Annotated in this window: 55 protein-coding genes and 1 pseudogene (1 of these 56 running past the window's edge); 26 read left to right on the top strand and 30 right to left on the bottom strand. The window is 61.1% G+C overall.

Annotation, left to right across the window (positions count from 1 at the left end; genetic code table 11):
* Positions 1-22 precede the first annotated feature (22 nt).
* The 8 genes and pseudogenes from UP09_RS14440 to UP09_RS14410 all read left to right on the top strand — a co-directional run bounded on the left by UP09_RS14440 (position 23) and on the right by UP09_RS14410 (position 9,205).
* Complete coding sequence (locus UP09_RS14440) at positions 23-949, top strand: DUF6492 family protein (protein ID WP_044538859.1); 927 nt, start codon at positions 23-25, stop codon at positions 947-949.
* Positions 943-2,385: a lipopolysaccharide biosynthesis protein gene (locus UP09_RS14435; protein WP_052833094.1), complete on the top strand. Its 1,443-nt coding sequence runs from the start codon at positions 943-945 to the stop codon at positions 2,383-2,385. The genes UP09_RS14440 and UP09_RS14435 overlap by 7 nt, the downstream gene beginning before the upstream one ends.
* Before the next feature lie 4 nt (positions 2,386-2,389).
* Positions 2,390-3,202, top strand: a complete 813-nt coding sequence (locus tag UP09_RS14430; RefSeq protein WP_082070131.1) for a class I SAM-dependent methyltransferase — start codon at positions 2,390-2,392, stop codon at positions 3,200-3,202.
* A gap of 2 nt (positions 3,203-3,204) precedes the next feature.
* The gene (locus tag UP09_RS14425) at positions 3,205-3,957 is read left to right on the top strand and encodes a polysaccharide deacetylase family protein (RefSeq protein WP_044538858.1); all 753 of its coding nucleotides are present in this window, start codon (positions 3,205-3,207) and stop codon (positions 3,955-3,957) included.
* Positions 3,958-4,114: 157 nt separating this feature from the next.
* Positions 4,115-5,597, top strand: a pseudogene (locus UP09_RS38515) (GumC family protein); the annotation flags it as partial.
* Between the two features lies 1 nt (position 5,598).
* On the top strand, positions 5,599-6,423 hold an 825-nt coding region (locus tag UP09_RS38510), incomplete at its 5' end, for a nucleotide-binding protein (protein WP_502689052.1).
* 65 nt (positions 6,424-6,488) lie between these two features.
* Positions 6,489-7,595: a glycoside hydrolase family 5 protein gene (locus UP09_RS14415; RefSeq protein ID WP_044538857.1), complete on the top strand. Its 1,107-nt coding sequence runs from the start codon at positions 6,489-6,491 to the stop codon at positions 7,593-7,595.
* A gap of 89 nt (positions 7,596-7,684) precedes the next feature.
* Positions 7,685-9,205, top strand: a complete 1,521-nt coding sequence (locus tag UP09_RS14410) for a hypothetical protein (RefSeq protein ID WP_044538856.1) — start codon at positions 7,685-7,687, stop codon at positions 9,203-9,205.
* Here the strand turns inward: UP09_RS14410 and UP09_RS14405 are convergent.
* A complete protein-coding gene (locus tag UP09_RS14405; protein ID WP_044538855.1) occupies positions 9,192-9,788 on the bottom strand; it encodes a 3-keto-disaccharide hydrolase in 597 nt (198 codons plus the stop codon). The genes UP09_RS14410 and UP09_RS14405 overlap by 14 nt on opposite strands.
* Positions 9,789-10,003: 215 nt before the next feature.
* On the opposite strand from UP09_RS14405, the gene UP09_RS14400 reads away from it, so the two are divergent.
* Together UP09_RS14400 and UP09_RS14395 are read left to right on the top strand one after the other, a co-directional pair.
* Positions 10,004-10,486 (top strand): cupin domain-containing protein, encoded by a 483-nt coding sequence (locus tag UP09_RS14400; protein WP_245301950.1) that lies wholly within the window; start codon positions 10,004-10,006, stop codon positions 10,484-10,486.
* Positions 10,487-10,568: 82 nt separating this feature from the next.
* On the top strand, positions 10,569-10,910 hold the full coding sequence (locus UP09_RS14395; RefSeq protein WP_044538853.1) for a hypothetical protein: 342 nt from the start codon (positions 10,569-10,571) through the stop codon (positions 10,908-10,910).
* Here UP09_RS14395 and UP09_RS14390 read toward each other — a convergent pair.
* The gene (locus UP09_RS14390) at positions 10,884-14,999 is read right to left on the bottom strand and encodes a bifunctional diguanylate cyclase/phosphodiesterase (protein ID WP_044538852.1); all 4,116 of its coding nucleotides are present in this window, start codon (positions 14,997-14,999) and stop codon (positions 10,884-10,886) included. The genes UP09_RS14395 and UP09_RS14390 overlap by 27 nt on opposite strands.
* Positions 15,000-15,400: 401 nt before the next feature.
* Between UP09_RS14390 and UP09_RS14380 the strand changes: the two genes are divergently transcribed.
* The 4 genes from UP09_RS14380 (at position 15,401) to UP09_RS14365 (ending at position 20,624) form a co-directional block, all read left to right on the top strand.
* A complete protein-coding gene (locus UP09_RS14380) occupies positions 15,401-16,447 on the top strand; it encodes an Ldh family oxidoreductase (RefSeq protein WP_044538850.1) in 1,047 nt (348 codons plus the stop codon).
* A gap of 26 nt (positions 16,448-16,473) precedes the next feature.
* Positions 16,474-17,838, top strand: coding sequence for an LLM class flavin-dependent oxidoreductase (locus UP09_RS14375; protein WP_044538849.1), 1,365 nt, complete (start codon positions 16,474-16,476; stop codon positions 17,836-17,838).
* Between the two features lie 12 nt (positions 17,839-17,850).
* On the top strand, positions 17,851-18,636 hold the full coding sequence (locus tag UP09_RS14370) for a fumarylacetoacetate hydrolase family protein (protein WP_044538848.1): 786 nt from the start codon (positions 17,851-17,853) through the stop codon (positions 18,634-18,636).
* Positions 18,637-19,343: 707 nt separating this feature from the next.
* The gene (locus tag UP09_RS14365; RefSeq protein ID WP_156164602.1) at positions 19,344-20,624 is read left to right on the top strand and encodes a serine hydrolase domain-containing protein; all 1,281 of its coding nucleotides are present in this window, start codon (positions 19,344-19,346) and stop codon (positions 20,622-20,624) included.
* A gap of 132 nt (positions 20,625-20,756) precedes the next feature.
* On the opposite strand, the gene UP09_RS14360 is transcribed toward UP09_RS14365, so the two are convergent.
* The gene (locus UP09_RS14360; protein WP_044539168.1) at positions 20,757-21,212 is read right to left on the bottom strand and encodes an Lrp/AsnC family transcriptional regulator; all 456 of its coding nucleotides are present in this window, start codon (positions 21,210-21,212) and stop codon (positions 20,757-20,759) included.
* A gap of 155 nt (positions 21,213-21,367) precedes the next feature.
* Here UP09_RS14360 and UP09_RS14355 point away from each other — a divergent pair, with 155 nt between their 5' ends.
* A complete protein-coding gene (locus tag UP09_RS14355; RefSeq protein ID WP_044538846.1) occupies positions 21,368-24,850 on the top strand; it encodes an indolepyruvate ferredoxin oxidoreductase family protein in 3,483 nt (1,160 codons plus the stop codon).
* Here UP09_RS14355 and mctP read toward each other — a convergent pair.
* From mctP to UP09_RS14340, 3 genes are all read right to left on the bottom strand, one after another.
* Positions 24,815-26,311 carry a monocarboxylate uptake permease MctP gene (gene mctP, locus UP09_RS14350; protein ID WP_044538845.1) on the bottom strand — a complete coding sequence of 499 codons (1,497 nt, stop codon included), beginning with the start codon at positions 26,309-26,311 and terminating at the stop codon, positions 24,815-24,817. The two genes, UP09_RS14355 and mctP, sit on opposite strands and share 36 nt — an antisense overlap.
* Before the next feature lie 10 nt (positions 26,312-26,321).
* Positions 26,322-26,501 (bottom strand): DUF3311 domain-containing protein, encoded by a 180-nt coding sequence (locus tag UP09_RS14345; RefSeq protein ID WP_044538843.1) that lies wholly within the window; start codon positions 26,499-26,501, stop codon positions 26,322-26,324.
* A gap of 143 nt (positions 26,502-26,644) precedes the next feature.
* The gene (locus tag UP09_RS14340; protein ID WP_044539167.1) at positions 26,645-27,073 is read right to left on the bottom strand and encodes a Bug family tripartite tricarboxylate transporter substrate binding protein; all 429 of its coding nucleotides are present in this window, start codon (positions 27,071-27,073) and stop codon (positions 26,645-26,647) included.
* 157 nt (positions 27,074-27,230) lie between these two features.
* On the opposite strand from UP09_RS14340, the gene UP09_RS14335 reads away from it, so the two are divergent.
* The gene (locus tag UP09_RS14335; protein WP_052833092.1) at positions 27,231-28,463 is read left to right on the top strand and encodes a site-specific integrase; all 1,233 of its coding nucleotides are present in this window, start codon (positions 27,231-27,233) and stop codon (positions 28,461-28,463) included.
* Positions 28,464-28,989: 526 nt separating this feature from the next.
* Here the strand turns inward: UP09_RS14335 and UP09_RS14325 are convergent.
* The 8 genes from UP09_RS14325 to UP09_RS14295 form a co-directional block, all read right to left on the bottom strand.
* A complete protein-coding gene (locus UP09_RS14325) occupies positions 28,990-29,496 on the bottom strand; it encodes a hypothetical protein (protein WP_156164601.1) in 507 nt (168 codons plus the stop codon).
* A gap of 214 nt (positions 29,497-29,710) precedes the next feature.
* Positions 29,711-30,352 carry an HK97 family phage prohead protease gene (locus UP09_RS14320; RefSeq protein WP_044538841.1) on the bottom strand — a complete coding sequence of 214 codons (642 nt, stop codon included), beginning with the start codon at positions 30,350-30,352 and terminating at the stop codon, positions 29,711-29,713.
* Positions 30,353-30,357: 5 nt separating this feature from the next.
* Positions 30,358-31,269, bottom strand: a complete 912-nt coding sequence (locus UP09_RS14315; protein WP_044538840.1) for a hypothetical protein — start codon at positions 31,267-31,269, stop codon at positions 30,358-30,360.
* Positions 31,270-31,326: 57 nt separating this feature from the next.
* Entirely contained in the window at positions 31,327-31,641 is a 315-nt protein-coding gene (locus UP09_RS14310) for a hypothetical protein (RefSeq protein WP_044538839.1), read from the bottom strand.
* A complete protein-coding gene (locus UP09_RS14305; protein WP_044538838.1) occupies positions 31,638-32,156 on the bottom strand; it encodes a hypothetical protein in 519 nt (172 codons plus the stop codon). The genes UP09_RS14310 and UP09_RS14305 overlap by 4 nt, the downstream gene beginning before the upstream one ends.
* A gap of 701 nt (positions 32,157-32,857) precedes the next feature.
* Entirely contained in the window at positions 32,858-34,948 is a 2,091-nt protein-coding gene (locus UP09_RS36325; RefSeq protein WP_082070130.1) for a bifunctional DNA primase/polymerase, read from the bottom strand.
* Positions 34,945-35,085: a hypothetical protein gene (locus UP09_RS37610; protein WP_156164600.1), complete on the bottom strand. Its 141-nt coding sequence runs from the start codon at positions 35,083-35,085 to the stop codon at positions 34,945-34,947. The genes UP09_RS36325 and UP09_RS37610 overlap by 4 nt, the downstream gene beginning before the upstream one ends.
* A gap of 272 nt (positions 35,086-35,357) precedes the next feature.
* Complete coding sequence (locus UP09_RS14295) at positions 35,358-35,723, bottom strand: hypothetical protein (RefSeq protein WP_044538837.1); 366 nt, start codon at positions 35,721-35,723, stop codon at positions 35,358-35,360.
* A gap of 438 nt (positions 35,724-36,161) precedes the next feature.
* On the opposite strand from UP09_RS14295, the gene UP09_RS37605 reads away from it, so the two are divergent.
* Positions 36,162-36,599, top strand: a complete 438-nt coding sequence (locus tag UP09_RS37605; RefSeq protein WP_052833090.1) for a hypothetical protein — start codon at positions 36,162-36,164, stop codon at positions 36,597-36,599.
* A gap of 83 nt (positions 36,600-36,682) precedes the next feature.
* Positions 36,683-37,228 (top strand): hypothetical protein, encoded by a 546-nt coding sequence (locus UP09_RS14285; protein ID WP_156164598.1) that lies wholly within the window; start codon positions 36,683-36,685, stop codon positions 37,226-37,228.
* 665 nt (positions 37,229-37,893) lie between these two features.
* Here the strand turns inward: UP09_RS14285 and UP09_RS14280 are convergent.
* From UP09_RS14280 to UP09_RS14240, 8 genes are all read right to left on the bottom strand, one after another.
* Positions 37,894-38,586, bottom strand: a complete 693-nt coding sequence (locus UP09_RS14280; protein ID WP_044538835.1) for a hypothetical protein — start codon at positions 38,584-38,586, stop codon at positions 37,894-37,896.
* 531 nt (positions 38,587-39,117) lie between these two features.
* Positions 39,118-39,336 carry a hypothetical protein gene (locus tag UP09_RS14270; protein ID WP_044538833.1) on the bottom strand — a complete coding sequence of 73 codons (219 nt, stop codon included), beginning with the start codon at positions 39,334-39,336 and terminating at the stop codon, positions 39,118-39,120.
* Between the two features lie 9 nt (positions 39,337-39,345).
* Entirely contained in the window at positions 39,346-39,999 is a 654-nt protein-coding gene (locus UP09_RS14265) for a hypothetical protein (protein ID WP_044538832.1), read from the bottom strand.
* 401 nt (positions 40,000-40,400) lie between these two features.
* Entirely contained in the window at positions 40,401-40,868 is a 468-nt protein-coding gene (locus tag UP09_RS14260) for a DUF4231 domain-containing protein (protein WP_044538831.1), read from the bottom strand.
* On the bottom strand, positions 40,865-41,260 hold the full coding sequence (locus UP09_RS14255) for a TIR domain-containing protein (protein WP_052833089.1): 396 nt from the start codon (positions 41,258-41,260) through the stop codon (positions 40,865-40,867). The genes UP09_RS14260 and UP09_RS14255 overlap by 4 nt, the downstream gene beginning before the upstream one ends.
* 84 nt (positions 41,261-41,344) lie before the next feature.
* Entirely contained in the window at positions 41,345-42,010 is a 666-nt protein-coding gene (locus tag UP09_RS14250) for an SOS response-associated peptidase (protein WP_044538830.1), read from the bottom strand.
* Between the two features lie 16 nt (positions 42,011-42,026).
* A complete protein-coding gene (locus tag UP09_RS14245) occupies positions 42,027-42,953 on the bottom strand; it encodes a hypothetical protein (RefSeq protein WP_044538829.1) in 927 nt (308 codons plus the stop codon).
* Between the two features lie 6 nt (positions 42,954-42,959).
* On the bottom strand, positions 42,960-43,373 hold the full coding sequence (locus UP09_RS14240; RefSeq protein WP_044538828.1) for a hypothetical protein: 414 nt from the start codon (positions 43,371-43,373) through the stop codon (positions 42,960-42,962).
* Between the two features lie 77 nt (positions 43,374-43,450).
* On the opposite strand from UP09_RS14240, the gene UP09_RS14235 reads away from it, so the two are divergent.
* The 3 genes from UP09_RS14235 to UP09_RS14220 all read left to right on the top strand — a co-directional run bounded on the left by UP09_RS14235 (position 43,451) and on the right by UP09_RS14220 (position 45,045).
* A complete protein-coding gene (locus UP09_RS14235; RefSeq protein WP_044538827.1) occupies positions 43,451-43,663 on the top strand; it encodes a hypothetical protein in 213 nt (70 codons plus the stop codon).
* A gap of 199 nt (positions 43,664-43,862) precedes the next feature.
* Complete coding sequence (locus UP09_RS14225) at positions 43,863-44,111, top strand: hypothetical protein (RefSeq protein ID WP_044538825.1); 249 nt, start codon at positions 43,863-43,865, stop codon at positions 44,109-44,111.
* Between the two features lie 82 nt (positions 44,112-44,193).
* On the top strand, positions 44,194-45,045 hold the full coding sequence (locus tag UP09_RS14220) for a hypothetical protein (protein ID WP_156164597.1): 852 nt from the start codon (positions 44,194-44,196) through the stop codon (positions 45,043-45,045).
* Between the two features lie 22 nt (positions 45,046-45,067).
* On the opposite strand, the gene UP09_RS14215 is transcribed toward UP09_RS14220, so the two are convergent.
* Positions 45,068-45,328 (bottom strand): hypothetical protein, encoded by a 261-nt coding sequence (locus UP09_RS14215; protein WP_044538823.1) that lies wholly within the window; start codon positions 45,326-45,328, stop codon positions 45,068-45,070.
* 112 nt (positions 45,329-45,440) lie between these two features.
* Between UP09_RS14215 and UP09_RS14210 the strand changes: the two genes are divergently transcribed.
* Complete coding sequence (locus UP09_RS14210) at positions 45,441-45,881, top strand: hypothetical protein (protein WP_156164596.1); 441 nt, start codon at positions 45,441-45,443, stop codon at positions 45,879-45,881.
* Positions 45,882-46,350: 469 nt separating this feature from the next.
* Here UP09_RS14210 and UP09_RS14200 read toward each other — a convergent pair whose 3' ends face one another.
* Together UP09_RS14200 and UP09_RS14195 are read right to left on the bottom strand one after the other, a co-directional pair.
* The gene (locus UP09_RS14200) at positions 46,351-46,845 is read right to left on the bottom strand and encodes a hypothetical protein (protein WP_044538820.1); all 495 of its coding nucleotides are present in this window, start codon (positions 46,843-46,845) and stop codon (positions 46,351-46,353) included.
* A 486-nt stretch (positions 46,846-47,331) separates the two neighbouring features.
* Entirely contained in the window at positions 47,332-47,922 is a 591-nt protein-coding gene (locus tag UP09_RS14195) for a tripartite tricarboxylate transporter substrate-binding protein (protein WP_245301947.1), read from the bottom strand.
* A 154-nt stretch (positions 47,923-48,076) separates the two neighbouring features.
* Here UP09_RS14195 and UP09_RS14190 point away from each other — a divergent pair, with 154 nt between their 5' ends.
* On the top strand, positions 48,077-49,147 hold the full coding sequence (locus UP09_RS14190; protein WP_044538819.1) for a peptidyl-alpha-hydroxyglycine alpha-amidating lyase family protein: 1,071 nt from the start codon (positions 48,077-48,079) through the stop codon (positions 49,145-49,147).
* A gap of 128 nt (positions 49,148-49,275) precedes the next feature.
* Here UP09_RS14190 and UP09_RS14185 read toward each other — a convergent pair whose 3' ends face one another.
* Positions 49,276-50,187 carry a LysR family transcriptional regulator gene (locus UP09_RS14185; RefSeq protein ID WP_044538817.1) on the bottom strand — a complete coding sequence of 304 codons (912 nt, stop codon included), beginning with the start codon at positions 50,185-50,187 and terminating at the stop codon, positions 49,276-49,278.
* Positions 50,188-50,327: 140 nt separating this feature from the next.
* Between UP09_RS14185 and UP09_RS14180 the strand changes: the two genes are divergently transcribed.
* The 3 genes from UP09_RS14180 to UP09_RS14170 all read left to right on the top strand — a co-directional run bounded on the left by UP09_RS14180 (position 50,328) and on the right by UP09_RS14170 (position 53,952).
* Entirely contained in the window at positions 50,328-51,485 is a 1,158-nt protein-coding gene (locus UP09_RS14180; protein WP_044538815.1) for an HlyD family secretion protein, read from the top strand.
* A gap of 350 nt (positions 51,486-51,835) precedes the next feature.
* Positions 51,836-53,461, top strand: coding sequence for an MDR family MFS transporter (locus UP09_RS14175; RefSeq protein WP_044538814.1), 1,626 nt, complete (start codon positions 51,836-51,838; stop codon positions 53,459-53,461).
* A 32-nt stretch (positions 53,462-53,493) separates the two neighbouring features.
* Positions 53,494-53,952: a carboxymuconolactone decarboxylase family protein gene (locus UP09_RS14170; protein ID WP_044538813.1), complete on the top strand. Its 459-nt coding sequence runs from the start codon at positions 53,494-53,496 to the stop codon at positions 53,950-53,952.
* Between the two features lie 156 nt (positions 53,953-54,108).
* Here UP09_RS14170 and UP09_RS14165 read toward each other — a convergent pair whose 3' ends face one another.
* The 4 genes from UP09_RS14165 to UP09_RS14150 form a co-directional block, all read right to left on the bottom strand.
* Entirely contained in the window at positions 54,109-54,969 is an 861-nt protein-coding gene (locus tag UP09_RS14165; RefSeq protein WP_044538812.1) for a D-amino-acid transaminase, read from the bottom strand.
* Between the two features lie 170 nt (positions 54,970-55,139).
* On the bottom strand, positions 55,140-55,871 hold the full coding sequence (locus tag UP09_RS14160) for an amino acid ABC transporter ATP-binding protein (RefSeq protein WP_044538811.1): 732 nt from the start codon (positions 55,869-55,871) through the stop codon (positions 55,140-55,142).
* 44 nt (positions 55,872-55,915) lie between these two features.
* Entirely contained in the window at positions 55,916-56,608 is a 693-nt protein-coding gene (locus UP09_RS14155) for an amino acid ABC transporter permease (protein ID WP_044538810.1), read from the bottom strand.
* A gap of 2 nt (positions 56,609-56,610) precedes the next feature.
* A protein-coding gene (locus tag UP09_RS14150) for an amino acid ABC transporter permease (protein ID WP_044538809.1) crosses the window boundary here: on the bottom strand, positions 56,611-56,824 show its 3' portion. It continues 518 nt past the right edge of the window; 214 of the gene's 732 nt are visible here — the last part of the coding sequence; its start codon lies off the right edge, out of view — the gene reads right to left on this strand; the stop codon is at positions 56,611-56,613.

The raw sequence follows: 56,824 nt of genomic DNA, 5'->3' as shown, positions 1-56,824 counted from the left end.
TCCTGCCGGAGAGACTGACGAGATGAACCCTGTCGCGTTGATGACCCCGACTTACGGGCGCGATCTCGAGATCTGCACGCTGCTCTGCGAGAGCGTGGATCGCCACGTCACGTCTTTCTCCAAACACTATCTGCTCGTCCCGGACTGCGACCTGTCACTGTTCGCGCCGCTGGCGAGCGAGCGCCGAATCATCATCCCGGCTTCCTCCTTTCTCCCCGACTGGCTGCGGCCGCTGCCGCGGATGATCCAGCGCAAGCGCCGCCAGTTCTGGTGGTCGCTGCGCGCCAAGCCGGTGAACGGCTGGCACGTCCAGCAGATCCTGAAGATCGCCGCCACCATGGCGCTGCCCTATGAGCGCGTCTGTATCCTGGATTCCGACATCGTATTCTTCCGCGACATCGATCTGGCGCAGTTCGAATACCCGAACACGATCCCGCTGTTGAAGATGAACGACGCGGTGACTGCCGACCAGCCGCGTCACTCGCGCTGGCTCGAGACCAGTCACCAGCTCCTCGGCCTGCCGACGCCGCCCTTCCCGGCGCCCGACTTCATCGGACACATCATATTCTGGGACAAGCAGACCACGCGGGCGCTCGCCGAACGCATCGAGGCCGTCACCGGCATCAGCTGGATCGAGGCGCTGTGCAAGACCCGGGAGTTCTCCGAATATCTGCTGTACGGCTTCTTCGTAGAGAACGACGCGGCCTCCGCGCTACGTCACACTGTCGTGCCCAAGACACAGTGCATCAGCTATTGGGACGACCCGACCCTGAGCAAGGATGAACTGAATCGGCTGCTGCTGCGCGCCGACAGGGATGACGTCGCGTTCTCGATCGCGTCGTTCTCCGGCACGCCGGTCGAGACGATCCGCGAGGTCGTCGCGGAGAGCGATGCCATTCTCGCCCCTCACCTGGCCATCGAACCCGCGGGGGTTGCCGCCCTATGCTGATCGGACAGGCCAGCATCAATCTGACCGCCAACATCCTCTCCGCTGTGCTGGGGCTGCTGAGCGTATTCATCTTCACGCGGCTGTTCGCGCCGCATGATTATGGTGTTTACCTGCTCGGCGTCGGCTTCGCGTCCGTCATCTCCGTGTTCCTGGTCGGCTGGTTCCGCAACCTGATCCTGAGTGGGCACGCCCGCAACGACGGCACCGATGTCCGCGGCCTCGTCTTGTCAGGCTATCTGGTCTGCTGCCTCACCGCGCCGATCGCCTATGCGCTGGCACGCCTCGTCGGGCTCGATGGAACAGCCGCAATGGCCGCCGTTGCGCTCGCGGTCACGATCGGGCTGTTCGAGCTGACGCAGGACCTGCTGCGGGCGCGCCTTAAGGCGCTCTCGGTCATGAGGGCGACGCTGGTCCGCGCCGGCGCACTGCTTGGCTTCGGCGTCATCGTCGCACTGGTCAGCCCGACCGGCTTCCTGCTGTTATCGGCGGCGGCCGCGGCCTACCTCGTCGCAGTTCTTGTGCAGTCGCGCAGCGCGTGGCGGGGCACGACTATCCGCTTAGACCGCGCCGATCTTTCCACACTCGCCCGGACCGGCCTGCCGTTGACAGTATCGCTGACACTGCTTGCGATCTCGAGCGTCACCGACCGCTTCGTGATCGCCAATCTGATCGGCGCCGCGGATGCCGGCAAATATGTCGCGGCGCTCGACCTCGTGCGTCAGACCCTGATGATGCCGGCGATGAGCATCGCCGCCGCCTTCTTCCCGATGGCCGTGCAGATCCACGCCAAGCAGGGCGACGCCGCGGTCAAGACCCATCTTGCGGAATGCCTCGAACTGCTCGCCGGCATCACGCTGCCGGCCTGTCTCGGCTTTGCGACGATCTCTCCGCATATCGCCAACATCATCCTCGGCGCCGATTTCCGCGAGGTCGCGGCGCAGATCATGCCTGTCATCGCGGTCGCCGTGATCTTCCAGGTGCTGACCCAGCAATATCTGCATGCCGGCTTCCTGCTTTCGGGGCGCAATTCCTTCTATCTGATCAACACCGCCTCGATCATCGCCGCCAATGTGATCCTGTCCTACGTCCTGGTCAGCCATTACGGCACGATCGGTGCGGCATGGGCACGGCTCGGCGCCGATATCACAGGCTTTGCCAGCGCCTTGGTGCTCAGCCGCTTCGCCTTCGCGGTCCCGGTCCCGCTCGGCCGGCTGGCGCTGATCGTCATCGCATCGCTCGCCATGGTCCTCGCCGTCGGCGCGCTGGACCGCAGCCTGCATATCGCGGACCTCCCCGTCAGCATCGTACTGACCGGTGCGGGGCTCGCGGTCTATGCCGCGCTGTGCTGGCTGTTCGACATCGCGCACGTCCGCGGACGGCTGAGACAGGGCCTGATCGCGGCCCGCACAAAGTTTGCCAACAGCAATATTGGATGAGCCAATGACAAAGACCTTTGCGCTCGACACGCTTGATGCTCCGCCGGTCCACGTGACAGCATTGGCCCCGGTCGCACCAATCCACCCTGAATCGCTGCTCGCTTTGCCGCCCGGCGAGGCCAAGCAGAGCCTGTTGACGGTTCACAGCATCCTCGAAGCCAGGCTACCGCCGGGACCACTGTCGATCTACGAGGCCGGCGGCGGCTCGACCAGCTATCTGCCGCTCAATGTGCTCGATCGCGCGCATGTGACCGTCGTCGACATCGACGAGGATCAGATCCGCAACAACAGCTACGCACAACAGGCGATCCTCGGCGACCTCCAGACCTATCGCTTCGCACCGCAGAGCTTCGATCTGATCATCTGCTACAACGTCATCGAGCACGTGCCCGACGTCGAGGCCGTGCTAACCGGCTTCTGCACGGCGATGAAGCACGACGGCCTGCTGCTGATCGGCGCACCGAATCCGAAGTCGCTCTCGGGCGTCGTCACCAAATATTCGCCGCACTGGTTCCACGTCTGGTTCTACCGCCACATCCGCGGCGAGAAGAAAGCCGGGCTGCCGGGCGAGGCGCCCTTCCCGACGCATTTCCATCCGCTGGTCACGCTTGCCAATCTCGAGGCCTTTGCGGGCCGGCACGGGCTGCAGGTCATCTACCGGAAGACGTACGAGAGCCCGCGCTATCCCGAGATGCGCCGTCGCAAGCCAATGATCGCCGCGCTGATCGACTCCGCGGCAAGGGCCATGAATGCGGTGCTATCAGGCAAAACAGACGTGCGGCACGGCGACTACCATGTGATCTTGCGAAAGCTGTAACAATGAATGCTCTGTGGTCAGAGGCTAGGGTCAAGGTCAGCCATCGGCTGGCGATGCATGTGCAGGTCGAGCACTTCCGGCTGAACAATGCCACGCCGATGGTGACGTTCAGCTTTGACGATCTGCCGAAGAGCGCCGCAACGTTCGGGGCCGATATCCTCGAGTCCTACGGTTCCCGCGGCACGTTCTACGTATCCGGCGGCCTGGTCGGCATCGACACGCCCGATTGGGCCAGCGGCAGCGCCGACGACGTCGTCTCGCTGCATCGTCGCGGCCACGAGGTCGGCTGCCACACCTTCTCGCATCGCCGCGCCTGCGACCTCGACGAGACGTCGCTGGCCGCGGAGATCGATCGCAATCGCACTTATTTCCATTCGCTCGATCCGACCATGTCGATCGAGACGTTCGCCTACCCGTTCGGCTACGGCTCCTACGCCCGCAAGCACCAGCTGAAGTCCGAGTTCCGCACCTGCCGCAGCATCGTACCAGGCGTCAACAGCGGCGAGGTCGACCCGCAGTTCCTTCGCGCCATGCCGCTGATCGACCGCCAGATGACCCGCGAACGGATTGATCAGGCGTTCGACGAGGCGCGAGACACTAACGGTTGGTTAATTTTCTACAGCCACGACGTCGCCAACCGGCCGAGCCTCTATGGCTGTTCGCCCGATCTCATGACCTACGCGCTTGAAGCCGCGGCACGACGGGGCATCCCGGCGTTGACCATGGCAGAGGCATTTCGATGCGCCCGCGGTTAAACGCTTTGTTTGCCTTTCTGGTGAATAGTCCCTCAATGGGTATGGTTAATTTTTCGTGTTGCGTCTTATTCGCGTTGTCGTCCCGCGCGCATTGCGTGACTCGCAAGATAACCCCTCAGCCGATGCGTGCAGCCAGTTCGAATGGAAGCTGGGGTTGATGCTGAACTATGACCAGCCGATAGGCCGGGCGAAGCCAGAGCCTCTCCACGCCGCTGTTACGGCGGGCTTCAGCGTGCTCGACCTGGTACGGCTGCTGTGGGAGCGCAAGGTCGCGATCGTATCGGCCGCCCTGATCTGCGCCTGCATCGCGATCGCTATCGGTAAAAGCCTGACGCCGAAATACACCGCGAGTGCCCAGCTTTATGTCGACCCGCGCGAATTGCAGCTCGTCGATCGCGAGCTGACCCCGCGCGCCCAGGACGTTTCCGGCCTCTCGATGGTGGTCGAAAGCCAGTCGCGCCTGATCACCTCCAACAACGTGCTGCTGCAGGTGATCCGCAACACCGATCTGGTCAAGGATCCGGAGTTCGGCGGCGGCGCCGCGACCAAGGGCATCTTCGCATCGCTGCTCGGCTTGTTCGGCATCGAGCCGAAGGTGACCGCGGACGAGCAAAAGCAGATCGAGATGAACGCGCTCGATTCGCTCGGCCGCCACATCAATGTGAAGAAGACCGACCGCACCTTCATCGTCGACATCGACGTCTGGTCGTACGACCCGGCGAAGGCCGCGATGCTCGCCAACGCGGTCTCGAGGGCCTATCTCGCCGAGTCCAAACAATCGCAGGCCACCGCCGCCCGCCGCGCCACCAGCGACCTGTCCGGCCGGTTGAAGGAGCTGCAACAGCGGCTGCGCAACGCGGAAGATGGGCTCGCGACCTACAAGGCGCAGAACAATTTCGTCGGCTCGCAGGACAACCAAATCAGCGACCAGCAGCTCTCCGCCAGCAATCAGCGGCTGGCCGCGGCACGCGCGCTGACGCTCGACGCCCAGGCCAAGTTCGACCAGATCGAGGCCAGCCGCCGAGGCTCGACCGATCCAGGTGCTATTCCCGAAGCGCTGCAGTCGCCGACCATCGCCAATCTCCGCTCGCAATATGCCGATGCGAAGAAGCGGCAGGCCGAGCTGCAGGGCGAGCTGGGCCCGCGGCATCCGGCGCTGCGCCAGATCGAGCAGCAGGTCGAGGACCTGCGCCGCACCATCAAGGAAGAGATCGACCGTTATGCGCTGTCGGCCAAGAACGATCTGACCCGGGCCCGCGACTACGAGGCGTCGCTGAACAAGGCGCTGGACGTCCAGAAGCGCCAGAGCGTGCAGATGAGCCAGGCGTCGGTCCGTCTGCGCGAACTCGAGCGCGAGGTCGATGCGAGCCGCGACGTCTATCAGTCCTTCCTCAAACGTTCGCGTGAAACCGAGGAGCAGGAGACCCTCAACACCTCCAGTGCCCGGGTGATCGGCGATGCCACCATTCCGCAGCGCCGCACCTTCCCGCCGGCGATGAGCCTGCTCGCGATGATCGGCTTTATGTTCGGCGGACTTGCCGCTGCGGCCTGGGCCATCGCCGCCCGTCAGCTCGCGCCCGGCGCCGATCCGGTCAGGCCCAGGGTCCAGCCGAAGGAGGATGCCGCTCCGGAGCGGCAGGNCAGGCCGTTATCGCGAAGGCGAAACAGCCGGTCACTCCACGGCCCGCGCCGCAGCCTGCGGTCGGCCTGATCGAGAAGCCCGTTATTGCCGAGCTGCAGGAGTCCGACGTAATGCGCACGCTCGGTGGAATCCTGACCGGCGGCAACACCGCCGACGTCACGCGGTTCGGCTGGCCGACCCTGCGCACCGGCGCCTCCCAGTCGGCGTTCTCGACCACGATGTGGGAGACGTGCGCAGCGCTCGCCAACCGGACCAATCCCGAGGGCGTCATCGTGGTGGCCGTGATCGGCACAGACGCTGATCATGATCGCAGCATCGTTGCGCTCAACATCGCCCTGACCGCGGCACGCCGCGGCGCCAGGGTTCTGATGATCGATGCCGATGGTGCGAGCCACGCCTTGTCGAGCAAGGTCGCGCATTTCGGCAAGTCTGAACCAAGCCGCCTCGGCTGGCTCAGCATTGGCAGCAAGGCCGCCCGCGCGGTCAACACCGCGAACGGCATCATGATCCTGCCTACGATCCAGGGCAGCGCTGCCAAGGCCGGCGAGGCGATCCGCAAGGCGGTCGCCCAGGCGCGCTCAGCCGGTGGCTACGACCTTGTGATCCTGGACGGGCCCCCGATGCCGTGGGGCACGGCGGAGCGCAAGCTGCTTGACGTTGCCGACGGCCTCGTCGCGGTCCTGCCGGCCGAACGCGATATCAACGACTGCATGGAAGGCATCATCACCGCGCTCGGTGGCGCGCAGCGCAAGCTGGTCGGCGTCGTCCTCAATGAGCTCCGGCCGACCGCTGCAAGTCATCAGCACGACAAGCAGTATGCGTAAGCGCCGCGGCAGCCGGGCCGCCGCGCACCCTGCTCCTGCAACAGCCGTCGCGAACTGATCGTCCAATGGCCCGGCGGTCGATCCTTGCCATCACCGCCGCCGCATCCATTCTGGTGTCCGCCGCCGCGGGGGCATGCCCGTCCCTGATCGAAGGTGTCGCTGCGGACCGGATCGAAGCCCTGTCACGCGGCGTCAATGCCGACGGCTGGATTGCCGATCCGCAGTCAGCACCGCCCCGCAGCCTCTTGCTCGAACTGCGCAAGGCGGGCATGACCCACATCCGGCTGCCGGTGCATGCCGACGATATCATGCCGCGCTTCGCCACGACGGCGGATCGCGACCAACATCTGCATACGCTCGATGCTGCGTTAAAAACCCTGCTTGCGCTTGGCTATGCCGTCTCCGTCGACCTGCATTCCGGCAAGCGCTTCAATGCGCTGCACAAGGATGATCCACCCGGCGCGATGGAGGAGATGAAGGATGCTTGGACCGCGCTCGCGCGGGTCATACAGCACTATCCAGCCGATCGGGTCTTTGCGGAACTGTTGAACGAGCCGGAGGTCGACGCCGCGCAGTGGCAGAACGAAGTCGAAGAACTCGCCGTATTCGTTCGCCGGCTGCTTCCGCAGACAACGCTGATTACCGGTCCGGTCAACTGGCAGCGCGCCGATGCGCTGCCAGGCTTCATGCCGCTCGACGATCCGAACGTCGTCTATGCAATTCACGTCTATGACCCGATGGCGTTCACCCATCAGGCCCACTGGGATCCGAGCGAGCCGCTCCATGACATCACCGGATTGCCCTATCCGATCCGCGCCGACGATCCGCAGGTTCAGCGATTGCGGGAGCAACTCGCTGCGCTGAACAAGCGCAAGGCACTCGCGATACTGGACCGCGCGATCCCCGACCGCGGCATCGACAAATGGCTCCAGCCTGGTGCCGCCTGGCAGCAGCAATATTCACGTCCGCTCATCATCAATGAATTCGGCGTGCTCAAGGCCGGAGCCCCGCGCGACAGCCGGTTGCGCTGGCTCGCGGCAGTCACTGCCTACGCCCGGCAGCATTGCTGGGGCTGGACCCATTGGGAGCTATCGCAGGGCTTTGGCCTGGCGGACGCAATCACCGGCAAAGCTGATCCCGATGTGCTTAAGGTATTGCTCGGGGCGCGCTAGCCCGTCTGGTTAACCAGTTCTTACACATTGAGCCGCTAGATCGACCATTCGGGTGTGGCGCGCCACGCGTCCGGTTTAGGTCAGAGCTCGTGCGAGCAGGCATAGCCCAGCGGCCGCTGATGGCCGGCGATGTGATTCCGGCACTCGGCGTCGCCGTGGCATCGATCGCATTCGTCCCAATCCTGCAGGCGGCCAACCCCGCGCTCGCAATCGTCGTCGAAACCCTGGTCGGCTGCGCGATCGTTCTCGCGGCGCCTGCCTATGCGCCGTCGATCGCCATATTCATCATTCTCTTCCAGAACCTGTTTGTCTCGATTCTGTCGTCATATCTGTCGACCGAAGCGGAGATGGAATTCGTCAAGGGCTACAACTTCCTCGTTTGTTCGGTGATGTGGCTGGTCACACTGGCGCTGTATCTGTTGCGCGAGCGCAACCGGTCTGCGGACATCGACCGGATCATGACATGGGGGATCATCACGCTGGCGACCGTCACGGTGTATTTCGTGATCGGCGCCACGCAAGACCCGCGCGCGGCACTCTTCTATCTGCGCAACATTGCGCTGCCGCTGTTTCTCTTTCAGTTATCGCTGCTGACCGCCGCGACGTTCGAAATCCGCATCACGCCCTTCCTTGTGGCCGTCGCCACGCTGTTGATCGCCTGCGGATATATGGAACTGCTGTTCCGCGATGCCTGGCTCCATATCACCAATGGCTACACGTTCTGGCAGTTCGACGAGCTCAAGGCGACCCGTTCCGGAGCCTGGGAAGCCCAGATGCGCGCAACCGGCAACGTGCCGGTGGATCTCATCGACCGCTTCCGCTTCGGCTTCCTCAACAGCCCGCTGTTCGAGGATTTCGGACTGTCGACGATCCTGCGCATTCACGGACCGAACATGAGCGCGATCAGCTTCGGCTACGGAATTGCATTCTCCATCCTGTTCCTGTTCTCGGTCGGATATCGCTGGCTGGCCGTGGCCGCAATACCACTGCTGCTTCTCTGCAGTGTGAAGGGAGCGCTTATCCTGGTCATCTTCGTGGCGTTTGCCTGGACGTCGACCTGGCTGCTCGGCGCGAGCATCACGCTCGTGGCCGGGTTCGTTGCGCTCGTCCTCTATGTCATCGTCGCTATCCATATCGGACTGCAAATCGGCGACTTTCACGTCATCGGGTTCATGGGCGGCTGGAACGGCTTCATGCAAAACCCGTTCGGCCGCGGACTTGGCGTTGGCGGCAATTTGACCGAAGGCTACTTCGCGATCGACTGGAGCGCCGCGCAGCAGGCCGGCACTATCGAGGGCGCGGTGGAGAGCGCCATCGGCGTATTGCTCTACCAGATGGGCATCGCTGCACTGGTGCCGCTGGGTTTCTTCCTCGCCATGGCGCTGAAGGCATGGCGCCTCTACGCCTCCTCCGGAATTCTCACGCAAGGGCTCGCCGCCTTCGGCACGATCGTCGTGCTGGTCAACGGCATCTTCCAGGAGGAGGCGCTGTTTGCGCCGCCGGCGCTCGGGCTGCTGCTGTGCCTGACCGGTCTGGTGATCGGCCATCACATTCGCACCCGAGGCGACGGTCACGAAGCGGCCCCGACCGCCGCTGTCACAGCGGTTTGATCTGCACCTTGCGGAATTTCACGACACCCGAGCCGTACTGGAGCGCGACATAGCCGCTCGCGTGCCTCGTGTCCTGCGCATCGACGGTCTTCTGGCCGTTGAGCGTCACGACGAAGTGCGGCCCCTGCGCCGTGATTTCATAGACGTTCCACTTGCCGGCCGCCTTCGGCATCGGATCGACCTTGCCGACATCGACGATCGCGCCGGTGCCGTAGCTCGGGTCCGGCCGCTTGTCGAAGATATTGACCTCATAACAGACTTTGGAGTCGATCGTCGTGTTGGACTCGCAGCGAATGAAGATGCCGCTGTTGGCGTCCTCGTCGGTCCAGAACTCCGCCCTGATCTGGAAATCCTTGTAGGGGGTTTTGGTGACGAGATAGGCGAGATCCTTGCCGTCGAGCTTGTCGGCGACCAGCGCGCCATCCTTCATCGCCCAGTTGGCCTTGCCGACTTCGCCCCAATCGCCCTTCGCGGTGCTGTCGAGCAACGTGACCCAGCCGTCATCGCCCGAGGCGGCGGTGGAAAATTGCAACGCGGCTGCACCGATCAACAGACCGGCCGCAAGTGTCGACAAATGCTTCATGAAGGTTGTCCTCCCGTTTGTTTTGGTGGCGCGCAACCTAGCATCGCCGCGCGCGGCGTAAATCCCGTTTTTCATGTTGCAGCTGCGTTGTTGCCGCATCCTCGGGTCACACATGCGCGAGCGTGTCTTGCCGAGCCGGAGCGAGAGCAGCTAGCATCGCCACAACGACACGGAGCGCCAGCTATCGAACGGCGCCCATCCAGCGGGAGGACACGATGACGGCGTCGAACCGATCTCGGCAATATCTCTGGCGATACCTGATGCTGCCGCTGGCCTTTGCCGGCATGCTGAGCATCAGCTCCGCGGCCGAACTCAATCCCGCCGCGGTCACCTACAAGCTGCCGGACCAAATCCCCTGGAGCCCCGTCGACGCGCGCGGCGCGCAGAATGCTGTCGTGGTCGGCGATCCCTCGAAGCCCGGGTTCTACATGGTCTACACCAAGTGGACGAAGGGCAATCACTTCAGCCACCCGCACTTCCATCCCAACGACCGCTACATCGTGGTGCTGCAGGGCACCTGGTGGGTCGGCACCGGCCCGAAATTCGACCCCGATCACGGCACGGTGCCGATGCCGGCCGGCAGCTTCGTCACCCATACCGGCAAGCAGGTGCATTGGGATGGCGCCAAGGACGAGGACGCCGTGCTGCTGATCATGGGCGAAGGGCCGGCGACCGCGACCGAGCTGGAACAGAAGTAGCCGCCGCGCGCCGGCAGGGCCGCACCGCGCATTGCATGGATCGAGGGCGCTGCTATCATCGAGGGCCAGGAGAGGCCGATCGATGCATCCCGCCGCCAAGCTGCAATTTGCCCGCATCGTCGACGAGTTCGTGCGCTGGCGCGCGATCGCCGAACCGGAACGGCCGCCTGCGCCGGCCTGGTGGTGGGGAGCGGCGTTCGAGATGCGCGACGTCGCCGACGCGCTGCCATCCCGGTGGTGCCGCCAGCTCCGCCTCAACGACGGCGCGACCTATGCCGACGGCGCCGCGGCGCTGCGCCGAACGATGGCCGACCAGACTCTCGTGCCGTGGCCCTATGATTTCTCGCGTATGGTCGCATCCACCGATTCCGACGTCCGCGACCTCCACGTCCAGCCGTCAGACGACAGCGCGTTTCCGCCCTGAGTCCAGCTCGGCATCAGCCGCAGCCTCGTGGTCCAACGCCGGCTGCAGCGGCGGCGAGGCCAGCAGCGGCGACGAGTTCAGCAGTTCCGCGAGATCGCGCGGCGGCAGCGGCTTTGAGAACAGGAAGCCCTGCATCTCGTCGCAGGCATGCGCCCGCAGGAAGTCCCGCTGCTCGGAGGTCTCGACGCCTTCGGCGACGATGGTCATGCCGAGCGCCTTGCCCATGCTGATGATCGCCTGCGCGATCGCGACGTCCTCGGAATCGTCGGGCAGGTCGCGCACGAACGAACGGTCGATCTTGATGGTGTCGATCGGGAACTGCTTCATCAGCGACATCGACGAATAGCCGGTGCCGAAATCGTCGATCGCCAGCCGGATGCCGCGGTTCTGGATCGCGTCGAGCACGCGGATCGCCCGCGGCACGTTGCGCATCACCATGCTCTCGGTGACCTCGAGCTGCAGCAGCACCGGCGACATGCCGCTGTCGCGCAGCGCCGCGTCGATATCGTCGAGCAGATGCGGATCGGCGAACTGCCGCGGCGAGAGGTTGACCGCCATCGTGCCCGGTTTGAGGCCGCCGCGCTGCCACGCCATGTTCTGCGCGCAGGCTTCCTTCAGCACCCAGCGACCGATCGGCACGATCAGCCCGGTTTCCTCGGCCAGCGGGATGAATTGCCCCGGCGTGATCTGACCGAGCTCCGGATGGCTCCAGCGCAGCAGCGCCTCGACGCCGCTGATCTGTCCGCTCGCCATATCGACCTTGGGCTGATAGTGCAGCGAGAACTGCTCGCGCTCGAGCGCGCGGCGCAGCGCGTTCTCCAGCGTCAGGCGCTCGATCGACTGCGCCTTGATCTCCTTGGAGAAGAAGCGGAAGTTGTTCTTGCCGTCCTCCTTGGCGAGATACATGGCCATGTCGGCGTTCTTGGTCAGGGTCTGCACGTCAGAGCCGTCGGCCGGATAGGTCGCAATCCCGATCGAGGCCGTGGTGTGGCACTCATGGCCGCTGAGCTGCAGCGGCTGACTGAGCTCCGCCAGCAGGACGCCCGCGATGCGCTCCACGTCGGCGCGCTCGGCGGCTTCCTCCAGGATCACCACGAATTCGTCACCGCCGAGCCGCGCCACGACGTCGCTCGTGCGCAGGGAGCCGCGCAGCCGCTCGGCGATCGCGACCAGCAGCATGTCGCCAGCGTCGTGCCCGAGCGAATCGTTGATCACCTTGAAACGATCGAGGTCGATGAACAGCACGGCGAACTGCCGCTGGTGGCGGTCCGCCGCCTCGATCGCATGATGCAACAGCTCGTTGAACATCTCGCGATTGGGCAATTTGGTCAGGCTGTCATGCGAGGCGAGATATTCGATCCGCTCGTCGGCCTTGTTCTTTTCGTCGGCACGATCGAAACTTTCCAGTGCGAACGCCAGATTGTCGGCGAGCCGCTGCAAAAGCTCGACGAACTCCGGCGTGAACGTGTCCTTCTCGATTGCCACGAAGATCATGACGCCGACGACCTGGCCGCCAACAACAAGCGGAAACGAGGCACCGGATTTCGTGCCATCGAGGCGGGCCCGCTCGTGGAAGGCCGCCGTGTGCGGATCGGCAGAGTAGTCGTTGATGATGCAGGCCTTGCCTGAGCGGAACGCCCTGCCGCAGGCGCCGCGTCCCTCCGGGTGGGCCTCGTTGATCGACAGCGTCACATGGCGCGCGCCCTCCGCGGCCGGTCCTGCGATTGCGACAATCTCGAGATAGTCGCTGCCGGGCTGCGCCAGCGCGATGGTGGTAGAGGTGAACTTGCCGCCGGTCGCCGCCGCCTCGCAGACCAGCCGATACAGCTCAGTGCGGGACTTCGCCCGCATCATCGCCTCGTTGGTCGCACTCAGCGCCGCGAACATCCGCGACAGTCGCTCCTTCTGCTCGTCGGCTCGGGCCTTCTCGTCGACGCGGTCGAAATTGTCGAGCGCAAAGGACACGTTCTCGGCGAGCCGCTGCAGCAGCGCCATCATTTCCGGGCTGAACGTGCCGAATTCTCCGGAGAGGAACACCAGCGCGCCGATCGCCTCGCCGTTCTTGAGCAGCGGCAACGCCGCACCGGATTTGCCGCCACTGTCGCGGGCGACCTGGTAGACATGCGACTCAGGTCCGAAATCACTGAGATAGTCGTTGCTGATGCAGGGCCTGCGGGTGCGGATCGCGACACCGGTGAGAGTCTGCCCCTCCGGGCGCGACGCATCGGCCGACAACAAAACCTCACGAGCGCGAACGCGGTCAGAACCCGAGACCGCCACGTTCTCCAGGAGGACCTCGCCCGGCCGCACCAGCCTGATCGTGGCTGAGACAAACTGGCCGCCGACGGCCGCGGCATCGCAAACAAGGTCGAACATCTCGCTGCGGGATTTCGCCCGCATGATCGCTTCGTTGGTCGCGCTCAACGCGGCAAACATCCGCGTCAGGCGCTCCTTCTGCTCTTCGGTGCGGGCTTTCTCGTCGGCACGATCGAAGCTGCCGAGCGCAAAGGACACATTGTCGGCGAGCCGCTGCAACAGCTCGGCGAATTCAGGCGAAAAGGTATTGCGCTTGGCGGAGATGAACAACATCACCCCGACCGGCCGGTCGTCGACCAGCAACGGAAACGCTGCACCCGATCGCGCCTCCTCTCGGTCGATGACGTCGCGGAATGCGCTGTTGGTGATGTCGCTCAGGAAGTCGTTGTTGATACAGGCCCGCCGCGAACGGAACGCCCTGCCGCAGACCCCGCGCCCCTCGGGGCGCGCCTCATTGGGCGAGACGTTGAGACGGCGCGCATTGTCCGCGGTGGGACCGGCGACCGCCATCATCTCCAGGAAGTCGTCGCCGGGCTTCGCCATCAGGATGCTGGTCGAATTGAACCCGCCGCCATGCGCCGCCGCCGCGCAGACCAGCTCAAACATCTCCAGACGCGACCTGGCGCGCATGATCGCTTCGTTGGTCGCGCTCAGCGCCGCGAACATCCGCGACAGCCGCTCCCTTTCGGCGTCGGCCTTGGCCTTTTCGGTGGTCCGACCGAAATTGTCGAGCGCGACCGACACGTTCTCGGCGATCCCGGCGAGCAGCGCGATGATCTCCTCGTCGCCGGCCCAGGAATTGCTGATGAAGAAGATCAGGACGCCGATGCTGTTGCCGAATCGAGTCAGCGGAAGTGCGACGCAGGCCATCAGGCCGCTGCCGTGGATTTTCACCTGCGAGGAACTCGCCGATTTGGGGATGTCGCTCTCGACACAGGGCCGCCGGGTCCGGAACGCTTCGCCGCAGATGCCCTTGCCGTAGACGTTGTCCGGGTCGGTCGAGAAGCGGGTCTGCGTGATCAGATCGATCGCCTCGCCCGTGCCGGCGACGGGCTCAAGCCAGTGCGTGTCGGGTTCGGCCAGCAGTACCACCGTGGCGAAGGACTTGCCGCTGAACACCGCGGCATCGCAGACCCGTTGATACAGATCGTGCTCGGTCTTGGCGCGCAGGATGGCTTCGTTGGTGGCGCTGATGGCGCCGAACATGCGGTTCAGCCGGCGCATCGCCCGCTCGCCGCTCTTGCGTGACGCCTCATGGTCGAAATTGTCGAGCGCAAACGACACGTTCGCCGCCATGCGTTCGAGCAGCGAGACGATCTCCTCGCCAAGCGAATGCGGCTCGCGCCGCGTCACCATGAAGACGCCGACGCTGCGCCCGTTGCAGATCAGCGGCATTGCTGCAGACGCACCGATGCCGGCCGCGACCGCGCCGCTACGCCAGGCCGCCGAACAGGCTTCGTTGATGTAGTCGTTGCTGACATAGGCCTGCCGGGCACGGAACGCCCGCCCGGCGACGCCCTCGCCCTCGGGCGTGTTGGCGATAATAGAAATGCTGATGCTGCGCAGGCGCGCGACGTCGTCGCCGAAGCCGGCCGCGAATTTCAAGCGGCCGGTATCCGGCTCCAGCAGGAAGACGGTAACGGCCAGGAAGTCGCCGCCGGAGAAAGCGGCCTCGCAGACCTTGCCGTACAGTTCTTCCGGTGATTTTGCGTACAGGATCGCTTCGTTGGTGGCATTCAACGCCGCAAATGTACGTCCGATGCTCGACTGCACGATCCCTGAGGCCCCTGGGGCCGCCCCCTTCAATCTGGGCGGGAACCATGCCCGCGAGAGGCCTAAGTGGAGGTTAGGACATCCGGCAAGTTGCGAGTCAAAGTAAACACATGACGAACAAAGGCAGCCGGCTTCCGGAAAATTACGGGCCCTGCTGTGCCAGGCTGAGGCGCTGATGCCGCCGGCGGCGCGCCGCCGCCCGGCTCGCGCCGTCATGGCGCCCAAATTCCGCATCGCGACCGCGCCCGTTCCACGCTGTGAAATCGACGCGGCGAGCACCTGCTCCCGGCATGGCCGTCCGCATTTTCCGCCCTTGCTCCGTCGGCGGCGCTTTGAGACCATGCGGTCAACCACGGCAAGCAAGACCCGCTGATTGTGCGGGCGGACAGCGAGGAAATCCCATGCCGATCGTCCAGGCCGACCGTCTCACGCGCATCGGCGCGGCGCTCCTCAAGGCCGCCGGCGCATCGGAGGAGGAGGCGAACGCCGTCGCCTCCGGCTGCGTCAACGCCAACCTTGCCGGACATGACTCGCACGGCATCATCGCAATTCCGACCTATATCGACCGCGTCGAGGCCGGCCACATCGTGCCCGGCGCCAAATGGACCATCGTGCAGGAGACCCCGACCACCACCGTGATCGACGGTCACTGGGGGTTCGGCTTCCACGTCAACGCCAAGGCGATGGAGATGACCATCAACAAGGCCAAGACCGCCAATGTCGCGGCCTGCACCGTGTTCCGGCAGAGCCATGTCGGGCGGCTCGCGCATTATCCGCTGATGGCGATGCGCGAGGGCATGATCGGGATCGCCACTGCCGATTCCGGCCGCTCGCCGAAGCATGTCGCCCCGTTCGGCGGCCGCGAGGCCCGGCTCGGCACCAACCCGATCTCGATCGCGGTGCCTTCCGACCTCGACGCGCCGTTCTATCTGGACATGGCGACGTCGGCGGTCGCCGCCGGCAAGATCCAGCTCGCGGTCGCGCGCGGCGAAGCGATCCCCAAGGGCTGGATTATCGACGCCGACGGGCGCGACAGCACCGACCCCAGGGACTACCGCAAGGGCGGCGCGCTGCTGCCGCTCGGCGGCAGCGAGGGCTACAAGGGCAGCGGTCTCGCCGCGATGGTCGAAGTGCTGTGCGGCCTGCTGACGGGTCTGGGCTTCGGCGTCGAGCCGACCGGCCGGCACAATGACGGCTGCTTCATGGCAGTGTTCAACGTCGCCGCGTTCCGCCCGCTGCAGGATTTCAAGAAGGAAGTCGCCGACTTCGCCCGCTATCTGAAATCGACGCCACCCTCCGAAGGAAGCCGCGGCGTGTTCTATCCTGGTGAAGTCGAATTCATCCGCGAGCAGCAGCGGCGCAAGGACGGCATCGAGATCGAGGATGCGACCTGGGAGAAGCTGAAGGCGCTCGCCGCCGACTACAAGCTCGCTCTCGACCTTCACTGACCCATCGCCAAGCACGGGAGAACAGCATGACACGGCAAATGGCGATGGTCGGCTTCCTGCAGGCCCAGAACTGCACCAACCTGCCGAGCTCATGGCGTCACCCGGAGTCGCGCGACGATTCGATGTCGGCGGACTACTACCAGGAGATCGCGCGTATCCTGGAAGCCGGCAAGTTCCACATGGCGTTCTTCGACGATCGGCTGGCGATGCCGGACCGTTACGGCAACGATCACGCCCACACCGTCGAATACGGCATCCGCTGCGTGAAGATGGACCCGATCGTGGTGCTGACCACGATGGGTATGGTGACCGAGAAACTCGGCCTCGCCTCGACCGCGTCGACCACCTATTTCGAGCCGTTCGACGTCGCCCGCCGCTTCGCCACCCTCGACCTGATGACCGGCGGCCGCGCCGCCTGGAACGTGGTGACCTCGGTCAATGACGGCGAAGCCCTCAACATGGGCAAGGAGCACCATCTCGAGCACGACCATCGCTATGACCGCGCCGACGAGTTCATGGAAGTCGTACTCGGCCACTGGGATTCCTGGGAAGACGGCGCGTTGATCATCGACAAGACATCGGGCCGTTTTGCCGATCCGACCAGGGTGAAGCGGCTCGACCACAAGGGCGCGTTCTTCACCTCGCGCGGCCCGTTCACGGTGCCGCGCTCGCCGCAGGGCCATGCCGTCGTCATCCAGGCCGGCGCCTCCGGCCGCGGCCAGCGCTTCGCCGGACGATGGGGCGAGGTGATTTTCACCGCGGCACGCAATCTCGCCAATGCCAAGCAGGGCTACGAGGCGATCAGGGGCGAAGCCGCCAAGGCCGGCCGCGATCCCGACCAGATGTTCCTCTGCAATCTGATCACGCCGGTCGCAGGTGCCAGCAAGGCCGAGGCCGAAGACAAAATGGCCGTGATCCAAAAGCTGCCGCTCGAGATCGACGCGCTGTCGCTGCTCGCCGAAGGCCTCAACTTCGACTTCGGCGCCAAGGGCATCGACGAGCCGCTGACGACACCGGAACTGCAGGGTATGCAGGGCATGATCGGCATCCGCGACGGCGTGCTGCGCACCTCCGGCAAGACCAATCCTTCCACCCGCGACTTCATCACGTTTTCCGGCCGCGGCCAGGTGCAGGACGCGATCGTCGGCGGTCCGAAGGAGATCGCCGATAGACTCGAGGAAATGTTCGTCGGCCGCGGCTGCGACGGCTTCGTCGTCGCGGCGAGCTACGTGCCGGGTTCTTACGCCGATTTCGTCAACCACATCGTGCCCGAGCTGCAACGCCGCGGCCTGTTTCACAGAGATTACGCCGGCAAGACGCTGCGCGAGAATCTCGGACTGCGACGCCCCGCCGCCGGGGCGTGGAAGACACGTACGCAGGCCGCGGAATAGAAGGACATCATCATGCGCTGGCTCAAATTCACTGCCGCAGGCAAGACATCCTGGGGCCTCGTCGAAGGCGACAAGGTCACGACCGTCAGCGGCGATCCGTTTGGCGAATGGACCAGGACGTCGCAAACGCTCGCGCTCAACGACGTCAAGATCGAGCTGCCGCTGATCCCGCGCACCTTCTACTGCGTCGGGTTGAACTATCTGAAGCACCTGAAGGAAGCCGCCGACAAGGCCGGCACGGTGCCGAACATCCCTGATCGTCCCGAGATCGGCTACCGCGCGCAGAACGCGCTGATCGCCCATGACGAAGACGTCGTGATTCCGGCTGTTGCAACCGAGAAGATCCATTACGAGGGCGAGCTCGTCGTCGTGATCGGCAAAAAAGCAAAACATCTCACTGAAGCCAACGCGATGGATTGCGTGTTCGGCTACACTATCGGCAACGACGTCTCCGAGCGGAGCTGGCAGAAGGCCGACCGCAGCCTGTGGCGATCCAAGAACGCCGACACCTTCAAGCCGATGGGCCCGTGGATCGAGACCGATGTCGATCTCGACACCATGGAAACCGCGATCCGCGTCAACGGCAAGGAGACCGGCCGCTTCCACACCAACGACATGATCTTCGGCATCGTGCCGTTCATCGTCGAGCTGACCAAGTATTTCACGCTGTGGCCCGGCGACGTGATCTGGATGGGCACCGACGGCGCCTCGCCGGATTTGAAGCACGGCGATTTGGTGGAGATCGACATCACCGGGATCGGGACGTTGCGCAACAGGTTTGTGAGGGAGAAGGTGTGAGGCCACTGAGTTTCTGACCGCGCTCCATCCCCATTGTCGTCCCGGCCTAGTGCGCAATTGCGCACGGGGGGCCGGGACCCATAACCACAGGGCTGTGTTTTTGAAGTGAGCTGCGGCCCCAGCGTCGCGTAACAATGCACATTTGTGGTTATGAGTCCCGGGTCAAGCCCGGGACGACAGCGAGTATGTTGCGCCACTTGTGACTCACACATCCGCGTTCTCGCGACACGATTTGCCCGAGCTTTGTATTTCGTTCGCCCTCTCTCGAAACAGAGGGCGCAGGGAAAGCCGGGTGCACGCTGCACCCGCGGTCTCGTGTGCAAAGTGAAAGAAAGAAACGCACACGAGCATACAGGTTCAGCGGAGGCACTCCGGCTTTCCCTGCGCGATGGGTTACGGCTTATACGTGCTCTCCCCGGCGAGACTAGGCTTGTTTGTCACCGCCCTCGCAAAGACGCTGTCGCGTCTTGCGAGAGGACACCAGCCACTGGGGCGTCCGAACCACACGACTTCACCGTCCGCCTTATGCGCACTCGTCAGTTGCGCAATCGGCGTCCACCGCATCCCACCGCGCGTTCGTGACGTGCGCTCGCCCCTCAATCGGGTGGGACGGGCACATCTATACACTGAATTTTACTTTCGATAAACCGAAATATTTTTATTGCGCAGGCTTGACAGGTCTTTGCTGATTTGCCCGACAGGCTATCGTGACGTGGTCACACAACCATTTTCGTAACGTGACAGAAACAGTAGAACCGCAATACCGTACGGCCGCTCGCTCCAACATAGGCAAGGCAGCCATGCCCCTTTCACGCCGAACATTACTTCAGGGCTCGCTGCTCTGTGCTGCGGGAATGGCCTGCGCGCCATCGCCAGCCCTTACTCAGGAGCCTGCGGAGCTGCCGACGCCGGATCAGCGCAAGCAGATGGCCGGCTTGGCCGCGGATTTCATGAAGGCCTATGACGTTCCCGGTCTTTCAATTGCCATCGCGATCAAGGGAAGGCCCGCCTATGACGAGGCGTTCGGCGTCGCGGATCGAGAGACCGGCGAAGCATTGACGCCGCAACATCGATTCCGGATCGCCAGCATATCGAAACCGGTGACCTCGACCGGAATCTTCACACTCGTCGAAGCCGGCAAATTGCGGCTCGGCGACTACGTGTTTGGATCGAATTCCATTCTCGGAAAGGACTACCCGACGACGCCTACCCCGCAGAGCTTGATGTCAACAGGTGCGTCTCGCTCGTATGTCGAGCAGATCACGATTGAGCATCTGCTGACTCACACCACCGGGACCTGGGGAAACCAGTTTCGTGACCCGATGTTCATGAACCAGGACATGAAACATCGCGAGCTGATCAATTGGACGCTGGAGCACATGCCTCTCACCAACCCTCCAGGCGAGACCTATGCTTACTCGAATTTCGGCTACTGCGTCCTCGGTCGCGTCATCGAGAAACTGACCGGTCAGAGCTACGAGCAATACATCAAGAACAACGTCCTGAAGCGATGCGGCGTCGCCGATATGCAGATTGCCGGAAATACCCTGAGCGATCGGGCGACCAACGAGGTGAAATACTATAGCCAGACCGGCGGCGATCCATATCGGATGAACGTCGCCCGCATGGATTCTCATGGCGGCTGGATTGCGACACCGGGCGATTTGACGACGCTGTTCGTTCATATCGACGGGTTCAAGGATACCGAGCAACTGCTCACCGACGACAGCCTCCGCACCATGAGCACGCCCAGCACCGCGAACCCTCGCTATGCCAAAGGCCTCTTCATCACCGCGAACAACAATTGGTGGCACAGCGGCCTGCTGGATGGAACAACGACCATTTCCGTCCGAACGAATGGCGATTTCTGCTGGTCGGCGTTCACCAATACAAGGTCGCGGGATGCAGGCATGAGCCGCGCGCTCGATCAGCTGGTGTGGCAGATGACAAAGGCCGTACCTGACTGGCATCCTCAGAAGCGCGCCTAGGCCTCTCGTCATTCCGGGGGGCGCCACTTGGCGCGAGCCCGGAATCCATTAGACCGCATGATCCATGGATCAATGGATTCCGGGCTCGACGCTTCGCGTCGCCCCGGAATGACAAGGGGAGATACCGCCCCCTCAAAACGGCAGCGCCACGCCGGTCTTGATTTCCTTCAGCACCACATTGGTCCGGACATGACGTATCCCCGGGATGCGGAACATGAAATCGTCCAGGAATCTGTTGTAGGCGTCCATGTCGCGCACGACGACGCGAAGGTGATAGTCCGCGTCGCCGGTGGTCGCAAAGCATTCCAACACCTCGCGGCGCAGCATGACGCGCGCGACGAATTCATCGACGAAGGTCGCGTCGTGCCGCTCCAGCGAGACGTGCAGGATCGCGGAGGTCGCAAAGCCGGCCTGCTGGCGCGCCACCAGCGCTGAATAACCTGCAATGACGCCGGACTCTTCCAGCGCGCGGACCCTGCGCCAGCACGCCGAGGTCGACATCCCGACAGTCTCCGCAAGCTGCTGGTTGGTGGCGCGGCCATCCTTTTGCAATTCAGCGAGGATCTTCTCGTCCTGCTCCTCGACCACGCCCAATCCTCCATCTGGTAGAAATTACCGCATAACCCATCAATTTGCAATATTTTACCGAAGATAACGCCGCAGACGAACGGATAGGTATGACCTACCAGGCGCCCAGGCATAACCTCGTCCCATCAGACATTGCGACTCGCGAGAGGTCAGTCATGGGCCAGATGCCGCAGCTCGACGCCTACCAGCTCTCCGACCGCTACACGCGCGACCGCGGCCGCGTCTTCCTCACGGGCACGCAGGCAATCGTCCGCATCGCGCTCGACCAGATCAGGCGCGATCGCGCCGCCGGGCTCAACACCGCAGGCTTCATCTCCGGCTATCGCGGCTCGCCGCTCGGCGGCGTCGATCTCGAACTGTGGAAGATCAGCGAGCGGCTGAAGGACAGCCGCATCGAATTCCTGCCCGCCGTGAACGAAGACCTTGCGGCGACCGCGGTGCTCGGCTCGCAGCAGGTCGAGACGCAGAAAGACCGCGAGGTCGATGGTGTGTTCGGCCTCTGGTACGGCAAGGGTCCCGGCATCGATCGTTCCGGCGATGCGCTGAAGCACGGCAATGCCTATGGTTCGTCGCCGCATGGCGGCGTGCTTGTCGTCGCCGGCGACGATCATGGCTGCGTGTCGTCGTCGATGCCGCACCAGTCCGACGTTGCCTTCATGAGCTGGTTCATGCCGACGCTGCATCCGGCCGATGTCAGCGAATATCTCGCCTTCGGCGAATATGGCTACGCGCTGAGCCGCTTCACCGGCATGTGGGTCGGCTTCAAGGCGATCTCGGAGATCGTGGAGTCGGGTGCGTCCGTCGAACTGCCGGCGCCGCGCGACTTCGTGCCGCCGGAGTTTACGCCGCCGGCGGGCGGACTGCATTATCGCTGGCCGGATTTGCCGGGGCCGCAGATCGAGGAGCGGCTGGAGGCGAAGAAACACGCGGTCTATGCCTTCGCGAAAGCCAATCCGATCGACCGCCGCATCTACGACGTCAGGGATGCGACCTACGGCATCGTCACGACAGGCAAGGCGCATCTCGATCTGATGGAGGCGCTACGGCTGATCGGGCTCGATGAGGCCAGTTGCCGCCGCTTCGGCATCGACATCTACAAGGTCGGCATGGTGTGGCCGCTGGCGCTACACGACGCGATGGGGTTCGTGAAGGGCAAGCGCGAGATCCTCGTGGTCGAGGAGAAGCGCGGCATCATCGAGAGCCAGTTCAAGGAATATTTCTACGACTATCCCGGATCGAAGCCGGAGCGGATGGTCGGCAAGCATGACGAGCGAGGGGCGCGGCTGATCTCCTGGATCGGCGAATTGTCGCCGCGGATGCTGGCCGACGTGCTGGCGCGGCGGCTCGACCCGATGTTTCCCGAACTGCAGCTTGCCCGGCGCGTTGCCGAACTCGTCCCCGAGCAGGACCGCACGATCGCAGTGCCAGGCGCGACGCGGACGCCCTATTTCTGCTCGGGCTGTCCACACAACACTTCGACAAAAGTGCCCGAAGGCTCCAAAGCATTGGCCGGCATCGGCTGCCACTTCATGGCGAGCTGGATGGACCGCGAGACCTCGTCGCTGATCCAGATGGGCGGCGAAGGCGTCAACTGGGCGGCCTCGTCGCGATTTACCGGCCATCAGCACATCTTCCAGAATCTCGGCGAGGGCACCTACTATCACTCGGGCTCGATGGCGATCCGGCAGGCGGTCGCCGCGAACGCCAACATCACCTACAAGATCCTGTTCAACGACGCGGTTGCGATGACCGGCGGACAGCCGGTCGACGGCCCGATCACCGTGCATGCGATCGCACACAGCGTCCGCGCCGAGGGCGTGGCGCGGATCGCGCTGGTCTCGGACGAGCCGTCGCATTTCGCGCTCGCCGATTTTCCCGCCGGCGTCACCATCCAGCCGCGCGAGGAGATGGATTCCGTGCAGCGCGAGCTGCGCGAGATCAAAGGCGTCACCGTGCTGATTTATCAGCAGACCTGCGCCACCGAGAAACGAAGGCGCCGCAAGCGCGGCACGATCGCGGATCCGGCGCGCTTCGCTGTGATCAACGATCTCGTCTGCGAGGGCTGCGGCGACTGCTCGGTGGAGTCGAACTGCCTCAGCGTCGAGCCGAAGGAGACGCCGTTCGGCCGCAAGCGCAAGATCAACCTCTCGACCTGCAACAAGGATTTTTCCTGCCTCAACGGCTTTTGCCCGAGCTTTGTCACCGTCGAAGGCGGCAAGCGGCGCGCGAAGACCGCCAGCGGGGTCGATCCGCTGGCGCGCGCCGCCACGCTGGCGACGCCCGAGTTTTCTGCGCTGGAGCGGCCCTACGATCTGCTCGTCACCGGCGTCGGCGGCACCGGCGTGATCACGGTCGGCGCGTTGGTGGCGATGGCCGCGCATCTCGAAGGGCGCGGCGTCTCCGTGCTCGACTTCACCGGCTTCGCGCAGAAATTCGGCCCGGTGCTGAGCTTTCTGCGGCTTGCCGCAACACCCGACGCGCTGCACCAAGTGCGGATCGACCAGGGCGCGGCCGATGTGCTGATCGGCTGCGATCTCGTGGTGAGCTCGTCGGCAAAGGCGTCCGGCACCTATCGCAAGGGCATGCGCGCCGCGATCAATCTCGCCGAGATGCCGACCGGCGATGTGGTGCGGTTTCGTGATGCCGACCTCGCCTCGCCGGTTCGGCTGCGGGCGATCGAGCGGGTGATAGGGACGGGCAATCTCACCGCGATCGACGCCAATGCGCTGGCCGAGCGGCTGCTCGGTGACAGCGTGTATGCCAACATCATGATGCTGGGGTTTGCCTGGCAGCAGGGGCTGGTGCCGGTGTCGCTGGACGCATTGATGCGCGCGATCGAACTCAACGGCGTCACGGTCGAGCGCAACAAGCAGGCGCTGGCCTGGGGACGGATCGCGTTTGCCGATCCGGACTTTTTGCCGAAGGCCGAGAACGCTGGAGCGAATGCGCTGGAGACGCTCGACCAGATGATCGCGCGGCGGACGGATTTCCTCGTTGGCTATCAGGATGCGGCCTATGCCGTGCGCTATCGGGCGACGATCGATCGCGTCCGTCGCGCCGAGGCGGCGCTTGATAGCGAGAGCCTTACCGACGCCGTAGCTCGCTCGCTGTTCAAGCTGATGGCTTACAAGGATGAGTATGAGGTGGCGCGGCTGCATATGCAGACCGGCTTCCTCGACGAGCTGAAGCGCGAATTCGACGGCGATTTCACGGTGCAATACCACATGGCGCCGCCATTCCTCGCCTCCGGCCACGATGCGCGGGGGCGGCCGCGGAAGCGCGCGTTCGGCCAATGGATCCAGACGCCGCTGCGGGTGCTGGCGCGGCTCAAGGTGCTGCGCGGCACGGCGCTCGACGTATTCGGCTACAGCGCCGAACGACGTGCCGAGCGCGAGCTCATTACCTGGTATCAGGCGGTGATCGACACGATGCTCGGCAAGCTCGATGCGACACGCCTGCCCGATCTCATCGCGATCGCAAGGGCGCCGATGGAGATCAGGGGCTACGGCCCGGTGAAGGACGCTGCGATCGACAAGACCAAAGCGGAAGTCGCGCGGCTCACCGCGCGCCTCGCCTCAGATCCGACGCATCACGGCGACGGCTCAGGAGCCGACCGCTGCGCTGCGCTTCGCGGGTGACACCCAGCCGACCACGACGGTCGCGAGCACCGCCACCACGATGTTGAGCAGCAGCGCGCCGAGGCCGACATAGAAGGTGTAGCTGGTGTCGCCGAGCGTGATGGTGGCGAGCGGCTTCAGCCCGTTGCTCCATGCCGTATACGTGCCCCAGCCGATGCCGACGGCCCAGCCGAGCAACAGCCCCTCGGCGCGGAACCAGACGGTGAACAGGCCGAACACCAGCGCCGGCAGCGTCTGCACGATCCAGAGGCCGCCGAGCAGTTGCAGGTCGAGCGCATATTGCGTCGGCAGGAACAGGATGAAGGCGAGCGCGCCGACCTTCACCACCAGCGAGGTGATCTTTGCCACCGACGCCTCGCCGGCATTTGAAATGTCTGGATTGACGTAGGACTTCCAGACGTTGCGGGTGAACAGATTGGCGGCGCCGATGCTCATCACCGCGGCCGGCACCAGCGCGCCGATCGCGATCGCGGAGAAGGCGAAGCCGGCGAACCAGGACGGGAACAGGGTCTTGAACAGCGTCGGCACCACATCGTTCGGCGACGTCACCTTGATGCCCGCGGCATAGGCCATGTAGCCGAGCAGCGCGATCAGGCCTAACAAGAGCGTATAGGCCGGCAGCAGCATCGCGTTCTTGCGGATGGTATCCGCCGACTTCGATGCAAAGATGCCGGTCAGCGTGTGCGGATACATGAAGGCGGCCAGCGCCGAGCCGAGCGCCAGCGTCGCATAGGGCAGGAACTGCGCGGGCTTCAGCGTCAGCCCGGTGGCGCCGCCCTTTGCGGTGAAGGCGTCGTTGGCGGCGGAGAACACCGCACCGTAGCCGCCGAGCTTGGTCGGCACCACGATGACGGCGACCAGCACCACGATGTAGATCATGATGTCCTTGACGAAGGCGATCAGCGCCGGTGCACGCAGGCCGGAGCTATAAGTGTAGAGCGCGAGGATCACGAAGGCGGCGATGATCGGCAGCTCGCCGGTCAGGCCCATCGCCTTGATTACCACCTCCATGCCGATCAGCTGCAACGCGATATAGGGCATGGTCGCGACCAGGCCGGTCAGCGCCACCGCGAGTTCAAGGCTGCGTGAGCCATAGGCGGCATGGACGACGTCGGCGGCGGTGACATGGCCGCCGGCATGGGCTTTCTTCCACAGCACCGGCATCACCGCGAACACGAAGGGATAGACGATGATGGTGTAGGGCAGCGCGAAGAAGCCGTAGGCGCCGACCGCATAGACCAGCGCCGGCACCGCGATCACGGTGTAGGCGGTGTAGAAATCGCCGCCGACCAGGAACCAGGTGATCCAGGTGCCGAACTGGCGGCCGCCGAGACCCCATTCGTCGAGGTGATCGTTGACCGGGCCGGATTTCCAGCGCGCGGCGAAGAAGCCCATCACGGTGACGAGCGCAAAGAAGAAGATGAAGACGGCGAGTGCCGTCCACTCGATCTGACCGGTCATGGCAGCCCCCTCACCGCGTCTCGTCAGGCGTTTGGCGGCGATAGACCAGCCAGATCAAAAGCGAGGAGATCGGCACCCAGGCAAGTTGGTACCAATAGAAGAACGGAAAGCCGAACAGCGACGGCTCGGCGAAATTGTAGAACGGCACCCACAGCAAGCCGATAAACGGCAGCAGCAACAGAACCCACATGGCTCACTCCCACCCCAAACCGGCTTGATTCGCCGGCACCTTCTATCAAACGATCTAGGAACCGGTTCGTCGCGCATGCAACCGGAATTGCGGTTGCTGCGCTGCAATACCGGCAGATGTGATCGTCAGACTCATCTCGCGCTCTACTCCGCCTTGATGCCGGCATCAAGGATCACCTTGCGCCAGCGCGTCTCCTCGCCGGCGAAGTAGCGGTCGAGCTCGGCCGGCGGTGCGGTGATCATCACGAGACCCTCGTTGATGCTGAGCTTCTTGAAGGCCTCGGACTGTGCAGCCTTCGCGGCCGATCTGTTGAGGCGATCGATGATCTCGGGTGGCGTGTTCGCGGGCGCGTAGAGGCCGTACCAGGATTCGGCGGCATAGCCTGACACGCCGGCCTCCGACACCGTCGGCAATTGCGGGAACGCCGTCGAGCGTTCCGCCGAAGTCACCGCGATCGCGCGCAACTGCCCGGCCTCGACCAGTGCGGCGCAGCTCGCGACCGTCGTGAACATCACCTGGATCTGGTTGCCGAGCAGGTCCGAGATCGCGGGTGCGGCGCCCTTGTAGGGCATATTTGCTTTCCAGATGGGTCCAAGGCCGTTCATCTGATCTCTCGGAAGCCCTTGTTCTACAGTGTTTCCGTTCAAAGGGGTCTAGGCTCATCAACACCTGTTCACTGCCCCGGCAGGACATTGCCGGGACACGGGACAAAAGGAAAGCTGATTCCCGATGGCAAGTCTCGACAAAAAGCCCCGCCTGAAACTGGCCTCGCGCGGCAAGCCGTACTGGCAGGAAATCACCGCAGGGCTGTCGCTTGGCTACCGCCGCCCCGCCTCTGGCGCGGGCACATGGTCGTTCCGCTTGGCTGACGGCAAGGGCGGCAACCGCATCACCAAGTTCGCCACCGCCGACGACATCGAACCGTCGAACACCACGACCGTTCTGTCGTTCAAAGAGGCATGGGATGAAGCCCGGAAGCTGGCGGGCGCTGGCGCGAAGTCTAGCGGCGACGACAATCAGTTGATCACGGTGTTCGAAGCCATCAACCGATACGAAGCCGACTTGATCCGCCGCAAGGCGAATAAGGGCAACGCTACGCAAATCAGGTACAACATGCCCGATTGGCTTGGCCGAAAGAAACTCGTCCTGTGTGTCGAAAACGATTTCACGGTTTGGCGCAACAACATGATCACCGAAAATAAACTAGAACTCGCCAGCGCGGATCGCGTCGGCCGCGTTCTCAAAGCCGCGCTGAACCTTGCGGCGAAGGCCGACAAGCGGATCATCAACAGTGCCGAATGGCGCAATGCTTTGACGAAATTGAACAATGACAGCGAAAGCGCCCGCAACGTTATCCTGCCCGCTGACATCGAACGCGCCATCATCGACACGGCTTATCAGATAGACCGTCGGTTAGCCTTGTGGTGCCATGTACTTTCCGACACCGGCAACCGTGAAAGCCAATGCAAGCGGCTTGAGGTGATCGATTTGCAGGGTGATCGACTCGTGATGCCTTCAAGTAAGAAGGGCAAAGGACGCAAGCGGTCGCAAAAGCCGTTACCGATTTCGTCGGAGCTGGCCGCGACACTGAAACAACACGCAGTCGGCAAACCGCCTAACGCACCGTTGCTTGATGCTTACAACAAGTTGGCGGAAGCGTTTCGCCGGGTCACAAAACAACTTGGTTTCGACACCAAAGAGGGACGCGAGAAGGCCGGGCTCAATGGCGATGATGAAATCACGCCGTATGCGTTGAGGCATTCGTCCATAGTTCGGCATCTGATGCGCGGTACGCCGACTCGGTTGGTTGCCAGTGCGCACGACACGTCAGTCGCGGAGATCGAGCGCACCTACTCGCGGTACATTGTCAGTGATCAGACGGAAGCGATGCTGCGCGCTGCACTATTGCCCGTTGCAGCGCAAGCGCCGAACGTTGTGAAGTTCGCCACTATACATCGGTGATCTTCTTCCGCCACTCTTTGGCCGCTTCCTTCGTGATCAGGACACGGCCCAACACATGAGCCTCACACGGTCCCTTTCCAGCTTCTCTCAGATTATAATAAGTCCCGCGCGAGAGGCTGTGCCGCCTGCAAAACTCCTCAATGGAAAATGCTAGGTCGCCTCCGGGTTTCCAAGATGCAGGCGGCGGCACGTCGTCAATCGACTGCTGAATCATTTCCTTCGGCGTTTTCATTTCGCAAATCACACTGGCTGAACGCGTTATCCCTGAGCGGCTTATCAGCGCCGCAGCACAACCCGTGATCCGGGCCTGTTACTTGACGGTCGAGCGACTCAGGAGCAGCGCCGTCGATTAACTGTTCACCGGCCTTTCTCAAGAGTCCATGCGGACTCAGGCGGACCGATATTGTGATGATCACCCTGCCCAAACGGCTCCGCCTCGCATGTCGGATTCGTGGCTGCGCTCCCGGCACGGTGCCTGCGGATTGAATGGTGCCGGTGGTGGTCCTTGGTGTCGGTGGTCCAGATATCATCTCTCGCTGATGCCCGCGAACGTCGCTGCCGACACAGACCGCCGTTCCCAATCCTGTCGCCGCGCGCCCTCTGCCTTTGCCGACCGCACCGTGATGCAGCCCGCAATGATTGCGTCGATCTCATCGCCGCTCAACGTGCCCTTGGCGATCAGCGCCGCAATCAGCGCATCGAGGATGTCGCGATTCTCGGTTAGCAGTCCGCTCGCTTCGCTCCGACAATATTCCAGCAGCGCCATCGTCGCCGGTCGAACGGCGACCGCGACCTTTGCGAAAGCATCGGCCTCAACAAAATCGTGAACCGCGCCGAGCGATGGGAGATCGGGATGAAGGATCAATTCTGCCGCCTCACCGGCAAGCAGCTCGACAACGTTGTTTTGGCTTCTGATGATGTATTCCGAAAGCGCGACGCGGGTTGATCCAAGCTCTGGCGCAATCCGTTCCAACCGTTCGCAAATTGAACGAATTTCCTCCGTTTTACCCGGTCCATTTTCAGCAAGCGTCAATTCGGATGGCGGCCCGGATCGAATGCAGCGGCCTTCGAAGCCGCCGCCCGGAATGATAGTGAGCGACCACACCGAGTCGCCGAGCGCACGGCTGACAAGCGCGTGCCCGCACTCGTGCACGGCAATTCTCCGGTTACGAAATTCGCTTCGGCCGTCGACCGGATATCCATCAACCATCAACTCAACTCCTGAGCACTTCGGGGATGCTCGTTTTTCAATGCAGCTTGCTGGCCTCTTGCTGCCTGTCGTGCATCGCCTGCCTGATGTGCATTCGCGCGCGGACCTCAGCACGCATACGCGCGTCGTATGCCGTGTCGCCGCGACCGTGCGAGCGGACGGCGGCCGAAATGTCGGCTGGGCATCCAACAAGGCTTCCTTCGTACAAACACCACTTCGTTGCGGTGTACGTGAGATCGTCATCCCATGACGCATCACGATCAACAACATCATTATCGGAATCAGTCACGCGCCATGTTGAAACAGAATAACCAGCGCTGATGCCCGTCACCTCACCACGGGCAACCATGCCTTCGGCGATCTTGCCGCGCTGAGTTTGTGCAAAAACAATTCGCCCATGCAGCTTGCCGTCGGTGATCCATGCAGTGTCGATCCTGCCTAACGTGCTGTCGATCACGCTTGCCTGACTATGCGAATCCAAAAGCGGGACCGGGATACGACTGAGATCGATGGCCGATTTTGAGATTTCCAAAATCTCTCGACCATAGACACGATCGACGGCAGCCCCAGCACTGATGACGCATTCGCACGAGTGATCAGAAGCGTTGTACGATAGTGGCGCGCTCAGAAACCGTTGTTCGACCTTGTTGGCGTTCCAGCCTCGTGGTGCAATGATCATAAAACTCACCTCACTACCTTCATCTGAATTGCCGGGCCACGGTCGACAACAGTAAATTGCGGCTGCGGCGACGCTGGCGTTGATGCCAAGATCGGGTCTGCGGTGCTTTCCGGGTCGGCATCGAGATCGAGCGCGAAGCGCGGATCAGCATGCCCGGCCACGGTCCCGTGATGCTTCCGGCGCAGCGGATCATTGATTTGGACGCACGCTTTGGCAGAGAGAGCACGCATCGCGGCGTTGGGTGTCAGATATACGTCGGTGCATGCTTGTGCCACGATCGCCGAGCCGTTGGCGTCCTTCCATTTTACCGACCTCATCGCGAACAGATGCACGGTCGGCGCAACCGGTGCAACGGTCGGCACAGGCGCGGGCTCTGGCCTTCGCAATGTCGCCGGTGCCGTCCCTGCCAACACGGCGGCAGCATGGTTGGCCGCCAGCTTACCGATCAGGGTCAGCGCTTCCGGAATCTGAGTGGCCGATGCTTTGCAATAATTGTGAAGTCCGCCCGCCTCTGGAATGAACGGCACCGCCCATGCAGCGTACTCAGCCAGCTCTGCCATCACCGCGTCAAAGCGCTTGCCAATGGCGTGGCCGCTTCGCAAACGCGTCTCGCACTCGCCAGCGGTATTGTGCCGGGTTTCCTGATCAAGTTTTTTGTCGCGCTCGCTCGTGAGCGTGACGATATCAGCGTCTTTCCGCTCGCCTGCGGTTTGACGCCGCGCCAGCAAGTCGCGACATTCCTGTACCCTTGCATTGTCCGCCTTGACCGTCGCATCGTCGGCACCTCTGGCCGCCGACGCTTCCGCAGCTTGCTCCGCAATATCAAGCGCCAGCTTGGCGTCAGTTTCGAGGCCAGCCAGTTTGGTGCGGTCGACAACGGCGGCGGCAATCGGGTCGGATTTCGAGAATAGAGCCATTCGTGGTCTCCTGTTGATCATTGGTAGCACTGCGCGGCGCGGAAGGATCGGACGGCATTACCCGCTCCTACCCAACCGAGCCTCTTCAAACCGGCGGCGGGTGGCATGGGTCGCATTGACAATCCACTGCCCCTTCACCTTGCGAGCCTCCACTTCCCCGCTTTCGCACCGCCTGCGCAGCTTCTCGCGTTTCATGCCGCTAATTTTCGTGGCTCGTTTGAAAACGCACCAATGATCCTCGCCCGGTTGGGGCACCGCCTCATACACCGCTAGTTTGGCATTGAGCATCGCGATGGTTGCTTGCAACTCCAACACGGTCGGTGGCTCGTCATCAGGCGGCGGCGGGTCGATGCGTGCTTTCTGTGCGATCATGCTCCCACCCTCTCCGCCATTGCGGCCCAGACTTCGGCGATCGTCCACTGACATGGTGCTTCGAACTTGCGTAGCTGCAAGGCGTACAAGCTATCCGCTCGCAGATCGACCGCATCAGCGTCGAGACCATTGAGCCGACCACGCTCGCGTAATGCTGCATCAACACGACCGATGACCGGAACCATATCGATCGCTGCACGCCTGCGCGCCTCAAGCGTCGGCAGCGTACGAAGTCTGGCGTTCGCTTCATCGAACTGCGCATGGAGCTGCACCAAGAGCGGGTCTTGGTAATTCGTATCAGCACTGGCGGTGCCGTTGCGGTTGAGATGCTGGCGACTATCAACGCGCGCCACGCTGGCGCGATGAGCTGCCAACGCATTGGCAGCGGTCGAGACCTTCCACGTGGGCCGTGAGCCGTCGCCTGCATCTGGCGGTGTCGTGCGAAGCGCACGGAGCATCGTGGCGCGGTCGATTTCAAAGAGCTGCGAGAGAGCGTTGGCAGATTCCGTTTTCATCTATTCGTCTCCTGTTGTTGTTGGTTAGCATCGAAATTAATTGTGCAGGTGTTCGGATAGCTGCGGTTGTTGGATATCGGGCGCGATTACTGCCTGACCGTATCCCGTACGCGGGCGCGACCCGCTCCCGCCGGAGGCGGTAACTGGGACCCGCCCCATTACGGGAGTTGAACCGAACTCGCGGTGACCGGCCACCATCTTACCGACAGCATAACCGCGCTGCGCTATGGCCCGGATCAATCGACGCTGCATGCTTCGCCGGATCAGCGTGTCGCCTGCGGCTTTGTCGCGAAGATCACTCACGATGGTTCAGCTCCCGTTTCTGCCGATCGGATAGCAGTCGATATCGGTTGTGTTGTTGTTGATTGCACGGTTCCATCGTCAGCGCGGCTCGCTGGCGGCGTCGCCTGTGAGTGGCGGCATCGCCGTGCCGTCGCCGATCGAAGGCACGGGCGAGGCCGTCACAATCGCGATCGTCGACATCGCCGTGACCGCGATCAGGCCGCAGCACAGTTCTGGCCATCACACGGGTCTCCGGACAAACGGACAGCCTATAGAGGGCTGTCCTGTCTGTCCGAATGGGACAAAAGGACAAAATTCCAAATGTCCGCTGTTGTCCGGCTTGTCCGCGATGCTCACAAACGCCCAAGTTCATTGATCTTTTGCTTCCTCAATTCATATTGTCTGCTCTGTCCGCCACATCAACTCGGCTCATAAGCGATCCAAACCAACTCTTTCCATGTTCCGATGCGGTGCATGTCGATCAGATCGGTCATCGCGCGGCGGAATGCCTTGTCGGAACTGTCCTTTGTTCCGGCGCTCAATCCGCCATCGATGCAGCAATTCCGCCACTGTTCACGGGTGACGGTCCTGCCGATCCCAGAGGGCATCTGGCTCGATACCGGCGCGGGCACGCCTTCGTCGTTGATGCAGCGTTCAAGCAGTTCCATTGCCCGGCGCTGGCTTTTGTTCAGCTTGGCGCGGCTGATCTCCTTGTCGGAAGCCAGCGTGTCGGTGGAGATGATCGCGGTCGTGATCTCGTCGCCATCGTCATCGATGCCGAGAACGATCAACTCCATCTTGTACCGGGTCAGCACGCCTTCGGCCCCGTCGTTGTTCTTGGTGATGGTGGCAATCCGCTGATCTTTCTCGCCGGAGAACTGCACCATCATATCGACATCGCCGAGATGCGCATTGCTGCCGCGTGCGCCACGGGTCTCATCTTTGCCAGTGTGGCCGATTAGGGCGATGTGCACATCCGTCGCCTCTTGAACCCGGCGCAGATTGGCAAGCGTCATGTTCTGATCTTTGGCGCTGTTCTCATCGCCGCCGCCAGCGGCGATGCCCTTGGAAAAGGTATCGATGATGATCAAGCCAACCTTGCAACCGAACGCTGTCTCTGCGTTGCAGATGGTGTCGATAATATCTTTGCAGGTCGCCGGTTTGAGTAGGTCGATAATCTGACCCGCGACCGCAATTGGCAGGTCACTGGCAAGGCGCTGGTCCCGATGGCCGTGCGCCATCAAGCGACGCTTCACTAGCGATGCACGTTCCAGTGCAAAATAGACGACGCCACACTGCCGCTTTAACCGATGATCGCGCCAGTCCGCCGCTGATGCGAGATGGATAGCGAGGTCGGTAAGGATTGCGGATTTACCAGACGCCGGTGGCCCAACCCAACTTGAAGTATCGCCAACCGCAATGACACCTTTTATCAACCAATCCTTTGCGACCGTGCTGCCGAAATTCCGATATAGCGTGATCGGAATTCCGGCTTGCTTTGCCGCGTCAGCGTTTCCCGTGTCTGGGGCCAGATCAACGGCACCCACATCCCGCAATGGCAGCTTGCGAGCTGCGGCCGCACCCATGCCGCTCTTGATGGTGGCCAGCGTCGCGGCCCGCCCGTGCTCTTTGTCGTATCCATTGGCGACGGATGCCGCAATCAACGTGCCGATCACGGCCGTCTCGGTCAGCGCACCGGCCTTGACCAATCCGCCTAGCGATATCGCAGCGTTGTTCAATGCAATGTTGCGATCGATCGAGGTGATAGCCAGCCGGTCGGCTTCTTTGCGCAGGCCGCTGTCTGCATATCCGTTGCCGGTGCCGGTGTTGGCATACTCGGTGAAAGCGTTACCGGTCATTGCCTCTTCCGGGACACGAACCAGCGCCGCCGCTCGCTGGCTTATGGTCAGCAACTCCGGTTGCTCTGGTTTCGCCTCGATCATGTCGTGCAGCCAATCCGGCGCGGGCCGGAAGCTGAAATAGTCCCCCGGTTCGGCCATGACATACTCGACGCCATCGGCATTGATCGAACCGGCAGCAATGAAGTAGCCACCCGCACCTCGCACGTTGATGTGCTTGCCCTTGAGCGCGCCCTCACGGTTGGTCACCGGCGCACGATCAGTACGACATGCGAAGATGAGGTGTTTGCCGCCCCCCGGCGTGAGCTGTGTATGTGTCATCGGCAGCTTGGTGTTGATCAGTTCCAACGCCTTGAGGTTGACGCGGCCATCACTCGGATTCTTGTCCGTCGGTGCATCCGGATCGAGACACCAGACGCCTGACTTCTCTCCGCAGGCGACGCCGATCATTGCAGTCGGATGTTGCCGCCACCACTTTCGGATCAGTGTCTCATCGTTCGTCGCAGCATTGCAGCCACCCTTAATCATTGGCGACTTGTCAGATGGCGAGCACGGGAAAATATGCCAGCCACGCCGGGCATGGTCGAGCGCGAGTTCAACTGGCGTCTTGGTCGTGGCTGCGGTCGCCGTGGGTGTGTGAACGTCCGTCACGCCACCACCATCGCTACAATATAAGTAGCAAACGCTTGCGTGTTCGGGTGAGCGGTGCTACGGCTGGCTTCTTCCTTGAAATTATCCACCGGCCCTGACAGCTCGACACTGTCGGGGCGGCCATGTCTTGCTTTCATGACGTGGTTATCCTGCGGGCTGGGTCTGCTCACCCTTTGTTTTGCCGCATGACCCGCAGGAGCATGCCGCCCAATTTTTATAGTACGTCCAGTGCCATCAAAGGCGAGATGGTTGGATCGAACCGCCCGGCGACCTTATTTGTCGGGCCTTAGTCCTCTTGCGGCGCACGCCAAACTCGGGGGCTTGGACATGCAGGCGCTTTTATGGATTGTAGATTTTATTGATTCGGTGCCGTCTATGTCGGATTACCGTGAACCTAAATTTCGAACCGTCAAGCCCTCACTCCGATCAACGCGTTCGGGTTCGATTCAAAGTCGCGGCCTGCACTTCTCACTTTGAGGCCGAGCGCGATGGCTGCGACGATCAGCGCGCCATTCGAGATATACGCACCTGCCCAACTCTCAGCGGCATGCTTCAACTGATAAGAACACGCGCGAGCTGACTTTGTCGGTGTTAGCGTCGCCAAGAATTCCATCGCGCGATTCACCTGTTCAACGATGATCTCTTGATACGGCGCACCGCGACGCGCCAACAAAATGCCGTCGGCGGAAATACGACAGAACCTGCGTCTCGCGATCTCTAATGCCTGCGCAGGCGATATCTCGTGCGCTATGTGGCCCGCGCTCGTATACGGCATATTCCCAATGAGCCCCGTGATGGCCCCTCTGAGCTGCACGCTTGGACGGGCAGCTCCATCAATAGCGCATCGAGCGACGCAGCGCGCCCTTGTCGAAACCCAGTTTTACCCGCCGAGATACTGTGCGACATTCATGGGACGGACGGGGCATGCTTGCCCCGGCCAATCCTGAGAATGTCCGTTGACCGGGGTAGACCAAAGTGGCGTCTCGGGGCCGTCAGGAGCGTTTTTGGCCAAAACCGGACCTAGCGCATGCTTCGCACGCTCTACCCTCAAGGTTCAAACCGGGCTTACTCCTATCGAACCGTTTGTTGGCGGACATCGTGCGCTCGCTGCAGAGCTAAGTCAGAAAATCGCGCGGAAGTCCAAAATAGCCAGAAATATATTCGCGATAGAATTGTGAGATTTGCTTAGCTATACTTCTACGATAGTGGCCAAATGAATTCCGCAAAGGGGGCGACGATGGCGACCGTAACAGTTGTGGCTAATGGAGAGGGCGACGAAAGAACAATCATTACCGACCCGCAGGGAACCACAGTCTACGACGAGGATGGTGAAATAATAACATCTGCAGGTGGCGATCGGCATGAAGAGTACGTCGAAAGATTCGGAGAGGGCGACCGTGGCAGCATAGTGAAGGACTCAGTCGAAGTCCCAGACGATCAAATAGACGACCACATACCGGGCCGTGACGACGATAAGGACGACGACGACGATAAGGGCGACGACGACGATAAGGGCGACGATGACGATAAGGGCGACGACGACGATAAGCGCGACGACGACGATAAGCGCGACGACGACGATAAGCGCGACGATGACGATAAGGGCGACGATGACGATCCCAGTGATATTACCGAGAAGCGAAGCTCCTGAAAGTCCTGATTGTTAGTTTCTGCGCGCCGGGCGACATTTTTGTTCAGTCCTGTTCAGCCTCGAAGCCTTTCGGAAAGCGACCTATGAGCAGTTTTTTCGGTCTTTCGACAAATCATTCGTGGATGGTTGCAGCTGCCAGCCTTACTTGGGGGGCGATTTCGTACACGCTCAATAGTCTCCGATCTCGCTCTCTGGAACGCACGAGGTTTATTTTTGAGCAACAGAGATTTTTTGAGACTGATTCTTCAATGCGAAAGGGCAACAAGATTTTGTATGGCCTTAAGCCAGATTTCACCGTTGAGACGTTCCTGCGTGTGATGAAAGAATTGAAGGGAACGACCACCGAAGTTACAAACAGTATGGCATTCGAGAGCTATCTAAATTTTCATTGGCGGATTGCTTACGCGCATATCGTTCTTGGGACGATAACTGTTTATGACCTGAATGCCTTCGGAGATTTTTATTACCGAATATCCTTGAACAAGGACCTATGCAAATACTGCATTGACGAGGGCTTCGACAAGATAATCGAAGCCATAGAAAAATTAACGCCAATGTGGAAGCGTGAGCAGGAAACGGTACCTGAATTGTTGTCCTCGATAGACAGATACAAGTCTCCATTTCAATAAACCGGGTTGTCATGAGCAACGAGTTGTCGTTCGCGATTTCCGAAAGGAAGGCAGCGTAGTCGATGCGGTCGCTTTTGTGGCCCATCCCGGACGTGGCACGATGCCCGCCTTGAGTCTGTTATGCGCCCCATAGCGGACATCCCTGCCGCGCGTCGGTTCGCGGCATCAAACAGGCATGAGTATCCGTGCTGGTGACGTCATCTCACGCGCTCCCTTATTTACTCCATCAGGCGACTGGGCAATCGTATCAGTAGTTGACGATCAAGCATCTCGGTATGCTCGGGACATAAGTAGCAATCGCGCAGCATCGCGCTCGGCAGCACGTCATCCCAAATGTTGACGACAGGCTTTCCTGTCCAAAACAACAGTAACACCGTCCATCCTCTCGGCGGGTTCTCAGTTTCGCTACGCTTACACGTCACCGTGCACCCGTTCCATGCGCACCCACCTCCCAAAGCCTTCACTTCGGATACCGTCATCGTTGTTGGTTCAGTAGCGGAGGCCTTGCGGCGTTCATGTCTATTTGAGATTGCCATTACGATTCCTGTTAAGGTCAATTTCGTTGTTGCGCGAGACTCAACTACGAAGCTCGATCAGATTCGTTCCGTGATATCTGAGGTCACTTATTTGGCTCGACGCACTTCCCATTCTTCTCTCTCCAAACATCATCTGGTCGGTGGCTTTGGCTTTTGAACCGGATGATCCTTGAGCCAAACGCCTATCGCTTTCTGAACCTCCATCAACTTATTTCGCGAGACTGAACCCGACATCGCAGCGACGATCTCCTTCGCCGTGTCGGTCGGTGTAAACACCGCGCCGCTGTCGTCACTGGATGCAAGCTGCTCTTCCAGATGAGCGACCTTGTCTAGCAGGTCTTTCTCCTTCTGTTTCCACGTTCGCCCCTTCGGCGCTGGCTCATAGCCGGATTTCTCATTGAGTAATCTCTTGATCAACGTCCGTGCGGTGTGCGGTGATGCAAGTGTTGCTTTCTCACCCGGCGACATCTTTGCACGAGCTTCGTTCAATGCTTCAAGCCGTTCGGGATGCTCCTCATCGAGAATGAACGCGAGCGCGGTCAGGATGCCCTTATATCTCTTGTCGCCTTTAATGCCGTAGTACCGCATCATGTCGCTCAGATGTTTGGCGTAGATGGAGCCTGAGCGTTTGTTGGTATTCGCCAAGCGAAGTGCCAGCCTGATGTGAGCGTTGTGAGCGAGACCGATAGTGATCCAGTTATCGAGATCGACTCCTTCAACTTTCTGACGAGAGAGATCGCGACCGTGCTCGATCAATGCCCGTTCTTGCGGGTTGAGATCGTTCTGAATTGCGCGCTCGATCTCAGATTGATGGTCGTTCATTGGCACGAGCCCGAGTGACTTAGCGCCACTAAGTCACCACACAATCCGTCGCAGCGCCACGGCTGCAAGACCGCCTTGCGAAGTCAAGTTTGATTACGTTAGATTTGCGTCACAAGCATCAGTAACGCTATCGGTGACGAAAAATGGCACAGCGTGGCAGACGGCCAATAAGCTCGGTGCGAATGACCGGCGCGGAACGCAATAAGAAATGGCGCGCGAAGAATTTCGGTGAGAAGCCCAAGCGGCAAACCATGACCGGTGCGGAACGACAACGGAAGCTACGTAACGTTCGGAAGGTCGCCAAAATCCGAGAGCTGATTATTCGAGAGTCGCTAGAGATCGCAGCAACAGCAGGCACCTCGTTGAGTATACCGTTAGCGGTACGACGTGCGACGTATCTCTTTTCGAAGTACCCGACGATATAACGCACACAGTTATTTATTGCGTCCCGCATCAACCACCGGTCGACTACCGAATGACCTTGTAAGCCTTGACGCGCTTACGTCGTGGTGTGGCGGCCGGTTTCCGTTGTTAGTTATTGAGCGCTTGCATCATCGCAATTTGTGCAAACATCTGCGGCCAGCCACGCTCGACGACCTTCAACAGAAATTCCATGGCCGTCTGCCATTCCGGTGCATCGTGCTCGGCCTTCGGCAGCTTGGTAATGTAGAGCGCAGCGTCGCGCAAGGTGATTAGCTTGCGACCGTTGGGCAGCACGATTGGATCGAAGAATGCTTGATCCCAAGACACGAACTTCGGCTATTCTTCCTCTTGCTTTGCGTCGCCCAGCAACGTGTTCCTAATCACGGCCTTTAATCGCGCGGCGGTTTCGTCTAGGTTGGCTAAGTCCCATCGCACTGTTTGTCGGTGATCGGTGTCAAAGTGCGTCTCGATCTTATCGCGGCAAATGTAGATAACGGGTTTTCTCAAGCCTTCGGCAAGACCCGCCTCCCAATACGCTCCGGCGTTTTCATCGGACAAGTCGGCGACAAGGAATCGGCAACGGCGTATTTCATCCTCGACTATAGCGTCGATGTGTCCAGCCTTCTGCGTAACTGTCCGCAATTCAAACCCAGTATCGGCGACGGCTTTCTTGAGGCAATTCTCGTACAGAATGTCCAAGTCGGCATTTGCGAATTTTCGCGCGAAGAACGCATACCGCGAGGCCACGTGCGAACGCTGCAATTGGTCGATTTGGTTCCAACCTGACGGGGTGATCTGGCTTCTAAAGCCATAACCAGTGAGAGATTGGAGGGTGATCAATCCGTTGTTCGACAGAGCTGTCGCCGCCCATTGTGCATCGACAGCATCAATTGCACCGACGCTCGCAAGAACGTCAAGATCCGAGAGCGCGTGGGTAGTGCCGATTATCTTGCCAACGCGACCGTCTGCCTGTTCACAAAACCAGAGCAATAAATTGTCGCATAGCTCAGCAGGTGTTGGCAAAGAATGCTAGCGTAGAGACTCAAAAAACTCCCGCGCGAGGATCGCTCGTGCCTGCTTTTGCAATTTTCGAATAAGATAGCTCGCGAGTGCCTTACGCTTGTCGTCTGTATATGGCAGTGGAAAGTCACGTACAACGACGTGTTCAACCGCGAAGTCGCCGCAGCGGGAACAGTCAACGACGGTGCCGATTTGGAATTCGGTTCGCAAAACGTTTGCAGGCGAATCACAAACTGTGCAGCGCCCGTCGGGCGTTCCTTGAGGTGGTTTGTGGTAGGGCAATGTCTCCTCCCATCGCACCGTTTGTCTGTGACCGAGAGTCAGACGTGTCGCGATTTCACCACGAAAAAATATCTTGGTCTCGTCAATCCTTATGGTCCGTCGTGATGCGCGGGCGGTTTCACTTTCGTAGGATCGTATTCTTGCCTCGTGATCCACTTCGCGTGTTCAGTCGACACCAAGGACTCCACTCGTTCCACGAGGGTTTTGAATGCTTGGTCGTCCGCCATTCCGTCGTAGGAACCCGAACGCGCAATGTAAGAGTATTTTTCGTGTCGTAAGGCTTCGCAGGTAGATCGATAGGTTATCCAATTGTGCTGCCATTGATTGAGTTGTTGAAGTCCCTCTAGGAGAACGGCGGCAGCGCCTATCGACGCCGTCACCCAGCCGTTAGCTAACAATGCGGTGATTGGGACAAGCCCGCTGAAAACGAACTCAAATAATTTTACCCGCTTGAACCACCATTGGGCTGTCCCCGATTTTGTGTCGTACCATTGAATTTGTTGTTCAAGCCGAAGATAGCCCGAATTTGGCTCATCGCTTGTGGTGGCTACGGTCATTTCGCGTTGATCAATTGAGCGAGGTAATTGTGATCCCAAGCGTACCATGGCAGCTTCAACTGTCTGGCAAGAGGCGGTAACGTAAGTTGCCCCGGACCGTCCTTTAGTCCCATGCAGATTATTTTGTTGCCTTTAGCGAAGCTTTCTTCGAGTTCCCAATTTACCCACGGGCTAGTGTGAGTGAGCGCGCTCACCATGCAGACGGTTACGGAAGTCCGAGCGATTTTTTCTCTGAGCTTCGCTTTGATGTACTTAGCGTCTTCGCTATCAATCGCTTTATCAAGTGACTCATCGTAAAACTCGATATCAAATTTGTCGTTCGCCGCGAGAAGACGCAGACCGTTTACCTGCGGTTTGTCCTCGTGACGAAAACTGATGAATACTCTTTTCATTGAATCACCCTCCAAATCCCAGCCTTAGTCTTCCGCAACTAGAGGGCGCGCGCAAGGACATTTGCGCCGAACGATGCAAGGCGCTTATGCGGCGGCGGTCTGATCCTCCTTATCCGCACCCCGCGCGACGATCCGTAGCGCATTATCCGACAATGGCCTTTGCAGTACCTTCGCCTCATCCCACGGCGCGCGCATCCAAACGTCGCGCTCCTCTTCCGTCGTCAAGATCACCGGCATCGCCTTTGGATGGATTGGCGCGACAACCTCATTCGGCGAGGTGGTCAAGAATCCGTAGACAAGATGCGGACCGGGAATCGGTTTGGACTTCGTTCCGCGATCACCTCTGTATTCGGTCCAGATGCCAGCGAAGGCGAATAGCGGTCGTTCGTTATTGAGCGCGAACCACACCACGTCTTTTTTCTTCGTTTCTGGGTTCGGCTCAGGCGCGTATTCCGCGAAGCTATTGGCCGGGACGAGACACCGGTTTTCCGGTTTGAGCCAGCCGCGCCAGTGCGGTGAAGCGGTGTTGCGGATGTTGGTGACCGGCGGCCCGCCCGTGCGCGGTGGCGGTGGCATTCCCCATCGCATCATTGCCAGCTCCCTGTCGTCGCCAGCGTTGCGCACTACGGGGGCGGGATAGTCGGGGAAGACACCGGGCATTGGAGCAAGGTTGCCGACGTACCTGTTCATGATTTTGAACAGGCGGATAATTGCCTCTTGGTTGGTGGTGATCGAATAGAGATTGCACATGTTGGTTTGGTGCTTTTCAGTTCAAAAGGTGCCACGACACCTGCGCAAACGTTATGACCGTGGGGATCGATAAAAGGATAAAACCCGACGCGTAGAGAAATGAGACAAAAACACGCAAACGAGGTTTGGTGTTATCGAGCGCCAGGTAATGAAGCGCCAGCATGTCGTTTCGATACTTGTCGGTCCCCGCAACCTTCCCCAAGGCCCGCACAAACCCCTGAACAACCCGCCGTCCGCTAATTAATGCCAATGCAATCCGGTCGGAGTTGGGTCTTCCTTCATCGTCGTAGAACGGATGGTCGGTGTTACTGATTGGATCATCACCACTTGGAAACTCTTCCGGTAGCTCTGAAAATACCTCCAAAATGGCGACGGAGTACAAATTCATAAAGTCAGACGGAAGCCCAAGCCGTCTGATGACCCCCGGCATCATGGAGAATTCTCCACCCGCCCACTGAGTAAACGAGATAGAAATTTGGCTCACGATCAGAGCAATCCGCGTGGTCGTCGTTATCAAGTTTTCGGCCTGCACGTACTCGGTGGACGAAGCATAATCTTTGACTATCTGCGGGCATGACAATGAGAATAACGCCGAACCGAAGCCGAGAAATGTAAGTCCGAAATAGACATAGTAGAGTCGAGACAGCGTTATCTGTCGTGCTACCACGTCAGCGGTCCCCTCAGGCAACTTCATCCAGTGTGCAACCAGATCAGGCGACAACGTCAGGAGATCGACAATGTGTTGATTGAAAAGAAGAAGAGAGCCGATAAACGGAACTATGATTGTCAAAGATAGCAGCTTCGATTTTCCGATCCGGCGGATGGCAGACCAAGTTATTGAGGCGATAGGTCTGTTCGAAACAAACTGCCATCTCAGGCGGCTCAACCTTGAGAGAAAAAAATGTAGGCTCGTTCTCATTGAATTGCCGAACAGGTCACGCATGATTGTTCATCGTTCCCCCGGCCACCACGTCGATGGCGGATCGATGGCGGAAATCTTGGTCAACCGCAGCGCCACCAGATGACTGCGCTTGTACGGATGGCCGCGAACTTCCGAGCAGTCTTTGCAGCGCATGTAGCGTTCCAGTTCATGGATCGGTGTCGTTTTCGGCCGCCGCACGATGTTGAGCGCGACCGTCTGATGCGTGTCGCAGCCAAGGCATTTGACCTCAAGATACAGGTAACCGGCGTTGAGCGCATCGCCGAGTGCCGGGGAAGGTTGCGCCGGTCCCTGAAAGCCGAGCATACGGGCGTTCCAAGCCTCACAGGCGAGCCGGTCGGCTCGCTTGCGTGCCTCAGTCGCCCTCTCCGCTGCCGCACGGACCGACGCACCGTAGATTGACTCCCGTGATCTCGTGCCCATGAAGGACGTATTGCCCGCTTGACACCCTGAGAACAGAATGAGAACATTCCGAGCGTCCAGTCAACTCGGAACCGTCCATGTCGCGTGGTCCTGCGCCCAATCCACAGGCCGACGCTGACCGGCTTGAGGTGGCAGCGGACCAAGCGATTGCGGCGTGCGGTGGCGACGTGCGCGCCGCGCTCAAGGCAGTGATCGTAGCCAATGAGTATCTGGAAGCGGAAGTCAGCGAGCTGATGCGGGCGGTGTCGCACGCCTACGTGCGGGGAAGGTTCAAGACTTACACGGGCTGACGCGATGGAAAACGATGAGACCAACGATCGTTCAAAGGTCCATTACATCAAGCGACCCAAGCGACCTATGAGCCGTACTCGTTTGGTGATGGGCTTGCTATTGGTCGTCGCTATTCCGATTTTCATTGGCCTCGCCAGCAAGGTCGCGCACGAAAACGCGGAAGCAATCCAGCAAAGTTTCGGTCGATAGGAGGGAAACATGACCGAAGTTACCTATTACGTCGCACTTCCATTTGTTGCCAGTGACGACGGCATCGCGGCAGGCGAGCCGACCGAATGCTTCAATCCCACGGCTGTTGTAATGCGCGCGGAGGCGCTGTCGCGCAAAGAAGGTCACGTCGGCGCGATCGCGTTTAGCCGCACTGGTGATCCTGCGACCGGCAATTTCGGCGATGCCACAGTGATTAGAAAGTTTGGCGAGGTGCCGGATGATTTGAGTGCGTTGTAGCGGAGTGCGTGATGTCTGACTTTGCGCCGCGATCTGAAACAGCGGTCGATTGGGCGATGTATCTTAGCGGGGCATGTTTCTAGTGAAGGATTGGCTCTGCATATTGTCGCCGTGGCTTGCGCTCATTGCCTTGATAATTTGGGATACGCGCGAGAAGAACACATGGCGGACCACACTCAAAGAACCGTTGACGTTGTTCACGGCTATCTTGGCGGTCGCCACCGTGGCGTTGGTCTGGGTCGCGGCCCTTCAATGGGAGACACTTGAAAACACGGATCACACCATCAAAGAGACTCTTCAACAAAATCGGGATTCGCTTGTAATCCAGCAGCGGGCTTTTATGACCGCAAAGGAAATTCGGTTCGAACCATTGACCATGTTCGGCATCAAGGGGGCCACATGGCTCGCAGACGTATTCTGGGAAAACAGCGGCAACACGCCAACAAAGAATTTGACCGTCATCGCCAATTGCGTCTCTGGCTTCGAACAGTTGGTCGACCCGGCCAACATCCCGAAGGAGAAGCGAGCTACAACCTTTCGAGTGACGACGATTTCCAAAGCAGTCTTTGGCCCCAAGCAGATTAATCGCGCCGGGCTTTGCCCCGTAACCAGTCTCGACGTGATCTTGGGGCAGCTCGGCGCGTTTACGCATCTGTATGTCTACGGCGTCGCGATCTATCACGACATCTTCGATCAATCTTCGTGGAGACTCACGCAGTTCTGCTTTCAAGCTGCCAATTTTGTCGTTGGTGGCACAGAAAGCGATCCAACCATGACTGGCTTTGTAGCTCCTTGCCCGGTTCGCAATTGCACAGACGAAGAATGCGGAGAGGACGTACAGCGTCGTGTAACGGAATTTATGGCACGCAAGACCAAACTTTATCGCCCGTTCCGTCCGAAAGTTGCAGTTCAACCAAAGCCGGGCACGCCGTAGCGGCGCGAGGATGATTAACCTCTCAAACGGTTGGTTCGTGCTTGGCCAAATATGCCTCTAACCAATCGACCACGTGGGTCATCCCGCTGCACAGCGCCGAAATTGCCGCGCACATGGCGGCAAACTTGTTGAGTCGAGCCGAGCTATCGAGCCACGGCTTAAGCGCTTCCAGACTGTCCAAATTCATATCCGGCGCGGTATCCACCGATGCCAACAACCAGAACCAAGCTGCGCCGAACGCAGCAATTGCAGAAAGAATTTGAAGGGCGGTGCTAGTCCTCATGATTTTCTCCGGATCGCCGGTCGTCGGAAGATGCCATTGTCTCACAGGTTGAACTTCGTGCAATATGCGCGAGAGAATTGTCGGAAGCAGAGGTTGTAGCGAGGGGAAGACAATGACGGATACTGATCAAGACGCTCCAAAAAAGAAACGCAAAACAGGAATCCCAACAGGAAACGCGGGGGAATATTTTGTAATGGGCGAACTTCTTCGTCGTGGATTTGACGCTCAACTGGCCGACCGAAATACCAAGGGTTACGATTTGGTGGTCGGACTCGCTACATCTCCAACGTTGCGAAAAGTGCAGGTGAAAACCGTTAGAGCTGCACCGTGGTTTGTGAGAGCTGACGATTTTTCGGGCAAGAATGCACGACAGGTCACGGTTTATGTGCTGATAGGTCCCGAGACCGCATCTAAGCCGATCAGGTACTTCATTGCTAAGAATAAGAAGTTAGCGAGCCATGTCCATCATCCCGAAGGATGGAAGGACAACGCGTTTATGAGTATGAAGGCAGTGGCGCGACACGAAGATCGCTGGAAGGACATTTTGGGTTAGTCGTCGGGGCAACCCTGTGGCCAACGACCACGGTTGCGCCCAAGGCCGGACTTTCGAGGAACCGTGTGCAACGGCCTTACGAACGCTCGACAACACTGTGATACAAGCGCAAGGCGTGGCTGCCTACTAGTGCGACCTCAAAGTTATTCCGGTTTGAACGGGAAACCTTTGCTCTTTAAGAAACCGATGAAGTCCGCCGGATACATTCGGCTTAACGTCATTCCGATTGGCGTCCCCCAAACCTCCTGCACGTCAACCGTTAGCACAGCGCCAGCCTCTTCGCGTCGGGACCTTCGCCATTCAGCATTTAGGCTGTCGATTTCACCCTTCCGTTCCGCGTCAAATCTAATGAAATGCATTTGGTAGCTCCCCCTTCGTCCTCAATTGCCTTCCATCGTTGCGGCAATATTGGGGCAACGAGATTCGTTATGCACAACGCAATAGCCCGGCTCGTTGGCGGGATTTTCGTTCACGCAGGCCAACGAAGCCACCATCGACGTTTCGGGAACTCATGGACTAGGAACGGACGAAACCTATGCGAGAAGTCCGAAGGTCCGTCGCCTTGTTCCCGCAACCAATCGAAATGCGCAGTTCTGTCTCTGCGATATTCGGCTCGTTCGGGCGGCAACGCCTCATCAATCGCTTCGTCGGCGGATTTAACTGCTTCCACGCGAAAGCGTACCTCTCTTAGATACTTAAACATTTCGTCGTCGAACAAAAATTGCGCATCGAGAGCCATCAATCCAAAGGATCGAATGTCAGCTTCCGTGACGCCATCGTATGCTTTTGCGAGAATGTCCCGCGTCGCCGCGTAGACCGCAACCCGTTTGGGGTACAGCATAACGAACTTGTCCATGTGGAGTCTGTCGTTCGCAATCACCATCTGTCGCGCGGCAATCCATGCGCCGACGGCCGCAATCAACGCGCCGAAAAAGCCCACGGCTAATGTCTGAAACGATGCCATTTAGAAATGTCCCTTCGCGAATCCCCTAGGGATGGTTGGAAATATACGGCAAATAGCCCCGGCACGATGACCGGGCTTCCTTCCTCAGCGCGACGGGGCGGCCCTTCCTGTCGACGGTGGCGAGATCAGTGAAGCGAACAGGCGGCTGCTCGGTCGCCAAGGCACGGCGGCGGGCGGTGGTGGTGTCTGTCATCGATCCGCTTTGGCCCGCTCGGCAGGCCGCGCAAGACGCTAGGGTCGCGGCGGCGATGCCGCCCCGCAGCGTGACTCCGTGTCGAGGGCAATAGTCCCGGGCACCGAGCGCCAGCCCTTTCGATCCGTCGCACTGCCGACCGGCTGGCGGAGGTGATTCCGGGCTCGATGAGCAAAAACCGAGCTGACGGACTTAATCCGCCAGTCTCCCGGCATCCCGGCGTTTGTCCGAACCGGCCGGGACATGGCCGGGACATTTCAAACGGCCCGGCGCTGCAAGTACCTGAACTAATGCTAGATTATCGCTCCAAAGGGCTTGAAGCTGCCGCCCTTGTAGGGCACGGTGGTGAGATTGACTTTCGCCAGATGCTTGAAGAGCTCGCCAGCGAGATGCGCCGAGGTGCCGGTGCCGTAGGTGCCGTAAGACAGCTTCTCCGGATCGGCCTTCGCCGCCGCGATCAGGTCGGCGATCGATTTGATCGACGACGATGGATTGACCACGACCACGTTGAACGAGCGCGCGACCAGCGCCACCGCGGCAAAATCCCTATGCGCATCGTAGGGCAGCTTCTTGTAGAGGCTCGGAATGACGGCGTTGGCAAACGTACCCATCAGCAGCGTGTAGCCATCGCCCGGGCTGCCCGCGACGCTCTGCGTGCCGATGATGGTCCCCGCGCCCGGCTTGTTCTCGATGATGATTGTGGCGCCGAGGTCTTTCTGCATCTCCTGCGCCAGCGTGCGCGCAACGACGTCGGTGCCGCCGCCCGGTGCGAACGGCACCACGATCTTGATGATGTGATCGGGAAAGGCGGCAAGGACCGGCGCCTGCAACAACACGTTTGCTGCAATCGCGAACAGAATGGTGATCAGAACTCGAAACCGCATGACGCGCCCCGGAAGCAAGAACGCCCTCTTCATATACGCGTCATACACGCGCGCGCCATGCAAGGGACGATGAGCGGTCATGACGTGGCGCGCGTGTGCGTCACTGCTTCGATCGACTAGCCTCCGCGCCGAAAAACCGCTTCGGGAGGATCGTATGAGGCATTGGGTCGCCGGATTATTGCTGCTGGTTGCGCCGCAGGCGCTCGCACAACAGGCCGTTCCCACCATCGCCTTCGAGTCCGTGCCCAATCCGTTGAAACTGCCGCCGAACATGTATTTCGGCGAAGCCTCGGGCGTCTCGGTCAATTCCAAGGGCCACGTGTTCGTGCTGTCCCGCGGCAACACCAGCGGGCCGGCCTATGCCGCCGCGGCGACGCAGCTGCTCGAGTTCGACGCGCAGGGCAAATATGTCAGGGAGATCGGCAAGAACCTCTATGCTTGGTCGTTCGGACACACTGTAAAGATCGATCCCCAGGACAATATCTGGGTGACCGACAAGGGCTCGGACATGGTGATCAAGTTCGAGCCCGAGGGCCGCGTCCTGATGGTGTTCGGCCGAAAGCAGGAGGCCTCCGACGAAGACACCGCACCGCTGAAGCACCCGAAGCCGCCGCTGCCGGCCGAGGACGGCCGCTTCCGCCAGGTCACGGATGTCGCCTGGGACAAGGCCGGCGACACCTTCATCAGCGACGGCTACATCAATTCGCGGGTCGCCAAGGTCGACAAGGACGGCAACTGGCTGAAGTCATGGGGCGACCGCGGCAAGGAGCCCGGCCAGTTCAACACGCCGCATTCGATCGCCACCGACGCCAACGACAATGTGTATGTCGCCGACCGCGGCAATCACCGCATCCAGGTGTTCGACAAGGACGGCAAATTCCTGCGTCAGTTCGTGATCGACCTGCCGGTGCCGCCGGACGCCAAACCTGCGATCGGCAAGATTCCCGATGAAGCGATGATGGCCGGCGGCACATTCCATCCGGGCTCGCCCTGGGCGATCTGCATCACGCCGCCGCCGCACCAGGTGCTGTACAGCTCCGACGCCTGGCCCGGCCGCATCTACAAGCTGTCGCTCGACGGCAAGGTGCTCGGCATGCTTGGCCAGTCTGGCAAGCAACTCAAGCAATTCGGCTGGATCCACGCGATGGCGTGCCCGTCGGAGAACGTGCTCTACGTCGCCGAGCTGTTGAACTGGCGAGTGCAGAAGCTGCTGCTGAAGCCGTAATATGACGCACAGGCTCGCTATCCACTACGCTCCGTCATTGCGAGCGAAGCGAAGCAATCCATGCCTCAACGTATGCAGAGCGATGGATTGCTTCGTCGCTTCGCTCCTCGCAATGACGGCTGGGTCCATCACGAATACGGATTGATCAGCTTCTGCTGCTCGGTGGCGTGGCGCACCAGGAGGTCGATGAAGGTGCGCACCTTGGCCGAGAGATGATGGCGATGCGGATAGACCGCGTTCATCGTCAGCTCGACCGGGCGGTATTCGGGCAGCAGGCGAACCAGCGCGCCGGATTCCAGATCGTCGCGGACCAGAAACCCCGCCGCCAGCCAGATCCCGACGCCGGCGATCCCGGCCAGCCGCAGCGTCTCGCCGCTGTTCGAGACCAGATTGCCGGACACCCGCACCGATGCCGGCGCGCCCTTGCGGTCGACGAAACGCCACTCGTCCCTGAAGGGATAATTGACATGCTGGATGCAGTTACGATCAGCGAGATCGGCGAGCTGTTCCGGCTTGCCGTGCTGCTCGAGATAGCTGTGCGAACAGCACAGCACGTGCCGCCAGGTGGCGATGCTGCGCACGATCAGGCTGGAATCGGGTGGCGGGATCATCCGCACCGCGAGATCGTAATTCTCGTCGATCAGGTCGACGTCGCGCTCGCCGATGGTGAGATCGACCTTGACCTCGGGATAGGTCGCCAGGAACTCGGCGACTGCCGGCGAAAGGAACTGCACGACGTGGGTGTTGGTGTAGATGCGCAGCGTGCCGCGCGGTACCGATTGCAGCGCGCCCGCGATGTCGTCGGCTTGCTCGATATCGGAGAGGATCTGGATGCATCTGTTGTAATAGGCTTGGCCGACCTCGGTGAGGCTGACCTTGCGCGTGGTGCGGTTGAGCAGCCGGACGCCGAGGCGTTCTTCCAGCGACTGGACGTGGTTGCTCACCATGGTCGTGGACATGTTGAGCTTGCGGCCGGCGGCGGAGAAGCCCCCGGAATCCACGACCCGGACGAAGGCGGTCAGGCTGGTCAGGCGATCCATGTGGCGAGACCCGGATTGTTCGCTCTGGCTTGATATTGCTTCCAGTTTAATCGGGATTATCACGGCGCGGCGGACATTGCATCTTCCCGACGTACCCGGCGCCCTCCCAGGAGGATACGCCTTTCGATTCGGAGGATGCCATGTCGACCACCACCTATGTCTCTGATGATGCTCCGAAAATAAGCCTGCGCCCGTCCCGGAGGGTGATCAAGCGGGCAGCCCTTGCGCTGGCCGCCGCGCTTGGCCTCGCCGTGGTGGGCGATTTTGGTTACGGTTACCTGACCACCGGCCGCTATCTCGAGAGCACCGATGACGCCTATGTGAAGGCTGATTCCACGATCATCGCGCCGCGCGTGTCCGGCTACATCGCGCGGGTCCTGGTCAGCGACAACCAGCCGGTAAAGGCCGGTCAGTTAATGGCGCAGATCGACGATCGCGATTTCCGTACCGCGCTCGGCCAAGCCAAGGCCGATGTCGATGCCGCCCAGGCGTCAGTGCGCAATCTCGACGCCCAGATCTCGCTGCAGCACCCGCTCATCGACCAGGAGACCGCCGACGTCGCCGCCGCCGACGCCAATCTGAAGTTCGCCCAGGAAGAGCAGACCCGCTACGACGGCCTGATGAAGACCGGCTCCGGCACGGTGCAGCGTGCGCAGCAGACCGACGCGGCGCTGCGCTCGAACAACGCCCAATTGCAGCACGCCAAATCCGGCCTGCTGGCAGCCCAGCGCAAGATCGACGTGCTCACCACCCAGCGCGCCCAGGCCACAGCGCAACTCGATCATGCCCGCGCAGTTGAACAGCAGTCCGAGCTGAACCTGTCCTACACCGAGATCACCGCGCCGGTGGAGGGCACCGTCGGCGCCCGCACGCTCCGCGTCGGCCAATATGTGCAGGCTGGCACGCAGCTGATGGCCGTGGTGCCGCTGGATGCGGTCTATGTGGTCGCCAATTTCAAGGAGACCCAGCTCACCCATGTGCGCAACGGCCAGCCGGTCGAGCTCACCGTCGACAGTTTCCACGGCACCAGGCTGAAGGGCCATGTCGACAGCCTGTCGCCGGCGAGCGGCCTCGAGTTCGCGCTGCTGCCGCCCGACAACGCCACCGGCAATTTCACCAAGATCGTGCAGCGCGTGCCGGTGAAGATCGTGCTCGACGACAACAGCCTCACCGGCCTGCTGCGCCCGGGCATGTCGGCGGAGCCCGTCGTCAACACGAAGGCGACAGTGCTGGCTGAGCGTGAAGCAAAGAGCCGCCTCGCCCTCGGGATCGCTGCGAACCGCGGCAACGGCAGCTAGCCGCTGAACCATTCTTCGTAAGATGAGCACGCGTCCCAGGCTCCCTCCCCCCTTGTGGGGGAGGGCTGGGGAGAGGGGTACCACTTGCGCTGACCTTCGACGGTTCGCGAGGACGTAGCCGTGACGCGTCAGCAGGATTGAAGCTGTTCGCAAATCTCGGACGGCAGCGCCCGGGGCCAACCCCTCTCCCCAGCCCTCCCCCACAAGGGGGGAGGGAGCCGAGCGTGCTTGCTCACCTTACGGGCAACCTCATTATCAATCCCGGCCGGACAATCCTTCCAACATTTCCCCGATTATCGAAACGTGCCGCCTAATGCATCCTGCGCTTGCCAAAGCAAGGGACGACCCCAATGACCGCGCTCCAGCCCACATTGAATACCGCAGCCTCGGCTGACCTCGATGCCCCCAAGGCCGCGACATCAGCGCCGGTGGCAATCTCGCTCAAGACCTGGGTCGCGGTGATCGGCGCCACGCTCGGGGCTTTCATGGCGGTGCTCAACATCCAGATCGTCAACGCATCGCTCGCCGACGTCCAGGGCGCGATCGGTGCCGGCATCGATGATGGCGGCTGGATATCGACCTCCTATCTGATCGCCGAGATCATCGTGATCCCCCTCAGCGGCTGGCTCGCGCAGGTGTTCTCGGTCCGCATCTACCTCCTCACCAACGCAGTCCTGTTCCTGGTGTTCTCCGCGGCGTGCGCACTGGCGCAGAACCTGCCGCAGATGATCGTGCTGCGCGCCGTGCAGGGTTTTGCCGGCGGCGTGCTGATCCCGATGGCCTTCACGCTGATCATCACGCTGCTACCCCGGGCGAAGCAGCCGATCGGCCTCGCGCTGTTCGCGATCTCGGCGACGTTCGCGCCCGCGATCGGCCCGACCATCGGCGGCTACCTGACCGAGAACTGGGGCTGGCAGTACATCTTCTATGTCAATCTGGTGCCCGGCGCTGTCATGATCGGCATGCTGTATGTCTCGCTCGACGCCGGCCCGATGAAGCTGTCGCTGCTCCGTCAGGGCGACTGGCTTGGCATCATCACCATGGCGATTGGGCTAGCCGCGCTGCAGACCGTGCTCGAAGAGGGCAACAAGGACGACTGGTTCGGCTCGCCCTTTATCGTCCGCCTGTCGGTGATCGCAGTGGTTGCGCTGACCGGCTTCCTGGTGATCGAGCTCAGCGTCGAGAAGCCGCTGCTCAATCTGCGACTGATGCTCCGCCGCAATTTCGGCTTCGGCATGCTGGCCAACTTCCTGCTCGGCGTCGCGCTGTACGGCTCGGTGTTCATCCTGCCGCAGTACCTGTCGCGCATCCAGGGCTACAATGCCGAACAGATCGGCATGGTGCTGGCCTGGACCGGCCTGCCGCAGCTCTTGCTGATCCCGATGGTGCCGCGGCTGATGCAGCGCCTCGACCCCCGTATCATCATCGGAATCGGCTTCACGCTGTTCGCCGGCTCCAACTTCATGAACATCTTCATGACCAACGACTACGCCACCGATCAGCTGTTCTGGCCCAACGTGGTCCGCGCCGCCGGCCAGGCGCTGGTGATGGCGCCGCTGTCCGCAGTCGCGACCGCAGGCATCGAGGCGGAGAACGCGGGTTCAGCGTCCGGCCTGTTCAACATGATGCGCAACCTCGGTGGCGCGGTCGGCATCGCAATTTTGCAAACGGTATTGACCAAGCGCGAGCAGTATCACTCCAACGTGCTGAGCGAATCCGTCTCGCTGCTGGAGCCGGCCACCCGCGCACGGATCGACCAGATGACCCAATACTTCATGAACCGCGGCATCGCCGGCCAGGCCGAGGCGACCCACAGCGCGATCGTTGCGATCGGCCGCATCGTGCAGAAGCAGGCCTTCATCCTCGCCTTCAGCGACACCTTCTATTTGCTCGGCATCGCCCTGATCGTCGCACTGATCGCGGGCCTGTTCCTGAAGAAGCCCGGCCATCTCGCAGGTGGCGGCGGCGCGCACTGAGCATTATCTACGATGACCCAAGGAGAACGACCATGAAACCTCGCATGAACTACTACCAGGCTGCACCGGAGCTCATCAAAGCGCTGGCCGCGGTCGACACCCAGATCAGGGCGAGCGGCCTCGAGCAATCCCTGATCGAACTGGTCAAGACCCGCGCTTCCCAGATCAACGGCTGCGCCTACTGCATCGCCGTCCATACCGAGGACGCACGCAAGCACGGCGAGACCGAGCAGCGGCTCTATCTGCTCAACGCCTGGCGCGAGTCGCCGGTCTACACCGACCGCGAGCGCGCAGCACTGGCCTGGACCGAGGCACTGACCCTGGTCTCCGAAACGCACGCGCCCGACGCCGACTATGAGGCCGTGCGCGCCCATTTCTCGGAGACCGAGACGGTCAACCTGACGATGCTGATCGGAACGATCAACGCCTGGAACCGGATCGCGATCGGCTTCCGCGCGGTGCATCCGGTGAAGGTGAAAGTGGCGGCGTGATGACACCACTGCCCGCCCCACACTCTGCTGTCATGCCCCGCCTTGAGCGGGGCACCCAGTACGCCGGGACCTCTCGGCTCAAGCATTGCTGTCTCTGGAATACTGGGTCGCCCGGACAAGCCGGGCGATGACAGCTGAAGATACGGCAGGACCGCGCTAAACCGCGGTCGCCTTGGCGAATTCGACATAGATCTCGCGCAGGCGGGCGCTCATCGGGCCGACCTTGCCGTTGCCGACTGGCTTGCCGTCGATCGCGACCACGCCCTGCACGAACACCGAGGCGCTGGTGATGAAGGCTTCCTTGGCGGCGAGCGCCTCCTCGATCGTGAAGGCGCGCTCCTCGATGCGGAGTTGGCGCTCCTCGGCGAGCTTGACCACTGCCTTGCGGGTGCAGCCCGGCAGGATCTCGCTGCCGTTCTGCCGCGTCACGATGACGTCGTCCTGGGTGACGATGAAGCTCGAGGACGAGCCGCCCTCGGTGACCTTGCCGTCCTCGATCATCCAGGCTTCGCCGGCGCCGGCTTCGGCCGCAGCCTGCTTGGCCAGCACCTGCGCCAGCAGCGCGACGCTCTTGATGTCGCGTCGCGTCCAGCGGATGTCGGGCACGGTGATGACATTGATGCCGGTCTTGGCCGAGGCTGCGTTGATGATGTCCTTTTCCGAGGTGAACATGACCAGCGTCGGCTTGACGTCCGCCTTCGGGAACGGAAAGTCGCGCCCCTTGTCGGCGCCTCGGGTGACCTCGAGATAGACCATGCCGTTGACCAGGTCGTTGCGCTTGATCAGTTCCTTCTGGATCTGCTCGATCCGCTCGAGCGTCTCCGGCAGCGCGAGCTGTATCTCGCCGACCGAACGCTTCAGCCGCGCCAAATGCGAGGCGTTATCGATCAGCTTGCCCTCGAGCACCGCGGCCACTTCATAGATGCCGTCGGCGAACAGGAAGCCGCGGTCGAACACCGAGACCTTGGCCTCGGAATGCGGCACATACGAGCCGTTGACGTAAGCGATCTTTTCCAAGCGAATTCTCCTGCGGCGAAGGGCGGGTTTCAGCCCTTCGTATACGCAAATTATTAACGGCGATAAACCCTCAAGCACGCGTCATTCCGGGGCGATGCGCAGCATCGAACCCGGAATCTCGAGATTCCGGGTTCGGTCCTGCGGACCGCCCCGGAATGACGGCTGAGAGATTAATGCTGCAAGATCTTCGACAGAAACTTCTGCGCCCGGTCGCTGCGCGGCTTGCCGAAGAAGTCGGCCTTGTTGGCGTCCTCGACGATCTCGCCGCGGTCCATGAAGATGACGCGGTCGGCGACCTTGTTGGCAAAGCCCATTTCGTGGGTGACGACCATCATGGTCATGCCCTCGCGGGCGAGGTCGACCATCACGTCGAGCACTTCGCTGATCATCTCGGGATCGAGCGCCGAGGTCGGCTCGTCGAACAGCATGGCGATCGGGTTCATCGCGAGCGCGCGGGCGATCGCGACGCGCTGCTGCTGGCCGCCCGAGAGCTCGGCCGGATATTTCTTGGCGTGGTCGTTCAGCCCGACGCGATCCAGCAGCTTCATGCCGGTGACCGTGGCCTCGTCATGCTTGCGTCCGAGCACCTTCTCCTGCGCGAGGCAGAGATTGTCGATGATCCGCAAATGCGGAAACAGCTCGAAGTGCTGGAACACCATGCCGACGCGCGAGCGCAGCTTCGGCAAGTCGGTCTTGGGGTCGTTGACCTTGATGCCGTCGAGGATGATGTCGCCACCCTGGATCGGCTCCAGCGCGTTGACGCATTTGATCAGGGTCGACTTGCCCGAACCGGACGGGCCGCAGACCACGACCACCTCGCCCTTGGCGACGCTGGTGGTGCAATCCTTCAGAGCCTGGAAGCTCGGGCCGTACCATTTATCGACGTGGTTGATCTCGATCATTGGTTCTCAACTTGTCTGTTTGGCATGATCTTGCCGGATCATGCCTAGCGAACGATGGCAATGCGCGCCTGCAGGCGGCGGACGAAGAAGGATGCGGCACAGCAAACGACGAAGTAGACCAGCGCCGCGAACAAATACATTTCGACCAGACGGCCGTCACGCTGCGCCACCTTGCTGGCGGCGCCGAGGAAATCCGGAATCGAGAGCACGTAGACCAGCGAGGTGTCCTGGAACAACACGATGGTCTGGGTCAGCAGGATCGGCAGCATGTTGCGAAACGCCTGCGGCAGCACGACGTAGCGCATCGTCTGGCTGTAGGTCAGGCCGAGCGCGTTCGCCGCAGCCGGCTGGCCGCGCGAGATCGACTGGATGCCGGCGCGCATGATCTCGGAGAAATATGCCGCCTCGAACATCACGAAGGTGATCAGCGAGGAAGCGAAGGCGCCGACGCTGATCGGGCGCGACGCGCCGGTCAGCCACTGCCCGATATACGGCACCAGGAAGTAGAACCAGAAGATCACAAGCACCAGCGGCAGCGAGCGCATGAAGTCGACGTAGAAACCCGCGATGCGGCCGAGCACCTTGTAGCCGGACAACCGCATCAAGGCGATCAGCGTGCCGAACACCAGGCCGCCGACCGCGGCGAGCGCCGTCAGCGTCAGCGTGAATCGCATGCCCTCGAAAAACAAATAGGGCAGCGCGCGACGGATGACGTCGAAATCGAGATTGGAGAACATCGCTATTTCCCCGTGATGTAGCCGGGGATCGCGACATAGCGCTCGAGATAGCGCATCGCGGTGACCACGACGAAATTGACGAGGAGATAGATCACGGTCGCTGCGGTGAAGGCCTCGAACACCTGGAACGAGAATTCCTGCATCGAGCGCGCCTCACCGGTCAGCTCGATCAGGCCGATGGTGATCGCAACAGCTGTGTTCTTGATGGTGTTGAGG

The organism is Bradyrhizobium sp. LTSP885 (assembly GCF_000938305.1).
Lineage (GTDB): Bacteria > Pseudomonadota > Alphaproteobacteria > Rhizobiales > Xanthobacteraceae > Bradyrhizobium.
The sequence above is the reverse complement of the archived record's forward strand: the minus strand, read 5'-3'. Positions and strand labels throughout refer to the sequence as shown.

What these genes read in the sequence shown, in the direction of transcription:
- UP09_RS14255 (WP_052833089.1), bottom strand. Translation starts at nt 41,260, where the DNA reads ATGAAAAGAGTATTCATCAGTTTTCGTCACGAGGACAAACCGCAGGTA.
- UP09_RS14235 (WP_044538827.1), top strand. Translation starts at nt 43,451, where the DNA reads ATGTCGCGTGGTCCTGCGCCCAATCCACAGGCCGACGCTGACCGGCTT.
- UP09_RS37605 (WP_052833090.1), top strand. Translation starts at nt 36,162, where the DNA reads ATGAATTCCGCAAAGGGGGCGACGATGGCGACCGTAACAGTTGTGGCT.
- UP09_RS14285 (WP_156164598.1), top strand. Translation starts at nt 36,683, where the DNA reads ATGAGCAGTTTTTTCGGTCTTTCGACAAATCATTCGTGGATGGTTGCA.
- UP09_RS14215 (WP_044538823.1), bottom strand. Translation starts at nt 45,328, where the DNA reads ATGAGGACTAGCACCGCCCTTCAAATTCTTTCTGCAATTGCTGCGTTC.
- UP09_RS14185 (WP_044538817.1), bottom strand. Translation starts at nt 50,187, where the DNA reads ATGGATCGCCTGACCAGCCTGACCGCCTTCGTCCGGGTCGTGGATTCC.
- UP09_RS14200 (WP_044538820.1), bottom strand. Translation starts at nt 46,845, where the DNA reads ATGGCATCGTTTCAGACATTAGCCGTGGGCTTTTTCGGCGCGTTGATT.
- UP09_RS14335 (WP_052833092.1), top strand. Translation starts at nt 27,231, where the DNA reads ATGGCAAGTCTCGACAAAAAGCCCCGCCTGAAACTGGCCTCGCGCGGC.
- UP09_RS14240 (WP_044538828.1), bottom strand. Translation starts at nt 43,373, where the DNA reads ATGGGCACGAGATCACGGGAGTCAATCTACGGTGCGTCGGTCCGTGCG.
- UP09_RS14340 (WP_044539167.1), bottom strand. Translation starts at nt 27,073, where the DNA reads ATGCCCTACAAGGGCGCCGCACCCGCGATCTCGGACCTGCTCGGCAAC.
- UP09_RS14195 (WP_245301947.1), bottom strand. Translation starts at nt 47,922, where the DNA reads ATGCGGTTTCGAGTTCTGATCACCATTCTGTTCGCGATTGCAGCAAAC.
- UP09_RS14405 (WP_044538855.1), bottom strand. Translation starts at nt 9,788, where the DNA reads ATGAAGCATTTGTCGACACTTGCGGCCGGTCTGTTGATCGGTGCAGCC.
- UP09_RS14345 (WP_044538843.1), bottom strand. Translation starts at nt 26,501, where the DNA reads ATGTGGGTTCTGTTGCTGCTGCCGTTTATCGGCTTGCTGTGGGTGCCG.
- UP09_RS14425 (WP_044538858.1), top strand. Translation starts at nt 3,205, where the DNA reads ATGAATGCTCTGTGGTCAGAGGCTAGGGTCAAGGTCAGCCATCGGCTG.
- UP09_RS14180 (WP_044538815.1), top strand. Translation starts at nt 50,328, where the DNA reads ATGTCGACCACCACCTATGTCTCTGATGATGCTCCGAAAATAAGCCTG.
- UP09_RS14415 (WP_044538857.1), top strand. Translation starts at nt 6,489, where the DNA reads ATGGCCCGGCGGTCGATCCTTGCCATCACCGCCGCCGCATCCATTCTG.
- UP09_RS14400 (WP_245301950.1), top strand. Translation starts at nt 10,004, where the DNA reads ATGACGGCGTCGAACCGATCTCGGCAATATCTCTGGCGATACCTGATG.
- UP09_RS14305 (WP_044538838.1), bottom strand. Translation starts at nt 32,156, where the DNA reads ATGAAAACGGAATCTGCCAACGCTCTCTCGCAGCTCTTTGAAATCGAC.
- UP09_RS14380 (WP_044538850.1), top strand. Translation starts at nt 15,401, where the DNA reads ATGCCGATCGTCCAGGCCGACCGTCTCACGCGCATCGGCGCGGCGCTC.
- UP09_RS14175 (WP_044538814.1), top strand. Translation starts at nt 51,836, where the DNA reads ATGACCGCGCTCCAGCCCACATTGAATACCGCAGCCTCGGCTGACCTC.
- UP09_RS14210 (WP_156164596.1), top strand. Translation starts at nt 45,441, where the DNA reads ATGACGGATACTGATCAAGACGCTCCAAAAAAGAAACGCAAAACAGGA.
- UP09_RS37610 (WP_156164600.1), bottom strand. Translation starts at nt 35,085, where the DNA reads ATGAAAGCAAGACATGGCCGCCCCGACAGTGTCGAGCTGTCAGGGCCG.
- UP09_RS14250 (WP_044538830.1), bottom strand. Translation starts at nt 42,010, where the DNA reads ATGTGCAATCTCTATTCGATCACCACCAACCAAGAGGCAATTATCCGC.
- UP09_RS14170 (WP_044538813.1), top strand. Translation starts at nt 53,494, where the DNA reads ATGAAACCTCGCATGAACTACTACCAGGCTGCACCGGAGCTCATCAAA.
- UP09_RS14370 (WP_044538848.1), top strand. Translation starts at nt 17,851, where the DNA reads ATGCGCTGGCTCAAATTCACTGCCGCAGGCAAGACATCCTGGGGCCTC.
- UP09_RS14320 (WP_044538841.1), bottom strand. Translation starts at nt 30,352, where the DNA reads ATGATCATTGCACCACGAGGCTGGAACGCCAACAAGGTCGAACAACGG.
- UP09_RS14160 (WP_044538811.1), bottom strand. Translation starts at nt 55,871, where the DNA reads ATGATCGAGATCAACCACGTCGATAAATGGTACGGCCCGAGCTTCCAG.
- UP09_RS14375 (WP_044538849.1), top strand. Translation starts at nt 16,474, where the DNA reads ATGACACGGCAAATGGCGATGGTCGGCTTCCTGCAGGCCCAGAACTGC.
- UP09_RS14355 (WP_044538846.1), top strand. Translation starts at nt 21,368, where the DNA reads ATGGGCCAGATGCCGCAGCTCGACGCCTACCAGCTCTCCGACCGCTAC.
- UP09_RS14310 (WP_044538839.1), bottom strand. Translation starts at nt 31,641, where the DNA reads ATGATCGCACAGAAAGCACGCATCGACCCGCCGCCGCCTGATGACGAG.
- UP09_RS14245 (WP_044538829.1), bottom strand. Translation starts at nt 42,953, where the DNA reads ATGCGTGACCTGTTCGGCAATTCAATGAGAACGAGCCTACATTTTTTT.
- mctP (WP_044538845.1), bottom strand. Translation starts at nt 26,311, where the DNA reads ATGACCGGTCAGATCGAGTGGACGGCACTCGCCGTCTTCATCTTCTTC.
- UP09_RS14155 (WP_044538810.1), bottom strand. Translation starts at nt 56,608, where the DNA reads ATGTTCTCCAATCTCGATTTCGACGTCATCCGTCGCGCGCTGCCCTAT.
- UP09_RS14225 (WP_044538825.1), top strand. Translation starts at nt 43,863, where the DNA reads ATGACCGAAGTTACCTATTACGTCGCACTTCCATTTGTTGCCAGTGAC.
- UP09_RS14315 (WP_044538840.1), bottom strand. Translation starts at nt 31,269, where the DNA reads ATGGCTCTATTCTCGAAATCCGACCCGATTGCCGCCGCCGTTGTCGAC.
- UP09_RS14280 (WP_044538835.1), bottom strand. Translation starts at nt 38,586, where the DNA reads ATGAACGACCATCAATCTGAGATCGAGCGCGCAATTCAGAACGATCTC.
- UP09_RS14295 (WP_044538837.1), bottom strand. Translation starts at nt 35,723, where the DNA reads ATGCCGTATACGAGCGCGGGCCACATAGCGCACGAGATATCGCCTGCG.
- UP09_RS14440 (WP_044538859.1), top strand. Translation starts at nt 23, where the DNA reads ATGAACCCTGTCGCGTTGATGACCCCGACTTACGGGCGCGATCTCGAG.
- UP09_RS14435 (WP_052833094.1), top strand. Translation starts at nt 943, where the DNA reads ATGCTGATCGGACAGGCCAGCATCAATCTGACCGCCAACATCCTCTCC.
- UP09_RS14190 (WP_044538819.1), top strand. Translation starts at nt 48,077, where the DNA reads ATGAGGCATTGGGTCGCCGGATTATTGCTGCTGGTTGCGCCGCAGGCG.
- UP09_RS14430 (WP_082070131.1), top strand. Translation starts at nt 2,390, where the DNA reads ATGACAAAGACCTTTGCGCTCGACACGCTTGATGCTCCGCCGGTCCAC.
- UP09_RS14395 (WP_044538853.1), top strand. Translation starts at nt 10,569, where the DNA reads ATGCATCCCGCCGCCAAGCTGCAATTTGCCCGCATCGTCGACGAGTTC.
- UP09_RS14260 (WP_044538831.1), bottom strand. Translation starts at nt 40,868, where the DNA reads ATGACCGTAGCCACCACAAGCGATGAGCCAAATTCGGGCTATCTTCGG.